Source organism: Iamia sp., assembly GCF_035575815.1.
GTDB lineage: Bacteria > Actinomycetota > Acidimicrobiia > Acidimicrobiales > Iamiaceae > Iamia.
The window spans coordinates 1-45,972 of sequence record NZ_DATLXO010000195.1 but is presented as its reverse complement, the minus strand read 5'-3'; the positions used below and the strand labels follow the sequence as shown (position 1 = coordinate 45,972).

Annotated in this window: 52 protein-coding genes and 5 pseudogenes; 17 read left to right on the top strand and 40 right to left on the bottom strand. The window is 73.4% G+C overall.

Going from position 1 to position 45,972, the window contains the following annotated elements; all coding sequences use genetic code 11:
- Positions 1-380, top strand: a pseudogene (locus VNL12_RS19895) (hypothetical protein); the annotation flags it as partial.
- Positions 380-1,258: a hypothetical protein gene (locus tag VNL12_RS19890; protein ID WP_325596983.1), complete on the top strand. Its 879-nt coding sequence runs from the start codon at positions 380-382 to the stop codon at positions 1,256-1,258. The pseudogene VNL12_RS19895 and the gene VNL12_RS19890, both read left to right, overlap by 1 nt.
- On the opposite strand, the gene VNL12_RS19885 is transcribed toward VNL12_RS19890, so the two are convergent.
- From VNL12_RS19885 to VNL12_RS21090, 8 genes and pseudogenes are all read right to left on the bottom strand, one after another.
- Complete coding sequence (locus VNL12_RS19885) at positions 1,248-2,660, bottom strand: carboxyl transferase domain-containing protein (RefSeq protein ID WP_325596981.1); 1,413 nt, start codon at positions 2,658-2,660, stop codon at positions 1,248-1,250. The genes VNL12_RS19890 and VNL12_RS19885 overlap by 11 nt on opposite strands.
- A gap of 79 nt (positions 2,661-2,739) precedes the next feature.
- Positions 2,740-3,861 (bottom strand): radical SAM family heme chaperone HemW, encoded by a 1,122-nt coding sequence (gene hemW, locus VNL12_RS19880; RefSeq protein WP_325596979.1) that lies wholly within the window; start codon positions 3,859-3,861, stop codon positions 2,740-2,742.
- A gap of 68 nt (positions 3,862-3,929) precedes the next feature.
- Positions 3,930-4,457: a transcriptional regulator gene (locus VNL12_RS19875; RefSeq protein ID WP_325596977.1), complete on the bottom strand. Its 528-nt coding sequence runs from the start codon at positions 4,455-4,457 to the stop codon at positions 3,930-3,932.
- 145 nt (positions 4,458-4,602) lie between these two features.
- On the bottom strand, positions 4,603-5,310 hold the full coding sequence (locus tag VNL12_RS19870; RefSeq protein ID WP_325596975.1) for an RsmE family RNA methyltransferase: 708 nt from the start codon (positions 5,308-5,310) through the stop codon (positions 4,603-4,605).
- Positions 5,311-5,317: 7 nt separating this feature from the next.
- Entirely contained in the window at positions 5,318-6,445 is a 1,128-nt protein-coding gene (locus VNL12_RS19865; protein WP_325596973.1) for a J domain-containing protein, read from the bottom strand.
- A 34-nt stretch (positions 6,446-6,479) separates the two neighbouring features.
- A complete protein-coding gene (gene hrcA, locus VNL12_RS19860; RefSeq protein ID WP_325596971.1) occupies positions 6,480-7,493 on the bottom strand; it encodes a heat-inducible transcriptional repressor HrcA in 1,014 nt (337 codons plus the stop codon).
- Positions 7,494-7,629: 136 nt separating this feature from the next.
- Positions 7,630-8,214, bottom strand: a complete 585-nt coding sequence (locus tag VNL12_RS19855; protein ID WP_325596969.1) for an FAD-binding domain-containing protein — start codon at positions 8,212-8,214, stop codon at positions 7,630-7,632.
- Between the two features lie 361 nt (positions 8,215-8,575).
- Positions 8,576-8,986 (bottom strand): annotated as a pseudogene (locus tag VNL12_RS21090) (deoxyribodipyrimidine photo-lyase); the annotation flags it as partial.
- 205 nt (positions 8,987-9,191) lie between these two features.
- Here VNL12_RS21090 and VNL12_RS19850 point away from each other — a divergent pair.
- On the top strand, positions 9,192-9,428 hold the full coding sequence (locus VNL12_RS19850; protein ID WP_325596967.1) for a CopG family transcriptional regulator: 237 nt from the start codon (positions 9,192-9,194) through the stop codon (positions 9,426-9,428).
- Positions 9,425-9,826 carry a hypothetical protein gene (locus VNL12_RS19845; RefSeq protein ID WP_325596965.1) on the top strand — a complete coding sequence of 134 codons (402 nt, stop codon included), beginning with the start codon at positions 9,425-9,427 and terminating at the stop codon, positions 9,824-9,826. The genes VNL12_RS19850 and VNL12_RS19845 overlap by 4 nt, the downstream gene beginning before the upstream one ends.
- A gap of 27 nt (positions 9,827-9,853) precedes the next feature.
- Here the strand turns inward: VNL12_RS19845 and lepA are convergent, their stop codons facing one another.
- A complete protein-coding gene (gene lepA / locus VNL12_RS19840; protein ID WP_325596963.1) occupies positions 9,854-11,638 on the bottom strand; it encodes a translation elongation factor 4 in 1,785 nt (594 codons plus the stop codon).
- A 270-nt stretch (positions 11,639-11,908) separates the two neighbouring features.
- Here lepA and rpsT point away from each other — a divergent pair, with 270 nt between their 5' ends.
- Entirely contained in the window at positions 11,909-12,172 is a 264-nt protein-coding gene (gene rpsT, locus VNL12_RS19835) for a 30S ribosomal protein S20 (protein ID WP_349257891.1), read from the top strand.
- Positions 12,173-12,210: 38 nt separating this feature from the next.
- Here rpsT and holA read toward each other — a convergent pair whose 3' ends face one another.
- The 6 genes from holA to VNL12_RS19805 form a co-directional block, all read right to left on the bottom strand.
- The gene (gene holA, locus VNL12_RS19830; protein ID WP_325596959.1) at positions 12,211-13,209 is read right to left on the bottom strand and encodes a DNA polymerase III subunit delta; all 999 of its coding nucleotides are present in this window, start codon (positions 13,207-13,209) and stop codon (positions 12,211-12,213) included.
- Positions 13,209-13,556 (bottom strand): hypothetical protein, encoded by a 348-nt coding sequence (locus tag VNL12_RS19825; protein WP_325596957.1) that lies wholly within the window; start codon positions 13,554-13,556, stop codon positions 13,209-13,211. The genes holA and VNL12_RS19825 overlap by 1 nt, the downstream gene beginning before the upstream one ends.
- A gap of 11 nt (positions 13,557-13,567) precedes the next feature.
- Complete coding sequence (locus VNL12_RS19820) at positions 13,568-15,463, bottom strand: ComEC/Rec2 family competence protein (protein WP_325596956.1); 1,896 nt, start codon at positions 15,461-15,463, stop codon at positions 13,568-13,570.
- 14 nt (positions 15,464-15,477) lie between these two features.
- Positions 15,478-16,335 carry a ComEA family DNA-binding protein gene (locus tag VNL12_RS19815; RefSeq protein ID WP_325596954.1) on the bottom strand — a complete coding sequence of 286 codons (858 nt, stop codon included), beginning with the start codon at positions 16,333-16,335 and terminating at the stop codon, positions 15,478-15,480.
- A gap of 96 nt (positions 16,336-16,431) precedes the next feature.
- Positions 16,432-16,803: an eCIS core domain-containing protein gene (locus VNL12_RS19810; RefSeq protein ID WP_325596953.1), complete on the bottom strand. Its 372-nt coding sequence runs from the start codon at positions 16,801-16,803 to the stop codon at positions 16,432-16,434.
- A 51-nt stretch (positions 16,804-16,854) separates the two neighbouring features.
- On the bottom strand, positions 16,855-17,553 hold the full coding sequence (locus tag VNL12_RS19805) for a tetratricopeptide repeat protein (protein ID WP_325596952.1): 699 nt from the start codon (positions 17,551-17,553) through the stop codon (positions 16,855-16,857).
- A 94-nt stretch (positions 17,554-17,647) separates the two neighbouring features.
- On the opposite strand from VNL12_RS19805, the gene VNL12_RS19800 reads away from it, so the two are divergent.
- On the top strand, positions 17,648-18,301 hold the full coding sequence (locus VNL12_RS19800) for an ankyrin repeat domain-containing protein (RefSeq protein WP_325596950.1): 654 nt from the start codon (positions 17,648-17,650) through the stop codon (positions 18,299-18,301).
- Positions 18,302-18,323: 22 nt separating this feature from the next.
- On the opposite strand, the gene VNL12_RS19795 is transcribed toward VNL12_RS19800, so the two are convergent.
- Genes VNL12_RS19795 through VNL12_RS19775 form a run of 5 tightly spaced genes read right to left on the bottom strand, consistent with a single transcriptional unit; the run spans position 18,324 to position 22,287 of the window.
- Complete coding sequence (locus VNL12_RS19795; protein ID WP_325596948.1) at positions 18,324-18,764, bottom strand: SRPBCC family protein; 441 nt, start codon at positions 18,762-18,764, stop codon at positions 18,324-18,326.
- A gap of 56 nt (positions 18,765-18,820) precedes the next feature.
- The gene (locus VNL12_RS19790) at positions 18,821-19,615 is read right to left on the bottom strand and encodes an ABC transporter ATP-binding protein (protein ID WP_325596947.1); all 795 of its coding nucleotides are present in this window, start codon (positions 19,613-19,615) and stop codon (positions 18,821-18,823) included.
- Between the two features lie 34 nt (positions 19,616-19,649).
- The gene (locus tag VNL12_RS19785) at positions 19,650-20,708 is read right to left on the bottom strand and encodes an ABC transporter substrate-binding protein (RefSeq protein WP_325596946.1); all 1,059 of its coding nucleotides are present in this window, start codon (positions 20,706-20,708) and stop codon (positions 19,650-19,652) included.
- Positions 20,705-21,538, bottom strand: a complete 834-nt coding sequence (locus VNL12_RS19780) for an ABC transporter permease (protein ID WP_325596945.1) — start codon at positions 21,536-21,538, stop codon at positions 20,705-20,707. Before VNL12_RS19780 ends, VNL12_RS19785 begins: the two co-directional genes overlap by 4 nt.
- Positions 21,535-22,287, bottom strand: a complete 753-nt coding sequence (locus VNL12_RS19775; protein ID WP_325596943.1) for a thiamine diphosphokinase — start codon at positions 22,285-22,287, stop codon at positions 21,535-21,537. Before VNL12_RS19775 ends, VNL12_RS19780 begins: the two co-directional genes overlap by 4 nt.
- Before the next feature lie 191 nt (positions 22,288-22,478).
- Between VNL12_RS19775 and VNL12_RS19770 the strand changes: the two genes are divergently transcribed.
- Positions 22,479-23,399, top strand: coding sequence for an oxygenase MpaB family protein (locus tag VNL12_RS19770; protein WP_325596941.1), 921 nt, complete (start codon positions 22,479-22,481; stop codon positions 23,397-23,399).
- Positions 23,400-23,644: 245 nt separating this feature from the next.
- A complete protein-coding gene (locus VNL12_RS19765) occupies positions 23,645-24,793 on the top strand; it encodes an acyl-CoA dehydrogenase family protein (RefSeq protein WP_325596939.1) in 1,149 nt (382 codons plus the stop codon).
- A 114-nt stretch (positions 24,794-24,907) separates the two neighbouring features.
- Here VNL12_RS19765 and VNL12_RS19760 read toward each other — a convergent pair whose 3' ends face one another.
- Both VNL12_RS19760 and VNL12_RS19755 read right to left on the bottom strand, forming a co-directional pair.
- Positions 24,908-25,081 carry a CsbD family protein gene (locus tag VNL12_RS19760; RefSeq protein WP_325596937.1) on the bottom strand — a complete coding sequence of 58 codons (174 nt, stop codon included), beginning with the start codon at positions 25,079-25,081 and terminating at the stop codon, positions 24,908-24,910.
- Positions 25,082-25,175: 94 nt separating this feature from the next.
- A complete protein-coding gene (locus tag VNL12_RS19755) occupies positions 25,176-25,394 on the bottom strand; it encodes a hypothetical protein (RefSeq protein WP_325596935.1) in 219 nt (72 codons plus the stop codon).
- A 307-nt stretch (positions 25,395-25,701) separates the two neighbouring features.
- Between VNL12_RS19755 and VNL12_RS19750 the strand changes: the two genes are divergently transcribed.
- Positions 25,702-26,952, top strand: a complete 1,251-nt coding sequence (locus VNL12_RS19750) for a hypothetical protein (protein WP_325596933.1) — start codon at positions 25,702-25,704, stop codon at positions 26,950-26,952.
- A gap of 112 nt (positions 26,953-27,064) precedes the next feature.
- Here the strand turns inward: VNL12_RS19750 and VNL12_RS19745 are convergent, their stop codons facing one another.
- The gene (locus VNL12_RS19745) at positions 27,065-27,364 is read right to left on the bottom strand and encodes a metalloregulator ArsR/SmtB family transcription factor (protein WP_325596931.1); all 300 of its coding nucleotides are present in this window, start codon (positions 27,362-27,364) and stop codon (positions 27,065-27,067) included.
- 141 nt (positions 27,365-27,505) lie between these two features.
- Here VNL12_RS19745 and VNL12_RS19740 point away from each other — a divergent pair, with 141 nt between their 5' ends.
- Positions 27,506-28,210 carry an ATP-binding cassette domain-containing protein gene (locus VNL12_RS19740; RefSeq protein WP_325596929.1) on the top strand — a complete coding sequence of 235 codons (705 nt, stop codon included), beginning with the start codon at positions 27,506-27,508 and terminating at the stop codon, positions 28,208-28,210.
- Positions 28,207-29,022 (top strand): annotated as a pseudogene (locus tag VNL12_RS19735) (ABC transporter permease). The gene VNL12_RS19740 and the pseudogene VNL12_RS19735 overlap by 4 nt, the downstream one beginning before the upstream one ends.
- Before the next feature lie 177 nt (positions 29,023-29,199).
- Here VNL12_RS19735 and VNL12_RS19730 read toward each other — a convergent pair.
- Positions 29,200-30,441 (bottom strand): acyl-CoA dehydrogenase family protein, encoded by a 1,242-nt coding sequence (locus VNL12_RS19730; RefSeq protein ID WP_325596927.1) that lies wholly within the window; start codon positions 30,439-30,441, stop codon positions 29,200-29,202.
- 80 nt (positions 30,442-30,521) lie between these two features.
- Complete coding sequence (locus VNL12_RS19725; RefSeq protein WP_325596925.1) at positions 30,522-30,662, bottom strand: hypothetical protein; 141 nt, start codon at positions 30,660-30,662, stop codon at positions 30,522-30,524.
- On the opposite strand from VNL12_RS19725, the gene VNL12_RS19720 reads away from it, so the two are divergent.
- On the top strand, positions 30,655-30,984 hold the full coding sequence (locus tag VNL12_RS19720) for a rhodanese-like domain-containing protein (RefSeq protein ID WP_349257890.1): 330 nt from the start codon (positions 30,655-30,657) through the stop codon (positions 30,982-30,984). The genes VNL12_RS19725 and VNL12_RS19720 overlap by 8 nt on opposite strands.
- Before the next feature lie 131 nt (positions 30,985-31,115).
- The gene (locus VNL12_RS19715; protein WP_325596923.1) at positions 31,116-32,723 is read left to right on the top strand and encodes an alpha/beta hydrolase; all 1,608 of its coding nucleotides are present in this window, start codon (positions 31,116-31,118) and stop codon (positions 32,721-32,723) included.
- Positions 32,724-32,801: 78 nt separating this feature from the next.
- Here VNL12_RS19715 and VNL12_RS19710 read toward each other — a convergent pair whose 3' ends face one another.
- Together VNL12_RS19710 and VNL12_RS19705 are read right to left on the bottom strand one after the other, a co-directional pair.
- Complete coding sequence (locus VNL12_RS19710) at positions 32,802-34,259, bottom strand: NYN domain-containing protein (protein WP_325596921.1); 1,458 nt, start codon at positions 34,257-34,259, stop codon at positions 32,802-32,804.
- A 16-nt stretch (positions 34,260-34,275) separates the two neighbouring features.
- The gene (locus VNL12_RS19705; protein ID WP_325596919.1) at positions 34,276-34,503 is read right to left on the bottom strand and encodes a hypothetical protein; all 228 of its coding nucleotides are present in this window, start codon (positions 34,501-34,503) and stop codon (positions 34,276-34,278) included.
- A 90-nt stretch (positions 34,504-34,593) separates the two neighbouring features.
- Here VNL12_RS19705 and VNL12_RS19700 point away from each other — a divergent pair, with 90 nt between their 5' ends.
- Positions 34,594-36,375, top strand: a complete 1,782-nt coding sequence (locus VNL12_RS19700; RefSeq protein WP_325596917.1) for a DEDD exonuclease domain-containing protein — start codon at positions 34,594-34,596, stop codon at positions 36,373-36,375.
- A 9-nt stretch (positions 36,376-36,384) separates the two neighbouring features.
- Positions 36,385-36,993: a hypothetical protein gene (locus VNL12_RS19695; protein WP_325596915.1), complete on the top strand. Its 609-nt coding sequence runs from the start codon at positions 36,385-36,387 to the stop codon at positions 36,991-36,993.
- A gap of 599 nt (positions 36,994-37,592) precedes the next feature.
- Here VNL12_RS19695 and VNL12_RS21085 read toward each other — a convergent pair.
- The 5 genes and pseudogenes from VNL12_RS21085 to VNL12_RS19680 all read right to left on the bottom strand — a co-directional run.
- Positions 37,593-37,727: pseudogene (locus VNL12_RS21085) on the bottom strand (VOC family protein); the annotation flags it as partial.
- 102 nt (positions 37,728-37,829) lie between these two features.
- Complete coding sequence (locus VNL12_RS19690) at positions 37,830-38,456, bottom strand: GNAT family N-acetyltransferase (protein WP_325596913.1); 627 nt, start codon at positions 38,454-38,456, stop codon at positions 37,830-37,832.
- Positions 38,457-38,511: 55 nt separating this feature from the next.
- Positions 38,512-38,610 (bottom strand): annotated as a pseudogene (locus VNL12_RS21080) (citrate synthase); the annotation flags it as partial.
- A gap of 161 nt (positions 38,611-38,771) precedes the next feature.
- Entirely contained in the window at positions 38,772-39,176 is a 405-nt protein-coding gene (locus VNL12_RS19685) for a hypothetical protein (RefSeq protein WP_325596911.1), read from the bottom strand.
- Positions 39,173-39,421: a hypothetical protein gene (locus VNL12_RS19680; protein WP_325596909.1), complete on the bottom strand. Its 249-nt coding sequence runs from the start codon at positions 39,419-39,421 to the stop codon at positions 39,173-39,175. The genes VNL12_RS19685 and VNL12_RS19680 overlap by 4 nt, the downstream gene beginning before the upstream one ends.
- 130 nt (positions 39,422-39,551) lie before the next feature.
- Here VNL12_RS19680 and VNL12_RS19675 point away from each other — a divergent pair, with 130 nt between their 5' ends.
- Positions 39,552-39,848 carry a hypothetical protein gene (locus VNL12_RS19675; RefSeq protein ID WP_325596908.1) on the top strand — a complete coding sequence of 99 codons (297 nt, stop codon included), beginning with the start codon at positions 39,552-39,554 and terminating at the stop codon, positions 39,846-39,848.
- A gap of 13 nt (positions 39,849-39,861) precedes the next feature.
- Here the strand turns inward: VNL12_RS19675 and trpD are convergent, their stop codons facing one another.
- The 8 genes from trpD to VNL12_RS19635 form a co-directional block, all read right to left on the bottom strand.
- Positions 39,862-40,947 carry an anthranilate phosphoribosyltransferase gene (gene trpD, locus VNL12_RS19670; protein WP_325596906.1) on the bottom strand — a complete coding sequence of 362 codons (1,086 nt, stop codon included), beginning with the start codon at positions 40,945-40,947 and terminating at the stop codon, positions 39,862-39,864.
- 11 nt (positions 40,948-40,958) lie between these two features.
- A complete protein-coding gene (locus VNL12_RS19665) occupies positions 40,959-41,108 on the bottom strand; it encodes a hypothetical protein (protein WP_325596904.1) in 150 nt (49 codons plus the stop codon).
- Between the two features lie 80 nt (positions 41,109-41,188).
- Complete coding sequence (locus VNL12_RS19660; protein WP_325596902.1) at positions 41,189-41,713, bottom strand: GNAT family N-acetyltransferase; 525 nt, start codon at positions 41,711-41,713, stop codon at positions 41,189-41,191.
- A gap of 10 nt (positions 41,714-41,723) precedes the next feature.
- Positions 41,724-41,960, bottom strand: coding sequence for a WhiB family transcriptional regulator (locus VNL12_RS19655; RefSeq protein WP_325596900.1), 237 nt, complete (start codon positions 41,958-41,960; stop codon positions 41,724-41,726).
- Between the two features lie 216 nt (positions 41,961-42,176).
- Positions 42,177-42,785 (bottom strand): DUF3501 family protein, encoded by a 609-nt coding sequence (locus tag VNL12_RS19650; RefSeq protein WP_325596898.1) that lies wholly within the window; start codon positions 42,783-42,785, stop codon positions 42,177-42,179.
- Between the two features lie 129 nt (positions 42,786-42,914).
- The gene (locus tag VNL12_RS19645) at positions 42,915-43,343 is read right to left on the bottom strand and encodes a rubrerythrin family protein (RefSeq protein ID WP_325596897.1); all 429 of its coding nucleotides are present in this window, start codon (positions 43,341-43,343) and stop codon (positions 42,915-42,917) included.
- Between the two features lie 80 nt (positions 43,344-43,423).
- Positions 43,424-43,855 (bottom strand): Fur family transcriptional regulator, encoded by a 432-nt coding sequence (locus VNL12_RS19640; RefSeq protein WP_325596895.1) that lies wholly within the window; start codon positions 43,853-43,855, stop codon positions 43,424-43,426.
- A gap of 73 nt (positions 43,856-43,928) precedes the next feature.
- Complete coding sequence (locus VNL12_RS19635; RefSeq protein WP_325596893.1) at positions 43,929-44,594, bottom strand: NAD(P)H-binding protein; 666 nt, start codon at positions 44,592-44,594, stop codon at positions 43,929-43,931.
- Between the two features lie 167 nt (positions 44,595-44,761).
- Here VNL12_RS19635 and VNL12_RS19630 point away from each other — a divergent pair.
- Positions 44,762-45,972, top strand: a 1,211-nt coding sequence (locus tag VNL12_RS19630) for a glycerol-3-phosphate dehydrogenase/oxidase (protein WP_325596891.1), incomplete at its 3' end; no start/stop codon positions are given.

Here is a 45,972-nt window from a genome sequence, read left to right as displayed (position 1 = left end):
ACGGAGGGCGGTGCGCCCCGGTGGCGGGCCCGGCGGCGGCCGACGTGGACGGCGACGGGTGTCCCGACCCGGTGCTCGTCGACGCCGAGCGCATCACCGTCGGTGACACCACCTGGGTGGTCGGTCGCCCCGGCGACACGTTGGCCGTGGGCGACTGGGACTGTGACGGCACCGCCACCGCGGCGGTGCTGCGCCCCTCGACCGGCGAGGTGTTCGTCTTCGACCGGTGGATCGCGTCGGGTGACGAGCTCACCGTCGCCGCCGCCGCCATCGTCGACGGCGGGACCGCCGTCGTGGCCCGCGACGACGACGGCGACGGGTGCGCGGAGCTCGCCGTGACCCGGGCCGGCGGTCCGGCCGTCCCGGTCGGAGCACCCTGATGACCACCCGGCCCTTCGCCACCTCCGCCTCCCGGGGGCCCTCGCCGTCTCCTCCGGCGGCGAACGACCCACCCCTGCGCCGGGCCGTGGCCGCGGTGGCGTGGATCGCCACCCTCGTCGCCATCATCGTGCTGCTCGGCTGGCTGGGCGATGGCCGGCTGTCGACACCACCGCTGCTCGACCGCTCCCAGCTCCAGCGGTGGCTGGACGGTCGCGATGCAGTGACCGTCGCCTTCGCCATGGTGCGGCTCATCGGCCTGGTGCTGGCCTGGTACCTGCTCGTCGTGACCGTCGTGGGCCTGGTCGCCCGCGTCAGCCGCATACCCGCTCTCGTGCGCGTGGCCGACCTGGCCACCATCCCTGCGGTCCGCAAGGTGCTCGGCGCCATCGCCGGGGTGGGGCTGACCGCCTCGGCCGCCAGCCTCATGGCCGCCAGCATCCTCCCTGACCAGGCCCCGGCCCACGCCGAGACCGTCGACGGGGGCGGCGGGCGGGTCGTCCTCGAGCGCCTACCCGACGGCTCCGACGTGATCCTCCGCCGTCTGCCCGACGGTGAGGACGGCACCGCCACCATGCGGGTCGAGGAGGCGGCGCCGTCGGAGCAGGAGGCGCCGCCGTCCGGGCAGGAGGCGCCGACCGCCCAGGAGTGGACGACCCAGCCCGGCGACCACTTCTGGCACATCGCCGAGGCGACGCTCACCGACGCCTGGGGCCGGGCGCCCACCGACGCCGAGGTCACCCCGTTCTGGACCGATGTGGTCGAGGCCAACCGAGAGGCGCTGGACGACCCGGCCAACCCCGACCTCATCTTCCCCGGCCAGGTCTTCCGGGTCCCCGTCCCCCCGCCGGCCCCCGCCCCGCCGCCCGTCAGCCCGTAGCGGCATCGCTCCCGTCGGTCGGGCGCGCCAGGGCCGCGGCCGATACCGCGTCGGGTCGGGTCCGACGTCGGCCGACCGGCACCTCGGCCAGGGCGGCACCGATGGCGGCGACGGCACCGTCCACGGAGTCGGGGATCACCGCGTCGACGATGCCGAGGTCGAGCAGGGCCGAGCTGGTGAGGCCCAGCTGGTCGGCGACCTCCGGGGCCTGGGACGCGTCACGCTCGAGGATGGCCGCGGCCCCCTCGGGCCCGATGACCGAGAAGACGGCGTGCTCCGAGATGAGCAGGGTGTCGCTCCACGCCAGGGCGAGGGCGCCGCCGCTGCCACCCTCGCCGACGCAGACACCGACCGTCGGACCGGCGATCGCGTCCATCGCCGCGAAGGTGGCGGCGATCTCAGCCGCGATGCCGCCGTTCTCGCTGGCGGGACCGGGCTCCGCCCCCGGGGTGTCGACCAGCGTGACCAGGGGGAGACCCAGGCGGTCGGCCAGGGCGATCGCCCGCTGGGCCTGGCGGAAGCCGGCGGGTGAGGGTCGGCCGGTGCCGGCGTGGCGGTCGGAGGCCACCACCACGACCCTCGTCGAGGCGATCCGAGCGAGCCCGCTCCGCACGGTGGGGTCCGGGGCGCTCAGGTCGCACCAGGTGGCGCAGAGGTGCGCCGCCACGTCGAGGCCCGACGGCCGGTCGGGGCGACGGGCGGCCCGCACCTCGGCCCAGGCCCCCGAGGCCGGGCCGTCGTCGCTCGGCACCGCATGGGGCGCGACCGGGAGGGCCCGGATCGCCAGGGGCCGGTCGCGCTCGCCCAGCGCGACCTCGACCCAGGCGTCGAGCGCGTCGGCCGGGACCACGGCGTCGATCAGGCCGGCGGCATGAGCCGTCTCGGCCGTGTGGGACCGGCCGACGACGGACTCCCCGGTCGTCTCGGTCACGATGCGGGGGCCGGCGAAGCCGATGACGGCGCCGGCCTCGGCCACCCGCACGGCGCACGACGAGGCGTAGGACGCCAGGACCCCGCCGGTGGTCGGTGATCGCATGACGGCCACCGAGAGGAGGCCGGCGTCGCGATGACGGCGTACCGCAGCGGCCACCCGACCGAGTTGGACGAGGGAGACCATGCCTTCCTGCACGCGCGCCCCGCCGCTGCGCGTGACGCACACGACGGGGAGCTTCAGCGCGCAGGCCCGGTCGAAGGCCCGCACCACCTTCTCACCGTGGACGACGCCCATCGACCCGCCGAGGACCTCGAAGTAGCCCTCGACCCGCACGTGGGTGGGCGTGCGCCCGGTGCGCACCGACTCGATCTCCAGCGTGGTCAGCCGTTCGGCGTAGCCGGGCGCGCCGAGAGGGTCGCCGCTGCGCAGATCGCGGTCCCACTCCTCCACCCAGGTCTCCGCCGTCACGAGCCCCCCTGACCCGTGACCTTTGAGCGGTTGTGCGCCGCATCCGCACTCAACCGCTCAAAGTCCCCGGTCGCGTCGGTCACGTGGGTGCGGGCTCACGGGGCGGCGGGACGAGGCGCACGGCGACCTCGTTGGCCAACAGGCGGCCGGCGCGCGTCAGCACGGTGCGCTCGCCGTGGTCCTCGACCAGTCCGTCCAGGACCACCCGGTCGGCCGGGAGGAGGGCAGCGGCGGGGACGCCGGCGAGGGTGCGCAGCGAGAGCTGCAGCGCTTCGAGCGTTCGCCGGTCGCCCTCGAGGTGCTCGGATCCGGCCACCGGATCGCGACCGTCGGTGATGGCGCCGAGGTAGCGCTCGGGGGTGCGTCCGTGCCAGTAGCGCACGCCCTCGCGGTGCCCGTGGGCGGCGCACCCGAGGGCGACGTACTCGCCCATCGACCAGTACAGGAGGTTGTGGCGGCAGCGCCGACCGGGCCGGGCCCAGTTCGAGATCTCGTACCAGGCGTAACCGGCCGCCTCGAGCCGGTCGGACACCTCGGCGTACTTGTCGGCCTGGTCGTCGTCATCAGGGTGGCGCGCCCGGTCGTCGTAGAGCGCGGTGCCAGGTTCGACGGTGAGGGCGTACGCGCTCACGTGGTCGGGGTCCAGCCCGACGGCTCGCTCCACGGTCGTGCACCAGTCGGCGCCGCTCTCACCGGCCGCGCCGTAGATCAGGTCGACGTTCACCTCGAGGCCGGCCCGGCGCGCCGCGGCCACCGCCGACGCCACCGCCTCGGGCGGGTGGGTGCGACCGAGAGCCCGGAGCACGTGGGGAAGGAAGGACTGCACCCCGATCGACACCCGGCTCACCCCACCGGCGGCATAGGTCTCGGCCAGCGCATCGTTCAGGTCCTCGGGGTTGCACTCGACGGTGACCTCGGCCCCGTCGGCGATCGGGAGCTCGGCGAGCACCGCCAGCAGCTCGGCGGCGGCAACGCGCGACGGCGTGCCCCCGCCCACGAACACCGACGTCACGGGGGCCAGCCCCGGCGCGAGGAGAGCGGCGTGGCGCCGGCACGCTTCGAGGTAGCGACCCGCCAACTCGTCGCGGTCGGTCCAGGTGGCGAAGGCGCAGTAGTCGCAGCGGTGCCGGCAGAACGGCACGTGCAGGTAGGCGCCGAAACCGGCGGCGCCATCGGCGAGGAGGTCGATCACGTCAGCCACGACCGCTGATCATCGCCCACGGTGGGCCGACGGCGCCCGTCGGACGCGCGACCCGGGCGGGCGCGGTGTCAGCGGGCGAGGGCGAGGCCCAGCTCGTCGAGGCGCTTGACCGCCCCCTCCTCGGTGGTGTCGAGGATGCACGCGATGGCCCGGAGGTCGTCGCGGCGGATGGTGAGCACCCGGCCGTTGAAGTCCTGGCGCTGGACCTGGATCATCGTGAGGTACCGGGTGAGCATCTCGGCCGCGACCCCCGAGAGGCCGTCGAGCCGGGTGAGGTCGAGGACGACCTTGCGGCGGTCCGGCAACGAGACCGTGAGGTCGAGCACCTCGTCCTCGGCGTTGCGGTCGCGGGGCAGCAGCTGGTCGACGGGCACGTTGTAGAAGCGGGCCAGGCGCTGGAGCCGGGGCACGGAGATGGCCCGCTCGCCCCGCTCGTAGGCTCCGAGCACCGACGCCTTGAACTCCTGGGCCGAGGCCTCCTCGGCGTCTTGGAGCGACAGGCCCTTCTGGCGACGGATCGACCGGAGGCGTTCGCCCACCTTGCGCCCGTAGAGCGTGGCCGCTTCCTCGTCGATCTCACTGTCGATGATGCTCAACGGTTGTCTCCTGCTCGGTGTGTCGCTCGCACGGCGCGTCGACGACGGACCGGGGGCACTGCCAGCCTACGGTCGGATCGCCCCGCGCCCGATGACCACACTACGTCGTACGCTCCCGCCGATCAACCACCCTCCGTGCTGAGGATCAGGAGCACGGGTACGGAGCGAGCAGGCCGGAGCGCAGAGCGACGAGGAGGGTCCCGGCGGCGACGGCCGCGGTCTCCGCCCGCAGGACGGTGGGACCCAGGCCCACGGTGGCGGGCGCCGCGACCAGCTCGCTCGCGGACCACCCGCCCTCGGGGCCGATCAGCAGCATCGGTCGCTCCAGGCTCGGGGCGATGCCGCCCGGTGCAGCGACCGCGGCCGCCGCCCCTCCGGCCTCCAGGGCGTCGGCCACGAGCACCCCGGTGCGAAGCTCGGGGAGCCGGGTGCGACGGCTCTGCATGGCCGCCTGGCGCGCCACCTTCTCGAGGCGGGCGACGTGGCCGGCGGCGCGATCGCCCTCCCAGCGGACCACCGACCGGGCCGCCACCAGCAGCCAGATGCGATCGATCCCCAGCTCGGTGAGCTTCTGCACGGCCCACTCCGGGCGCGCGCCCTTCACCGGGGTGAGGGCGACGGTGATCTCGGGGCGGACCGCCTCGTCGAGGTTGACGGCACCGGTGGGCTCGAGGTCGTCGCCGAAGCAGACGGGACGCCACCGCCCGAGGCCGTCGGAGACGGTCAGCGGGTCACCGGGCCGCAGGCGCAGGGCCCGGCCGAGGTGATGGTGGTCGTCCTCGCCCAGCACGGGCCGGTCGACATCCGCGACGAAGGCGTGCGGAGCGGTCCCCCGGGTCGGCACGGGGGGCATCGGCCGGCTACTTGAACGCGGAGCGGATCTTGGACATCAGGCCGGTGTCGGGGGGCGCGACGTCCTCCCCTCGACGAGCCGCCAGGTCGCGGTAGATCGCCTCCTCCTCCTCGTCGAGCTCCTCGGGGATGTCGACCACGACGCGCACCACGAGGTCGCCGCGGCCGCGGCCCCGCACGCGGGGCACGCCCCGGCTACGGAGGTTGAAGACGTGGTCGGGCTGGGTGCCGCGGGGCATCACGAGCTCCTCGACGCCGTCGAGCGTCTCGAAGTCGAGGGTGAGGCCGAGGGTGGCTTGGCTGGGGCTCAGGTGCAGGTCGTGCACCAGGTCGCTGCCCTCGCGGGTGAACCGGGGGTGCGACGCGACCCGGAGGTGCACGTAGAGGTCGCCGGGGGGTCCCCCGCGGGGGCCTGCGGGGCCGTAGCCGGGGAGGCGCAGGGTGGAGCCGTGATCGACACCGGGCGGGATGTCGACGGTGTAGGAGCGCTCGACGGGGCGGCGGCCATCGCCGCCGCACTCCGAGCACGGGGAGCTGATGACCTCGCCCAGGCCGCCGCAGTTGGGGCACGGCCGAGCGGTCACCATCTGACCCAGCATCGACTGGCGGACCTGGCGCACCTGACCGACCCCTCCGCAGGTGGTGCAGGAGGACGGGTGGGTGCCGGGGGCTGAGCCGGTGGCCTCGCAGGTGTCGCACGGCGAGGGGACCAGGGCGGTCACCGGGGTCTTGGTGCCGAAGACGGCCTGCTCGAAGCTCAGGTCGACCGTGACCTCGATGTCGCCGCCGCGGGGCGGGCCGGGGCGGCGGCCACCGCCGGCGAAGCCACCCCCGCCGCCACCGCCGCCACCGCCGAAGAAAGCGTCGAAGATGTCACCCAGCCCGCCGCCGCTGAAGCCCTGGCCCGGGTCGGGGCGGTGCGAGTCGGTGCCGAAGGTGTCGTAGCGCTGGCGGCGCTCGGGGTCCGACAGCACCTCATAGGCCCGGGAGATCTCCTTGAACCGCACCGCGGCCCGAGGATCATCGGGGTTGGCGTCGGGGTGGTGCTCGCGCGCCATGCGCCGATAGGCCTTCTTGATCTCATCCGCGGTCGCGGTGCGGGAGACGCCGAGGGCGGCGTACAGGTCATCGGCCATGGAGGAGGTCGCTCTCTCGCGTCACGGGGATCGGTCAGCCTTCGGTCAGCCGACGGCCGAGCCGCGTGCTGACGACGGCCACGGCCGCCAGGGCCTGGGCGTAATCCATCCGGGTGGGACCCAGCACGCCGACGGTGCCGACGGGCTCGCCCTCGACCTCATAGGGGGCCACCACGAGGGCGCACTCGGCGAGCGGGGCCATGCCGGTCTCGGACCCGATGGCGACCTGGAGACCGCGGTCGAGCACGTCGCGCAGCAGGGTGACCACGACGAGCTGCTGCTCGAGGAGGCCGAGGACCTGGCGGACCGTCTCGACCGCCTCGAAGGCGCCGGCCACGCGGTCGGTGCCGCCGATGTAGACGTGGTCGCCGTCGGGGGCGACGCTGGCGCGCACCGCGGCGATGACGGCGGGCACCGGCGACCCGGCAGACGGGTCGACCGAGGGGGCGGTCACGGTGGCCAGGTCGTCGAGGTGGCGCCCGAGCAGCTGCTCGCTGAGGTGGGCGCCCGCTCCCATCAGGTCGACCTCGGCGGCCAGAGCGGCGTCGCCGTCGAGCGGGACGGTGGTCTTCTCGACCGCGCCGTTGGAGAGGACGATCACCAGCAACGCCACCCGGGGGCTGAGGCCGACGAGCTGCACGGAGCGCACGACGGCCGTCTCCTGGGGGGGACCGGTGATGACCGCGGCGGTGCCGGTGAGGCCCGAGAGCAGGCGGGAGGTGTCGGCGAGCATGCGCTCGAGCTCGCCGTGGGTGTGGTCGAAGAACGACCGCACCTGCTGGGCCGAAGCCCGGTCGAGGCTGGCGCGCCCGGCGAGGTTGTCGACGTAGTAGCGGTACCCGGCCTGGGTGGGGATGCGACCGGCGCTGGTGTGGGGCTGGGCCAGGTAGCCGTCGGACTCCAGCGTGGCCATGTCGTTGCGTACCGTGGCCGACGACACCGCCACCCCGGGCGCGGACGCCACGTGGCCCGATCCGACCGGGACGGCGGTGTGGATGTACTCCTCCACCACGGTCCGCAGGATGGACGCCTTGCGGTCATCGAGCATGGGCAGGGCCGTTCGGGTCGGGGGGCGCCGGGACGGCGGAGGACCGGCTGGCACTCAAGCCTACCGAGTGCTCACCGGGCGACGCCGGTCCCCGTACCTCGGCGGGCACCGCCCGACGGTCACCGCTCGGCGGACGTCAGCCCTTGCCGGTCGCGGCCCTCCAGCGACGGAGGGCCTCGTCGCGCTCGGTGGCGTGGTCGACTAGGGACGCCGGGTAGTCGGTCCCGCCCGCGCCGAACAGGCCGTCGGCGGCGGCGGCCGACGGCTCGTGCACGGCTGCCCCTTCCACCGAGGCCAGCTCCGACACCCAGCGGCGGATGTAGGTGCCGTCGGGGTCGAAGCGCCGCGACTGGGCCGCCGGGTTGAAGACCCGGAAGTAGGGGGCGGCGTCGGTGCCGGTGCCCGCTACCCACTGCCAGCCGTGCTGATTGGAGGCCAGGTCGCCGTCGACGAGGTGCTCCATGAAGTGGCGGGCGCCCCGGGTCCAGTCGATGTGGAGGTCCTTCACCAGGAACGAGGCCACGATCATCCGCACCCGGTTGTGCATCCAGCCCACCCCCAGCAGCTGGCGCATGCCGGCGTCGACGATCGGGAAGCCGGTGCGGCCCTCGCGCCAGGCGTCGAAGCGCTCGTCGGCGCCCCGACCGGTGTCGAGCTCGATGCCGGCCAGGGCCCGGGTTGAGGCTGTGGCGGGCCGAGTTGGGTTCGTGCAGCAGAACATCGGCGTAGAAGTCGCGCCAGGCCAGCTCGGTGGCGTGTACCTCGGCACCCTTGCCGCGCCCGTGGCGGGCCAGCACCTGGCGGGGGTGGATGCAGCCCCACTTGAGGTACGGCGACAGCCGGGAGGTGCCGTTCAGCCCGGGACGGTCACGATCATCGGCGTAGCGGTCGACGGTGCCGTCGAGGAAGGCGTCGAGGCGACGACGTGCCGCGTCCTCCCCCGGGATGGGAAGGTCCGCGGTGACGACGGGGGCCTCGGGTCGGCCGTCGCTGCGGACGTCATCGACCCAGCGGACGTTGCGGGGCGCGTCGAGCGGTGCGTCCCAGCCCCGTTGGCGCCACTGGCGGGAGTAGGGGGTGAACACCTTGAACGGCGTGCCGCCACCGGTGAAGAGCGTTCCCGGCGGCACCGCGTAGGGCGTGCTGACGGGGCGGAGCGGAATGCCGTCGCCGGCGAGCGCGGCGGCGACGGCCTCGTCGCGCGTCGTGCCGTAGGGCCCGGCGTCGTCGGTGCAGTACACGGCGTCGGCCCCGGCCTGGCGGGCCACGGCGCGCACGGCGCGCTCAGGGGAGTCCTTGCGCACGACGAGGGCGCCGCCGACCTTGCCGTCGAGCTCGGCCAACGCCCCGGCCAGGAACCACCGCCGGTTGGCGCCGGCGGGGTTGCGCAGGTGGGCGTCGTCGACGAACAGCGGCACGACCCGGTCGTGGTGCGCCACCGCCTCGACCAGCGCCGGGTTGTCCGAGAGCCGCAGGTCCCGCCGGAACCACATCACCGCCACGGAGGTCACGACGGCTCAACCTACGCGCGAGGGGATCGGCGCGACCCGGACGGCCCCACCGCGCGAGGTCGGTCGCCGCCCTCATCGTCATCCGGAGCATCGAGCGGAGCCCCAGGTGTGGCCCGATCTGGTCGGTCATCCGCCACATCGCGCCACACCGTCCCGAGCCAGCATGCGACGGTGTATGGTGCGGTGTATGCATCGGACGAACATCTACCTGACCGATGAGCAGGAGCGGGCCCTCGACCAACGGGCGCGCCAGGCCGGCACCACGCGGAGCGCCGTGGTGCGCGACATCATCGACCGCGACCTGGAGGCGCCAAGGGCGATCGACCCCGAGGTCGCCGCCGGGTTCGCCGAGCTCGCCGACCTCTACGACGAGATCACCGAAGGGATGTTCGACGACGATCCCGACGTGCGCATCGAACGGTGATCATCGTCGACGACCGGATGGCTCGAGAGGTGCTCTCCGGTCGCCGCCACCCGACGCTCGGCGACCAGCCCGTCGCCACCACCTGGGGCTTCCACTACCGGCTGTTGAGGGCGCTCAGCGACAACCGGGTCGATGGGCGCCTGAGCCGGAGTGTCGCCAAGGGACTGCGGGCCACCGCCGTCGACCCGCCCACGACGGTGCTGGAGGTCCTCGACCCGCGCCTGACCACCCATGCCGCGGCCCGGCTCTCGATCGACCACCGCCTGAACCTGCTCTCGGCCGGGCTCGTCGCCGCCGCCCAGCACCATGGTGCGCCGGTCGTCCTGTCGGCCGGCAACGTCGGGCGGACGTGGCCCGACCTGTTCGCCTCCCTGTCGATCCCGCTCTCCATCGTCTGACGCCGGCGTCCCGCACGCACGACCAGATCAGTCGTCGAGGCGGAGGGCGGAGACGAACGCCTCCTGGGGGACCTCGACGCGACCGATCGACTTCATCTTCTTCTTGCCCTCCTTCTGCTTGTCGAGCAGCTTGCGCTTGCGGGTGATGTCCCCGCCGTAGCACTTGGCCAGCACGTCTTTGCGCTTGGCCTTCACCGTCTGGCGGGAGATGAACTTCCCGCCGATGGCGGCCTGGATGGGCACGTCGAAGAGCTGGCGGGGGATGAGCTCCTTGAGCTTCTCGCACATGCGACGCCCGTAGTCCTGAGCCTTGTCGCGGTGCACGATCTGGCTGAAGGCGTCGACCGGCGCGGCGTTGAGCAGGATGTCCACCCGCACCAGGTCCGACGGGGCGTAGTCGGCGGCCTCGTAGTCGAGGCTGGCGTAGCCCTGGGTGCGGCTCTTCATCTGGTCGAAGAAGTCGGTGACGACCTCGCCGAGGGGAAGCTTGTAGCGCAGCTCGACGCGCTCGGGGGTCAGGTACTCGAGCTTCACCATCTCGCCCCGACGGTTCTGGCAGAGGTCCATCAGGGTGCCGGTGTAGTCCGCCGGGGTGAGCAGGGTGACCGCCAGCCACGGCTCCTCGATGCGGTCGAGCTCGGAGGGGTTCGGCATCTCCGAAGGGTTGTCGACCTCGATGACCTCTCCCGCGGTGGAGTACACGATGTAGGCCACCGACGGGGCGGTGGCGATGAGGCTCAGGTCGAACTCGCGCTCGAGGCGCTCACGCACGATCTCCATGTGCAACAGGCCGAGGAACCCGCACCGGAAGCCGAAGCCCAGGGCGCCGGAGCTCTCGGGCTCATAGGTGAAGCTGGAGTCGTTGAGCCGCAGCCGTTCGAGCGCCTCGCGCAGGTCGGGGAACTGGTCGCCGTCGATCGGGAACAGCCCGCAGAAGACCATCGGCTTCGGGTCGCGGTAGCCCTCGAGGGCCTCGGTCGCAGGCTTCACGGTGTCGGTGACGGTCTCGCCCGAGCGGGCCGAGCCCACGTCCTTGATGCCGGCGATCAGGTATCCGGTCTCGCCCGGCCCGAGCGTGTCGACCGGGGTGTTGTCAGGGCTGCGGACCCCGATCTCGTCGGCTCCGTGGGTGGCGTGAGCCTGCATGAAGCGGAGCTTGGCGCCCGAGCGCAGGGTGCCGTCGACCACCCGGACCGAGCTGACCACGCCACGGTACTGGTCGAAGTGGCTGTCGAAGATCAGGGCCCGCAGCGGGTCGTCCGCATCGCCGACCGGGGGCGGGATCCGCTCGACCACCGCGTCGAGCAGGGCGTCGACGCCGTCGCCGGACTTGGCGCTGATGCGGAGGATCTCCTCGGCCGGCAGGCCGAGCACGTCCTCGATCTCCTGGGCGCAGCGGTCGGGATCCGCGGCCGGCAGGTCGATCTTGTTCATGCAGGCGATGATCTCGAGGTCGTTCTCGAGCGCCAGGTAGCAGTTGGCCAGGGTCTGGGCCTCGATGCCCTGGGCGGCGTCGACGAGCAGGACGACACCTTCGCAGGCGGCCAGCGAGCGGCTCACCTCGTAGCCGAAGTCGACGTGCCCGGGCGTGTCGATGAGGTTGATCACGTTGTCGCGCCACGGGATGCGCACCGATTGGAGCTTGATGGTGATGCCGCGCTCGCGCTCGATGTCCATCGAGTCGAGGTACTGGGCCCGCATGTCGCGGGCGCTGACGACGCCGCTCTTCTCGAGGACCCGGTCCGACAACGTGGTCTTGCCGTGGTCGATGTGGGCGATGATCGAGATGTTGCGGATGCGGTCGAGGTCCATGGGGCCTTGGCGTCGGAGGAACCGCCGAGCCTACCGACCGTCCGTCGGCGAACCCTGACCCGTCGTCCGCCGATGTCTCCACCCGTTCTGACCCACACCCGGACTGGTCGGGGATCTGGGTGCGGGGACCCCCGGATCGCCTACCAGTTCGAACCCCACCGGCCGACACCCGGTCGGCCGACACCAGTCGGGCGCATGTGACGGGGCGATGCCGTGGCCGGTATGGTTTCGGAGCCGTATTCGAGATCGACCTCCGTGGTGAGGAACCCTGTGGCCAACATCAAGAGCCAGATCAAGCGCAACCGCCAGAACGAGACCCGCCGCGTGCGCAACAAGGCCCTCCGTTCCGACCTGCGCACCCGCACCAAGGTGGCGGAGTCGGCCGCCGCCGAGGGTGCGGAGGGCGCCGCCGAGGCCCTCCGGGTCGCCCTCAAGCGCATCGACAAGGCCGCCGCCAAGGGCGTGATCCACAAGAACCAGGCCGCTCGCCGCAAGTCTCGCTTGGTCAAGCGCCTCGCCGCCTCCGAGGGCTGAGCACCCGCCCCGTCGAGCTACCGCCCGCATCCTCGGGCCTACCGTGCGCGGCGCCGACTCCGGGCCAGCCGGGCCACCAGCACCTCCATCACCAGCTCGTTCGACCACGCCTGCGCGCCCCGCAGGGCGAGGTCGCTCTCGGCCAGCAGGGTGATGGCCCGCCTGACCCCGGGTGACCCGAGGGCCCGGGCGCCGTTGAGCGCCTTCTTGGCCGGAAACGTCGAGCCTCGCAGACCGAGCACCTCGGCCGCCTCCTTCTCGCTGCGGGCCCCGGCGCCATCGAGGCGCAGCATCCGGGCGTAGTGGGAGTGGAGCGTCGCCATGATCTGCAACGGGTGGCGGTCGCCGCCGCGCATCATGCGTTGCAGCAGCGCAAGGGCGAGGGCGGCGTCGCCCTTGTCGATGGCGTCGGTGAGATCCCACGGGGGCACGCCGCCGGCCTCGCCCAGCCACGGGCGCACCTCCTCCACGCCGAGCCGGGCACCGGGGCCGTGGACCCCGACGAGACGCTCGGCCAGCTCGATCACCGCGCCGCCGTTCTCGCCCACTCGCTCGGCCACCAGCGCGGCCGCGGCCCGATCGAGGCGGATCTCGTGGCGAGCCATCTGGTCGATGACCCACGGCTCGCGGTTGCGGCCCGGCGGGTCGACCTCGCGCACCTCGCCCCCCGCGGCCTTGACCGCCTTGGTCAGCGTGGGAGGGACGTTGCCCATGCGGGTGTTGGGCTCAGGGCTGCGCTCCCAGACCAACACCAGGTCGGTGGTCGGAAGCGGATCGCCAAGGTGGTCGAGCAGGGGCCGCAGCGCGTCTGCGTTGGGGAAGCGGGCCAGGTGGCGGGCGACGACGACCCGATGATCGGTGAGGAACGGCATGGTGTTGGCCGCGTCGACGACGGCGGCCAGCTCGTAGTCGGGACCGGTGTGCTCGTCGACGAGCAGCCCCCGGTCGCCGTCGCCCACGAGGGCGTCGACGACGGCGACGGCGGCCTCCTCGCGGAGCACGTCGTCGCTGCCTTTGATCAGGGTGACCGATCCCATCAGCCGCCGTCCCGGGATGTCGGGTCGGGCCCCGCCGGGCGACCGGCGCGGGCGGCGACGATGGCGTCGATCACCTCGGCGGACCGGCGGGCGGCGCGGGGGTGGCGGGTGCGGACCGTCGTCGCCCCCGCGATGCGGGCCCGGGCCACCAGCGCCGCGGTCATGGCCCGATCCGCAGTGCCGGTGTCGACGACGGTGACGTCCCGGTCGCCGGTGCCGGCAACGTCCTCAGTGCCAGCAACGTCCTCGGCGCGAGTGAGGGATCCGCCGTCGTCGTCGTCTTCGATGATGAGGATCACCAGAGGACCGGCCGGCGGTGGCGGCGGCGATCGGGGGGCGAGGACCACGGTCGGCGACCCTACCGCCCGCCACCGGGGACGGCGCCGGGCACGGCCCGCACCTCGACCCCGTCGGGGGCGTCGGCGCCCCGGGCCCCCACGGCCGCGGTGGGCCGCACCTCGAGCCCACCGAGGCGCAGACCTCCCGCGGGCGGGTCGCGCCCGAGCCACCAGACGGTCGCGACCCGAGCCCGATGCCGGGCCGCCCACTCCTCATCGGCCGCGGTCATGCCCGGTCCGACCACGAGGAGGTCGACCCGGGTGACCCCCGCGCGCCGCAGGCCCTCGAGCGTGGCGTGCGCCCCGGTGCTCGGGGCGACCACCACCACCGTGGCGCCGCCCGAGCGCCACACCCCGACGCCCGGTGTCGGTTCGACCCACACCGGTGGACGGGCCAGTGCGAGCCCGGGCGCGACGAGCGTCCCCACGGCCACGACGGCGGCGAGGACGCGCCAGGGGCGGACGGCGGCTCCCCCGCGAGCGGCCGCGACGACCGTCACCACGGCCGCGCCCAGGAGGACGACGTGCGGCCACCGCAGCTCGCCGAGGGGCACCGACGCTCCGGTGCGGGCCACGCCCTCCAGCCACCCGAGGGCGATCGCGGTCGGGCGGTGCAGCCACCCGTCGAGCGGTGCCCCCAACAGCCCCGCCGCCAGGCCGGCGGGCAGGCCCCAGGTCATCACCATGGCCGCCGCCGGGGCGGCGAGCAGGTTGGCCGGCAGCGACGCCACCGGGACCCCGCCGAAGAACCCGACGAGCAGCGGGGCCACGCCCAGCTGGGCCGCCGCGCTCACCGCCACTGGCAGCACCACCACCGGAGGACCGGGGAGCACCGCGATCAGCCGGGGGCCGATGACCACGATGCCGGTCGTAGCCGCCACCGAGAGCTGGAAGCCCGTCGAGCGCACCAGGAGCGGGTCGACCAGCACCAGCCCGGTGACCGCCAGCGCCAGGAGGTGGACCCCCGTCGTCGGTCGGCCCCGAGCCGCAGCCACCGCGGCAAGCCCGGCCATGGCCACGGCGCGCAGCACCGACGGCTCGAAGCGGGTGGCGGTGGCGAAGAGCCCGAGGAGCACGATCACCGCCACCACCCGCACCCCCACACCGGCGCGGCGCAACGCCGGCGCGGCCACGGCTAGGACAAAGGCCACGTTCTGGCCGGACACGGCGAGCAGGTGGGAGAGGCCCGAGCCCCGGAAGTCGTCGGTCATCTCCGGCGTCTGGTCGCGGTCGTCGCCCAGCACCAGGCCGACGAAGAGCGAGCGCCGGTCGTCGCCCATGGTCTCGGCCCCGTCGGAGAGGAGCCGTCGGAGGTGGTTGGCCACCCGCCACGGTGGCGCCGCGTCGCTCCCGGGGGTGGCGGTCCGTGCGTCGAGCTGGGCGGTGACGTGGCGCACCCGCAGCCACTCGGCATCGGCGGGCAGCGGCGCCAGGCGCCCGGTCACCTCCAGGTGCTCGCCGGCCAACCGCGGACGGACCGCCTCGGCCGCAGGACCCTCGGCGGTCAGCTGCACCAGGCGTCCCTCGATGCGGGCCACGGCCTCGACCTGGCCCCAGCGGGCCTGCGGGTCCTCGACGAGGGTGACCTCTCCCTGCACCGGCCCGGGAGGGGGCGGGTCGAGGCCGGCCACGGCCCGGTCGGCCAGGGCCGAGGCGGCCAGGGCGGCGGCGACGCCGAGCAGCACCGGCCGGCGCACCACGAGCGCGATCGCCACGATGGCGGCGGGCACCAGCAACGACAACGGTCGGGCGACCAGGGCGCCGCCGACGGTGGCACCGGCCAGGGCCACCGCGCTCAGCGCGCCGAGCGACCGGACCGACTCGGGGGGCGGAGGCAGGTCAGGCGGCGGTCCGCCGGGTGGCGGCGGGACGATGTCCGGCGACCGCTCGGACAGCTCATGAGGCCGGGGGCTCAAGCGCTCGCGTGATCTCACGTGGTCACCAGGGGGCTGATGTCGGCGAGCTTGGCCTCGCCGATGCCGCGCACCTCGAGCAGCTCGTCGACCGACGAGAAGCCGCCGTTCTCGGTGCGGTAGCCGATGATGGCCGCCGCCGTCGCCGGTCCCACGCCGGGCAGCACGTCGAGCTCGGCCTCGGTGGCGGTGTTGATGTCGATCAGCCCGCCCTCGGGACTGGAACCGTCCGGGCCGGCGCCCTCCGGGCCGGACCCGTCGCCGGGTGCGGGCCCGGCGGGGGTGTCGGGCCCGGCAACCTCGGGAGGGTCCTCCTCGCCCACCCGGGGCACGTACACCCGGGCCCCGTCGGCCAACGGAGCGGCCAGGTTGAGGCGCGCCGCGTCGGCGTCGGGCGCCAGGCCCCCGGCCGAGCGCACCAGGTCGTCGACCCGAGCGGTGGGGTCGAGCCGGTAGACTCCCGGGCGGGCCACGGCGCCTGCGGCGTGGGCCACGATCTCGGTCGGGAGCGACGAGGTCGTCGCCGCCGACGGATCGGTCGCGTCCGGCGCCCCGCCCTCGGCGGGGGCCGCGGCCTCACCCTCGGACGGGGCCGTCGATGACGCGGTGGGGATGGTCTCCTCGAACGGGGTCGGCGACGGACGCAGCAGCCACGCGCCGACGGCGACGGCGACCAGTGCAGTGGCCGCCCAGGCCAGGACCCGGACGTCGAGGCCGAGACGGTGCCGGAGGTCGCCCAGACGGGCACCGAGACCACCGGCCGCAGACGGCTCGCTCCCATGGAGGGGGTCGCGAGATGGCCACCCCCGGTCGTCGTGGTCGGCGGGTCGCGGCTCAGAGCCCGGCGACGGAACAGGTGGGCCAGGGTCGGGCACGCAGCGCCTCCCAGCTCGGGCCGCCGGGCGCGCCGGCGACATCGGGTGCACGGGGGAAGCGCAGTCGGGAGGGGCCTTGGCCTCGGTCCGACGGGCTCAGTGTAGGACGGTTCGCCGGGTCTCGGTAGGGCGACGTCGCCGGGGCCGCCGGACACCGAGCGGCGGCAGGTCCGGCCGCCGGGACCGCCACTCGGCCTCGACCTCGAAGCCGATGCGCCGGTACGCGGCCCGGTGCGGCCACCCCTTCAGCCGCAGGCGGGCGTAGTCCGCGAGGTAGACGATGAGGAAGCCGGCGATGCCGCGCTCGCGGTACTGGCGGACGTGCTCGGCCTCGTGGGCGAGAAGGGCGTCGCGCCCGGCCGATCGCCGCCGTACCGAGACGACGGGCCCGACGGTGATGGCCGCCGCACCCGGCGGCACGGGCCCTCCGACCCAGAGCCAGTAGCCGTTCGCCCGCTCGATGCCCACCGCTGCCTCCGCGGTCGTCGCTCGGTCGCTTCGTCGTCGCCGCTCGGCTGCTCAGAACATCCGGCTGGTGAGCGCCTTGCGGTAGCGGGCGGTGCGAGGGTCGTCGGGGCCGAGCACCTCGAGCAGGTCGAGCAGCTCCTGACGGGCATCCGCGTCGGAGGGGGCCGTCTCGAGCAGGGCGTCGAGGCGGGCGTCGACGTCGTCGGACGGTGCCCCGGTGCGGGCCAGTGCGGCCACCCGCCGGGTCTCGTTGGTCTCGGGCACCCGAGCGAGCAGCTCGAGGGCTTCTTCACCGCGATCATCGGCGACCATGAGCTCGGCCAGCCTGACGGTGACCTCCTCGTTGGCGGGGTCGAGCTCGAGGGCGAGGCGGAGCGACGGGATGTCGCCGGTGGCGAGGAGAGCGGCGACCTCGCCTTCCTCGGCGGAGGGCAGCAGCCCCGCGACGAAGGCGGCGACGGCGTCGCGTCCCTGGGCGCCGACGAAGCTGTCCAGGACCTGTCCGTTGCGGAGCCCGTAGACGGCGGGGATGCCCTGGACCCGGAAGGCTTGGGAGATCTGCGGGTTCTCGTCGACGTTGACCTTGGCCAGCACGACCTGGCCGTCGTGCTCGGCGACGACGTCTTCGATGATGGGCCCGAGCGTGCGGCACGGTCCGCACCACGGGGCCCAGAGGTCGACCACGACCGGGACGGTCTTGGAGAGCTCGATGACCTCGTCTTCGAACGTGGCGTCGGTGACATCGACCATCGGGGCCTCCTGCATCGGTGGGTCGGCCGCCCAACCTACCGGCGCCCCGCTACTCTCCGGCTCAGTGGCCGACCACGGTGGACCCTCCGAGGGCGTGACAGCCTCCGCCGGGACCGCCGCGCTCGTCGCCGCCATCGACGAGGGTGACCAGGCCGGAGCCCGGGCTCAGCTCGCCGGCGATCCCGCCCTCGCCCACACCCGCGCCCGTGGCGCGTCGGTCCTCCGCCTGGCGGCCTACGCCGAGATGCGTGCCCTGGTGGCCGACCTGCTCGACTCCGGAGTCGCCCTCGACGTGTTCGACACCGCCGCCCTCGGGCGGGCCGACCAGCTCGCCGAGCTGCTCGACGAGGATCCCGGTCGCCGCGACGTGGTGTCCGACGACGGGTTCACGCCGCTGCACCTGGCCGCCTTCTTCGGCCAGGTGAAGGCGACCGAGATGCTGTTGAACCGAGGCGCCGACTGCGAGGCACGGTCGGCCAACGCCATGGCCCTGCAGCCGCTGAACTCGGCCGCCGCCGGGTGCCACGAGGTGGTTGTGCACCTGCTGCTCGACCACGGCGCCGACGCCGATGCGCCCATGGCCGGGGGCTACCGACCCCTGCACGCCGCCGCGCACAAGTGCGGTCCGTCGATGGTGCGGCTCCTGCTCGACCGGGGCGCAGATCCCAACGGCCGCGCCGACGACGGCCTGACCCCGGCCGAGGTCGCCGGCGACGAGGAGACCCGGGCCGTCTTCGCCGCGCTCTGAACGCGCGCCGCCCGCGCGACGTTCAGCCGCTGACGAGGGCGGCCAGGCGGGGTCGGGACCGGTCGATCTCGTCGCCCAGCAGGCGCTCGAGCACCGGCCCGAACCAGGCACCGCCGTAGTGGAGAACCATCACCAGGCGGGCACCGTCAGGGCCGGCGACGACCTCGCCGCGCAGGACCCACGGGGCGTGGTCACGACCGTCTCGCTCGCGACGCTCGAAGGCGACGTGGTGGGGGTCGTCGTGCACGGTGCGCACCATGCGCAGCCGCTTGGCTCGGGCGAGGGGTCCGAGGTGGCCCCGGAGGTCGATCGACCAGGCCGGTCCCTCGTCGTCGGGATGGGCCTCGACGGGCTGGGCGCGGGTCACGAGCCCGAGCCACTCGGGGTAGCGGGCCAGGTCGTCGACCCAGGCGTAGAGGGCTGCGGGCTCGGCCGTGGTGTCCATCTCGGCGGTCACGTCCACGGAGCCAGCATGCCCGACCGCCCTCGCTTCAGCCCGGTCCGGGCTCAGGCCGATGCTCACGCGGCGAGGGCGGCCAGCAGGCGAGCCCGGGCCGCACCCCAGTCCGGACGGGCCAGCAGCTCCGGGCGGCGCGGCCGGGCGAAGGATACGGCCTCGGTGGCCACCACCCGTCCGGGGCGGGCCGAGAGCACCACCACCCGATCGGCGAGGGTGAGCGCCTCGTCGACGTCGTGGGTCACCAGCACCGCGCTGCGGCGGTCGTCGTCGGCCTCCCACACCCCCTCGAGCCAGCCGTAGAGGTCGCGTCGGGTCAGGGCGTCGAGGGCCCCGAAGGGCTCGTCGAGCAGCAGCGGCGCCCGACCCACGAGGAACGTGCGGGCGATGGCGACGCGCTGGCGCATGCCGCCCGAGAGCTGAGCCGGCCAGGCCCGCTCAAAGCCGCTCAGCCCGAAGCGCACCAGCAGCTCGGCGGCCTGTGCCCGAGCCGCCGCTGCCGGCACCCCGGCCAGCTCGGCGCCCAGGGCGGCGTTGGGCACCACCCGTCGCCAGGGCAACAAGGCGTCGCGCTGGGGCTGGTAGGCGGCCAGCCCCAGCCGCCCCCGGACATCGGTGCCGTCGATCGTCGCCGTCCCTGCGGTGGGCTCGACCAACCCGGCGAGGATCTTCAGCAAGGTGCTCTTGCCGCACCCCGACGGGCCCAGCACGGCGACGAACTCACCCGGGGCGACGGTGAGATCGACGCCGGCGAGCACGTCGACGGACCCGAAGGCGTGGCGGAGGCCGCGGACCTCGACCCGGCCGACGCCTGAGGGCGACGGCGAGAGCGCGGACGCGTCGGAGGTCGACTTCATCGCCGGCCCGGCATCGCCCCTGTAGGGGGCGCCGTCACGCCTCGCCGAGGAAGCGGTTCGTGAAGGCCGGCTCCACGTCGATCGGCTCGTCGATCAGCTCGGCGTCGACCAGGAAGTCGACGAACTCCGTCCAGCGCTCGGTCTCCATGCGGCCCCACGCCGCGGGGTCCTCGGCGTAGCGGGTCGAGAGGTACTCGCTGCTGCGCTCGACGAGCTCGCGATCGAGCTCGGGCACGGCGTCGAGCAGCGCCTCGGCCGAGGCGTCGGGGTCGGCCATGGCCTCGCGGTAGCCCCGGGCCGTCACCTCCATGAACGAGGCGAGGGCGTCGGCGCGCTTCGAGATCACCTGCTCGCTGCTGGCGATCATCGGCGTGTACCAGTCGGGGATGCAGTCCTCGTGGTCGATGAACGGGATGGTCTGGGTCGCAAGGCCCTCGATCTCGCCCAGGCGGATGCCGTCCCAGGCGTCGAAGATCCAGACCGCGTCGTACTGGTCGCGGGTGAGGCCCAGGCGGTAGTCCGCCTCACCCACCTCGGCGAAGGTGACCTCGGAGGGGTCGCCGCCGTCGCACTCCACCAGGCGCTCGACCAGAGCGGTCTCGAGCTGGCCGCCGAAGCCGCCGTAGCTCTGGCCGGCCAGGTCGCGGGGGCGGGCGATGCCGTCGTCGGTGAGCGAGAGCAGGCTGGAGGTGTTGTGCTCGATGACCGCCGCCAGGCCCACGACGGGCACGCCCTCGGCGCGCGCCGGCACCAGCTCCTCCTGCACGGTGAAGGCCACGTCGGCCTTCCCCGAGCCGAGGATCTGCAGCGAGCCGGCGTCACCGGGCTCGATGATCTCGACGTCGAGGCCGGCCTCGGCGTACCAGTCCTCGGCCTCGGCCAGGTAGACGCCGGAGTGGTTGGTGTTCGGGCTCCACTCGAGCACCACCGTCAGCTCCTCGCGGTCACCTCCGGATGCCTCTTCGGGACCTCCGCCGTCGTCACCGCAACCCACGGCGGCCAGCGCCAGCAGGGTCGCGGCGGCCGCGGCGAGGAGCCGTCGGGGGGGCCGAGGGCGGGCGGGGCGGACGGGCGGGATGGGACGGGTGGTCACGAGGACACCTCCGGGTGAGCGACGACGGGCAGAGCCGGCGTGGGGGGGACGAGAGGTCGGGCATCGGCGCGCGACCACGGGGCGGCGAGACGGCCGAGCAGGCCGACGACGCCGTAGAGCGATGCCGAGAGCAGGGCCACGACGGCCACGGCGAGGATGATGCGGTCGACGCGGAAGCTGGCCTGGGAGCGGTTGATGAAGAAGCCGAGGCCCCGGGTGCCACCGGTGCCCTCGGAGATGACCGCGCCGGCGACGGCGTAGGCCGACGAGATGCGCAGGCCGGCGAAGAACGACCCCACCGCGGCCGGGATCCGCACCACTCGCAGGACCGTCGCGGTGCCACCGCCGAGGGCCCCGACGAGGTCGACCAGCTCGTCATCGGCGCCGTCGAGGCCGGCGACGGTGCTGATGGCCACCGGGAAGAAGGTGATCAGGGCGACCACGACGACCTTGGGGGTCAGGCCGAAGCCGAACACGACGGCGAAGAGCGGAGCCAGCACGATCATGGGGACCGTCTGGCTGGCCACGAGCAGCGGGCCGACGCTGCGCCGGGCGAGGGGCACGGCGCCGATCAGCAGGGCGAGGGCGGCCCCGGCGAGCGCGCCGCAGACCAGGCCGAGAGCGGTCTCGACGAGGGTCGCGGTCAGGTGCTCGGGCAGCAGGTGGGCGGAGTCGACCGCCGTGCGCGCCACCCGCGTCGGGGGCGGCAGCACGTACCCGGGGACGTCACGGAGCCGGACCCACCCCTCCCAGGCACCGAGCACCGCGGCGAGGAGCACCGCGGGAGGCAGGATCCGCCCCGCGACGCCGGCGGTCGAGGGCGGCCTCACCGCGGGTCCTCCGGGCGGGGGCGGTCGGGCACCGGCGGCCGTTCGTCGGCGGCGGGGTCGAGGGCGTGGGGGCGGACCACGGCGAGGGTGCCGCGGGTGATCGCGACCCGCACCGGCACCCCGGCGACCTCGTTGCTGATGCCGCGGGTGGACCCGGCGGGCAGCGTGGCCCCGCCGAGCTCCCACCGCAGGCCGGTGGTGGTGATGCCGTGGACGGCACCGTCGCGTGGCACCAGCGACACCTGCTCGCCGATCCGACCGTCGACATCGGTCGTGTCGCCGGTGAAGAGCACCTGGGCCGGGCCCATCCAGGCCTCCACCCGCCGGCCCGGCGCCACGATCGCCCCCAGGGCGCTGAACGTGGCCATTGTGTGGTCGAGGCGCCCACCGTGGCCGCCGACCACCACGATCCGCGAGGCCCCGGTCCCCACGGCCACGGCGAGGGCGAGCTCGAGGTCGGTGGCGTCCTTGTCCGGGTGGTGGTGTTCGACGCGCGCCCCGGCGGCGCGGAGGGCGGCCAGGGTGGCGGGTCCGATGGAGTCGAGGTCGCCGACCACCACGTCGACGGACACGTCCAGGGCGGCGGCGCGCTCGGCACCGGAGTCGGCCGCGACCACGAGGTCGACTGCCGGCAGCACGAGGGCGGGATGCGCGCCACCGCCGCCGGCCAGCACGAGCACCGTCTCCGTCTCGGTGTCCGGGCGCGGCAGGTGCCGCCGGGGCTGGTCGACAGGTGGGACTTCAGGCATTCGCGTCCCTCCGCTGGCATTACCCAGAGCAGGTTCACGGGTCGGCGACGCGCCGTCCGCCACGGTCGGCGGGGGCCGTCCGCCCTCTCAGCCCAGCTGCCCTGAGCTCCCCGGCGGTCAGCAGCCACCCTACCCGGGCGCGTCGGCAGTTCCTCGTCGCCCCAAGACTCGACGCGATCTAGCGTGACGGCGTGGGAGTGACGGTGCCCGACCCGAGAGCGGCGCTGCGCACCCTGGCGCGGGCCGCCGACCCCGGCGACGGCGAACCCGTGGCCGTCGGGGACCTCGTCGACCTGGGCAGCTCGGATCCCGGGCTCTTCGGCCCCGACAGCGCAGCCTGGCGCCTCCACGGCGACGCCGCCATGGTGATCGGCGGCTTCCGGTCGCTGCTGCTCCAGGCCCTGCACCCGGCGGTCATGGCCGGCGTGGCCGACCACTCGTCGTATCGCGAGGATCCCTTCGGCCGCCTGGAGCGGACGTCACGGTTCCTCGTGACCTCTGTGTTCGGCACCACCGCCGATGCCGAGCGGGCCATCGCCACCGTCAAGCGGGTGCACCGCCGGGTCACCGGCACCACACCCGACGGCACCCCGTACGACGCCAGCGATCCCCACCTCGTCACCTTCGTGCACGTCACCGAGGTGGACTCGTTCCTCGCCGCCAACCGGGCCTACGGCCGCCGGCCCCTCGCTCCCGGCGACGCCGACCGGTACTGCGCGGAGATGGCCGAGGTGGCCGAGCGCCTCGGCGGCGGCGGCGTGCCCCGCACCGCCGCGGCCACGCGCCGGTGGCTTGCTCAGCAACGCTCCGAGCTGCGCCTCGACCGCAACGGCCGGGCCGCGCTGCGCTTCGTCCTCAACCCGCCGGTGCCTCTGCGCGCCCGCCCCGCCCACGCCGCGGTGGCCACCGCGGCGGTCGGGCTGCTGCCCCTCTGGGCCCAGCGGGCACTGCTGCTGCCCGCCGTGCCGCCCGTCGACGTCCTCGTGGTGCGCCCCGGGGTGAACGCCATGCTGGCCGCGTTCCACTGGGCGTTCCCGCGCCAGGCCGGGAGCCTGGCCGCCGCCCGTGCTGCCGCCATCGCCTCTGGCGGCGGTCGAGCCGACGCCCCCTGAGATCCGCCGGGCAGCCGATCCGACCTCACCGGTACTGAGGGTCAGATTCACGTTCAGGGGCGAATCCTGCCCCGGAAGCTCACCCCTCGTTCTTGCGTACCTGAGTCGCGCCCGGCGCGACTCAGGTACGCAATGTCGGGAGAGATGGCCGAGGCTTTTCACGTTCTGGGGCGAATCGGTCCCCCAGAACCGATCACCACCTCGCCGGGCGGACCACCCCCCCGGCCGGCCGGTACCGTGCCGGCATGCGCCGCACCCTGTTCGCCGATGAGCACGACCAGTTCCGCTCCAGCGTCCGCTCCTTCGTCGCCAAGGAGATCGTGCCGTCGTTCCTCGACTGGGAGCGCGCCGGCATCGTGCCCCGCGAGGTCTTCACCGCAGCCGGGGCCCACGGGTTCCTCGGCATGGCGGCGCCGACCGAGCACGGCGGCGGCGGCGTCGAGGACTTCCGCTTCAACCTGATCCTCGGCGAGGAGCTCGCCTACGCCGGCACCGGCGGCGCCGGCCTGGGTCTGACCCTGCACAACGACATCTGCCTGCCGTACTTCCTCTCCCTCGCCACCGACGAGCAGAAGGCCCGTTGGCTGCCCGGCATCTGCTCGGGCGAGCTCATCACCGCCGTCGCCATGACCGAGCCCGCGATCGGCTCGGACCTGGCCGCCATGGCCACCACCGCCCTCCGCGACGGCGACCACTACGTGGTGAACGGGGCCAAGACGTTCATCACCAACGGCATCAACGCGGACCTGGTCATCACCGCAGTGAAGACCGATCCGTCCCAACGCCACCGGGGCATGAGCCTGATGGTGCTCGAGCGGGGGATGGAGGGCTTCGACCGGGGCCGCAACCTCGACAAGGTCGGCCTCCACAGCCAGGACACCGCCGAGCTGTTCCTCTCCGACGTCCACGTGCCGGTGGCCAACCTGCTGGGCGAGGAGGGCCGGGGCTTCGTGCACCTGGTGCACAACCTGCCCCAGGAGCGCCTCTCGATCGCCGCCGCCGGCGTCGCCGCCGCCGAAGCCGCCCTCGGCTGGACCCTCGACTACGTCAAGGAGCGCATCGCGTTCGGTCAGCCCGTCGGCTCGTTCCAGAACAGTCGCTTCGAGCTGGCGACGCTGCGCACCGAGATCGACATCGCCCGGGTGTTCGTCGATCGCTGCGTTCAGGCCCTCGACGCCGGCGAGCTCACGGCCGAAGAAGCGGCGGAGGCCAAGTGGTGGTGCACCGAGCTGCAGAAGCGCACCGTCGACCGCTGCCTGCAGCTCCACGGTGGCTACGGCTACATGCTCGAGTACCCCATCGCCCGGGCCTACCTCGATGCCCGCATCACCACCATCTACGGCGGCACGACGGAGATCATGAAGGAGATCGTGGGTCGATCCCTCGGCGTCTGATGACCGGGCCCCGAGGCCCACACGACCCGAGGGGTGCGCCAGCCGGGCGCCTCGTGCAGAGCGCGTTGAAGCCCCGCCCGCGGGCGGGGCTTCAACGGGCGAGCGAAGAGAGCGCTACTTCTTGCCCTTGAAGGTGTTCTTGATCTTGTCGACGGCGCCGGACAGCTTCTCCTTGGCGTCGCCGCTGGTCCGGTCGACCTTGCCCTCGCCCTTCAGCGAGTCGTCGCCGGTGAGGCTGCCCGCAGCTTCCTTCGCTCGGCCCTTGGCCTGATCGCTGTTGCCACTCATGGCGGTGCTCCTTGGTTGTGTGCCTTGGGTTCCTACCCGAAGCAGCCGACGGCTAACAAACCGGCGCCCCGGCCCCCGGGTGGCCTCCCAAGCGCTAGAGCTGGCCTTCGCCCTCTACGTTGGCGCCGGTCTCGGCTGCCTCCTGGTAGGCATCGGCGACGGTCTCGGGCACCTCGGTGCCGGCCCGCTCGGCGGCCGCCTCCTCCTCCGCGGTCGGCGGCCGATCGGCCTGGTGGGCGGCCTCGGCGTCGCCCTCGTCCGCGCTCGCGGTGGCGTCGTCGGTGCGGTCGGGGTCGTTGCCTGCGTTCGTCATGTCGGCTCCCTGCGGTTGAGATCGGGGGGTTCGGAGCGGCCGCGCCGTTGCCGCCGGCCCGATGATCGATGCCTACCCCATCGCGCCCGATCCACGCAGGTCCATGTGGCCTCGTCGCCCTCGTCGCCCGTTCTCGTGTCGTTGCGTGGCGCTCGGCGCGACGGTCCCGCGCGAGGACGGCCCGGGTTGCCAGAGGTGACCGTAGCCACCTGATGAGTACTGGTGTAGTGTTGTCGCAGTCGCCGTGCATCATTGCCCGGCGCCCGTTCAGAGATGAGGGCTCATGCAGACCGCCTACCCACCGGGCATGTCCGTTCCACCGGCGGAGCGACCGTCCGTCCCGGACACGCCGCTCCGTGGGCTGCTCGTGCTGGCGAGCCTCGGAGCGGCCGCCATCCACTTCGCCTATGCGCCCACCCACCTCGCGGCGAACACGGTGCACGGCGCGTTCTTCGTGCTGGTGGCCTGGTTCCAGCTCGGCTGGGCCCTCGCCGTTGGACTGCGTCCCTCCAGGGCGCTGTTCGGGCTCGGTGCCGTCGTCAACGTCGGCGTCATCGGCGTGTGGCTCGTGTCGCGCTCCATCGGCATCAGCGGCGAGACCGAGGCGCTGGGCTTCCCCGACTCGGCGGCCACAGCCCTGGCGGGTGTGGTGATCATCGGTTCCTTCGCGCGCGCCGCGGTGGGCCTGCCCCGGCGGCGCTTCCCGGAGGCCGGGACGGGCGCCTTCCTCGGGGCCTCCGCCGTCGCGGTGGCGGCCCTGGTCTCAGCCTCGATGGTGCCGTCGCTCAGCGGCGGGCACGGGCCGAGCGGTGAAGGCGAGGGCGGCCACCACGGTTCGGCGACCGAGGTCGACGCGACCGGTGTGGTCGACGAGGGGAACACCGACGCGGTGGCAACCGGCGACGACGGACAGGGCGCCGCCGCCGCTGGCCACGGAGACGCGGGCAGCGAGGGCCACGAGGATGTGGTCGCCGTTCCCTTCGACCCGGAGCTGCCGATCGATCTCGGAGGCACCGAGGGTGTGACACCGCAGGAGCAGGCCGAAGCCGAGAACATCATCGCCGTCACCCTCCTCCGGTTGCCGCAGTGGGCCGACGCGGCCACCGCCGAGGACGCCGGGTTCCGCTCGATCGGCGATGGGGCGACCGGCGTCGAGCACTTCATCAACCAGGAGTTCATGGACGACGACGCCATTCTCGATCCTGATCGGCCCGAGTCACTCGTGTACGACACCGAGGGCGGCGGACGCCGTCTGGTCGCGGCCATGTACATGACCGAGCCCGGGACCCCGCTCGAGGATGTCCCGGACCTCGGCGGCGACCTCATGCAGTGGCACGTGCACGACGACCTCTGCTACAACGCGGAGGGCAAGGTCGCAGGCATCACCAACGCGGAGGGCGAGTGCCCGGCCGGCCTCGTCAAGCCCGAAGAGACGCCGATGATCCACGTGTGGATCCAGGTGCACCCGTGCGGCCCCTTCGCTGCGCTCGAGGGAATCGGAGCCGGCAGGATCGCTGAGGGTGAGGAGCGCCTGTGCGACGAGGCGCACGGGGGCTGACCCCCGCTCGGCGGCGAGCGGGGCCCGGTCGGACCGGCGCCGTCGGTCTCGCGACGCACCGCCTGCGGCACTCGCGACCGCATGGCGATCCGTCGACGACCGGATCAGATGCTCAGCCACTCAACCGAGCATCGTCAGCGGAGGCCGAACCCTCGGCGTGGTCGGTGTGGGCCCGCACTGCGGCGAGCAGCTCGACGACGTGCTCGTCATGGAGCCGGTAGCGGATGTGGCGGCCGTCGCGACGCCCGATGACCAGGCGGGAGAGGCGCAGGACCCTGAGCTGCTGGGACACCAGGCTCGGCGAGAGGCCGCTGACGGCCGCCAGCTCCTCCACGGTTCGATCGGTCCCGTGCAGGCCGTAGAGCAGCCGGACCCGGCTCGAGGCGGCAAAGGCGCCCATGAGGCTGGCCATCCGGTCCGCCTCGGCGACGTCCATCGGCCGCCCGGCAGGAGGATGCTCGGTCCCTCGGGGCATGGCGTGAGCCTGACCCAACCACGGCGCTGACGCAACTACACCTGCACATACATGCACACGTACGGGTATGGTACCGGGGTGGACGGGCACCTCTTCGACTTCGACGACGTGGTGGTCGACAAGGCGGGGCGACGAGCGCTCGACGGCCTCACCGGCTACATCCCCGATCACCTGGTCACCGTGATCGCCGGACCGTCGGGCTCGGGCAAGACAACCTTGCTCCGGTTGTGCAACCACCTCGACACCGCGACCACCGGCACGGTCCGGTTCACGGGCCGCGCCATCGATCAGGTCGATCCGCTGCGCCTGCGCCGTGAGGTCGGCATGGTGTTCCAGCGCCCGACCCCGCTGCCGGGCACCGTCGCCGACAACCTCCGCGTGGCCCGACCGACCGCCACCGACGACGAGATCGACCTCGGGTTGGTGCGGGTCGGCCTGGACGGGTTCGCCACCCGGTCCGCCGACGAGCTCTCCGGTGGCGAGGCGCAGCGGATGGGCCTGGCCCGCACGCTGCTCACCAACCCCCGGTTCGTGCTCTTCGACGAGCCGACCAGCGCCCTCGACCCGTCCGCCACCAACGACATCGAAGCGCTCGTGGCCCAGCTCGCCATCGACGGCATCCCCAGCGCGTGGGTGACCCATGACATGGGCCAGCTCCGTCGCCTGGCCCACCACGCGGTCTTCGTGATCGACGGCGTCATCGCCCAGCAGGGCCACCTCGATGATGTGCTCAGCGCCCCCTCCCCCGCCATCGAGCGCTTCATCTCGGGCGACGCGCAGTGAACCGTGTCGACGTCGGCGCCACCGGGGTGGCTGCCTCGCTGGTCCTGGTGGCCGTCGCGATCATCTTGTCGATGCGAGAGCACCTGGGCCTCGAACGATCGATCCTCTGGGCCTGCGCCCGATCACTGGCCCAGATGCTGGTCATCGGTGCCGGCCTCGGCCTGGTCCTCGCCGACGGGGCACCCCTGCTCTACTCGTGGTTGTGGGTCGTCGCCATGGTGGTCATCGGCGCCATCACGGTCGCATCCCGGGCCCGAGCGGTCCCGGGCACCTTCACGATCGCTCTCGTCTCACTCGGCGCCGCCGAGGCGGTCAGCCTGCTCGTCGTGTTCGGCCTGGGCATCTTCCCGCTCGAACCCCGCACCCTCGTCCCGACCGCAGGGATGATCATGGGCAACGCCATCGGCGCCACCGTTCTCGCGGCGCGCCGGACCCTCACCGAGATCCGTGAGCACCGCGACCAGATCGACGTCCGGCTCTCGCTCGGACAACGGGGCTCCACCGCCGTGTGACCGCACCTCAGTGACGCCCTGCGCACCTCGGTCACCCCGCAGATCGAGCAGACCAAGATCGTCGGCCTCATCGCCCTCCCGGGCACGATGACCGGCCTGCTCCTTGCCGGTGTCGATCCCGTCCAAGCCGTCCTCGCCCAGACCGTCGTGATGTTCCTCATCCTCGGTTCGGTCACCATCACCGCCGTGGTCGTCGGTCGAGGGGTCTCTCGCCGACTCGTCACCGCGGATCACCGCCTGGAGCTCCCCGGAGCTCCCCGCCGACAGAGCACCCGGTGGCTCTGGCGCCCCGGGCCTTGAGGACGACGACCGGACCTTCCCGCCCCCGACGACTACCGACGCAGGAGGTCCTTGGCGATGTGGGTGATCTGGATCTCGTCGGTGCCGGCCCGGAGCCCGCAGGGCGACCAGACCAGCACAGCTCGAATCCGCGGCGCAGCCGCCGATCGACGCCGGCACCCGCTCCGACCCCAACGACTACCGACGCAGGAGATCCTTGGCGATGTGAGTGATCTGGATCTCATCGGTGCCGGCGTAGATCTGGAGGACCTTGGCGTCGCGGGCGAGCTGCTCGACGCGGAACTCGCTCATGTAGCCGTTGCCGCCGAAGAGCTGCACCGCTTCGAGGGCGACCTCGGTGGCGGCCCGAGCCGAGTAGAGCTTCATGGCCGAGGCCTCGGCGAGGGTCATGCTGCGCCCCGCGGCCGACATCTCGATGGTGCGGAACACCAGGTTCTCGACGTTCAGCCGAGCGACCTCCATGCGGGCCAACTTGTCCTGGATGAGCTGGAACTGGCCGATGGGTTGGCCGAACTGGACCCGGTCCTTGGCGTAGGCGACGGAGAGGTCGAGGCACTCCTCGATCATCCCGAGGGCCATGGCGGCCACGCCGGAGCGCTCCTGCATGAACGTGGCCTTGGCGCCCTCGCGGCCGCCCTTGGCCACGTCCTCGGTCTCGCCGATGAGGCGGTCGGGGCCGACGCGCACGTCATCGAGGAACAGCTCACCGGTCGGCGAGGAGTGCATCCCCATCTTCCGCAGCGGCTTCGACTGCTCGAGGCCTGGCGTCCCCTTGTCGAGGACGAAGGAGAGGATCTTGCGCTCGGTGGGGTCGTTGCCCTCGTCCAGCTTGCAGATGTACACGATCGTGTCTGCGTAGGGGCCGTTGGTGATGAAGGTCTTGGACCCGTTCAGCACATACTCGTCACCATCGCGGCGGGCCGTGGCCTTCATCGAGCCGAAGGCGTCGGAGCCCGAACCGGGCTCGGTGATGGCCCAGGCGCCGATCTTCTCGAGGGTGAGCAGCTCAGGGATCCAGCGCTCCTTCTGGGCGATGGTGCCCTTGCTGGAGATGGCGGCCGAGGTGAGGCCCATCGACACGCCCATGGCGGTGACCATGCCGGGGCAGACCCGGCACAGCTCGATGATGGGGATGAGCGTGAGCGACGAGGCCCCGCCGTCACCGTCGCGCGACGGCTTCTCGGGCGGGGTCTCCCCCGCCTCCACCGCGGCGGCGACGGCCTTCTCGAAGTCCATCTGCTTCGCGAAGCGCTCCCGGGCGGCTGCGTCCATGCCGAAGTCGCGGAACAGCTTGCGGAGCACGTCGTAGGGCGGCGTGTCGCCGTGCTCGAACTCGTCGATCCGCGGTCGGATCTCCTTGTCGATGAACTGGCGCACCGCGCCCCGGACCATCTCGTGCTCGTCGCTCCACTCGTACACCGAGACTCGCCTTCGTTCGCCGGTTGACGGGCCCACGGTAGGGCGGACTTGACCGACCGGTCTAGTCGCCGGCTCTGACGTCAGCGGGCGGGGTCGACGATGGCCCGGTCGATCGGGCGGTCGCGGACGCTGGAGGAGAACACCATCGACGTGGTGGTGGCGCCGAAGGCGCCGATGGCGCCGACCAGCTCCTCGAGGCGTCGCATCGAGGTGGTGCGCACCCGCACCACCATGCAGTCCTCGCCCGTCGTGTGGTCGCAGTGCAGCACCCGGTCGCCCGAGGCCTACGCCGCCGGCCACATCCCGGGCGCCGTGAGCCTCCCGCACGCCACCATCGACGCCGCCGCTCTGGCCTCCCTCCCGGCCCGTGCCCTGCTCGTCACCTACTGCTGGGGCCCGGCGTGCAACGCCGCCGCCAAGGGCGCGGCCCGCATCGCCGAGCTCGGCCGCCCGGTGAAGGAGATGATCGGTGGGATCGACGCCTGGCGGGCCGAGGGCTTCCCCGTCGAGCACGGCCAACCGGTCCCCTCCGACGCCGCCTGAGCCCCCTCGAACTGGTCCCGCGCTCGGTGCCCCCCCCGCCACCAGATCGGTGACCAGTTCGCCGCGGGTCGGGGTCGCCCACCGGGGGCGTGACGGGGGTCGAGGGGAACGACCTGCCACGATGGCGCTTCGTGCTGCGCCTCTCCCGTCGCCCGACGGTCGTCGCCGTCCTGGCCTTCGTCTTGCTCCTGGCCGCGTGCAGCAGCGCGGAGCCCGACGCCCGGGTGGTACGCAAAGCGGTTCCCACCTCGTCCCCGGACCGCGGGCCGGGCGGCGGGTCCGCGACGAGTGGGTCGGAGGACCCCATCGGCCCCGCCGACCCGGCGGTCCACGCCACGCTCAGCGCATGGGAGCCGTGCCGGGCCGACTTCGAGTGCGCCACCCTGACGGTGCCGCGCGACTGGGCCGAGGTCGCCGGCGAGACGCTCGAGCTGGCGGTGATCCGCCAGGTGGCGACGGGCGAGCGCGTGGGCTCGCTGGTGTTCAACCCGGGCGGCCCGGGCGGCTCGGGGATCGACTTCCTCCGGAGCTTCAGTTCCGCCGGTCTGCCCGACGGCCTCGACGAGCGCTTCGACCTGGTGGCGTGGGACCCGCGGGGCACGGGCCGCTCCGAGCGCGTCGACTGCACCACCGACGAGGAGCTGCTGGAGCCCGACCTCGACCCGACGCCCGACGACCAGGCCGACATCGACGCCATCCGGGCCGAGGCGGAGGCCGGCGCCGAGGTCTGCGACCGCGAGGTCGGTGACCTGCTGGGCCTCGTCGGCACCCGGGCCACGGTGCGCGACCTCGATGCCCTGCGCGGCGCCCTCGGTGACGAGGGCCTCTCCTACGTGGGCTACAGCTACGGAACCACCATCGGCATGGAGTACCTGCGCCTCTACCCCGGTCGGGTGCGGGCGATGGTGCTCGACGGCGTCTCGGTGCCCGGCGTTGATCCCATCGAGGACACCCTCACCCAGGCCCGTGGCTTCGAGCGCACCCTCGGCGTGTACCTCGACGGCTGCGCCGAGCGACCCGACTGCCCGCTCGGCGCCGCTCCCAAGCAGACGCTGCTCGACCTCGTCGACCGGCTCGAGGCCGAGCGGATCCCCGCCTCCTACGCGCTGGACACGCCGGACCCGGTCGACCGCGAGGGCACCGTCGGGCCCGGGGAGCTCTACATCGCCGTGGTCTCCACGCTGTACTCGACCGCGGACTGGCCCCAGCTCGACCGGGGCCTGTCCGAGGCCCTGGCCGACCCGCCGATGGGCCGGACGCTCCTCGCCCTGCGCGACTCCTACCTCGGGCGCGAGCCCGACGGCACCTGGAACGACGACATCGATGCCCGCAGCGCGATCCGCTGCGCCGACCAGGAGGCCCGCTCCGAGCAGCCCGAGGGCGACCTCTCCTACGCCGAGGAGTGGGCCGTCGAGCTCCCGTTCTGGGGCGCGTGGTTCGGGACCGGCAACCCCGGATGCTGGGGGACGCCCGAGGCCGTCGACCCGCTCCGCCCGCTGGAGCCCGGCGCCATCGCCGGCGCCCCGCCGGTGGTGCTGATCGGATCGACCAGGGACCCGGCCACCCCCTATGAGCAGTCCGAGGACGCCCAGCGCATCATCGAGGGTTCGGTGCTCGTGACCTACGTGGGCGAGGAGCACACCGCCTACCGGTCGCTCTCGGACTGCATCGACGAGCCGGTGACCGCCTACCTGGTCGACGGCACCGTCCCCCCCGCCGGGCTTCGCTGCGAGGCCTGACGCCCGAGCCGGACAGCCGCTCGCGGCTCAGGGGCCCGCGGGTCGCGCGCCGTGCTCCCCGGCGCGCGCCGGCACGGCTCAGCCGAGCAACGACCGGAGCTGGTCGATGCCCACGACGTTGGCGCCTCGCGCCCGGGCGCCGGCGCGCACCCGACCGTCGTCGGAGGCCACCACCACGGGGCGATCCTCAGGCAGGCCGTCGACGAGGTCGAGGATCACGTCGTCGGCCTCGATGCCCTCGGCGGTGAACTGCACTCGCAGGCGGCGGGAGCCGGCCGGGCCCCGGCCGACGCCTTCCTCGACGCCGTCGAAGACCACCGTGGTGTCGATGCCGCAGCGAGCCTCGAGCCCGTCGAGGGCGGCCACCAGACGCTGGCGTTGGTCGCTGATCGGCTGACCCGGCCAGGTGGCCATGGTGATGTTGTAGCCGTCGACGAGCAGCGCGGCCCGGGGCAGGCGCACCAGGTGGGCCGCAGCCTCGGCCGAGTCGTCGTGCACGCCGCCCGGCAGAGGGGCGACCCGGCGAGTCCCTCCCTCCCGCGCCCGGCGGCGGGGACGGGTTGGGGCCCCGGGCACCGGAGGCGGGACGGTCGTGGAAGACGACGAACTCGGCGCGCCGGCTCCGAGGGTGGGTTCCGCGACGAGGGCGGCCACCTCGGCCAGCGACGCGGCGAGGGCGGCGGCGGCCCGGCTCGATCGATCAACCGCCGCTGCGACCGCAGCCCGGTCGAGCGGCGAGCCGTCGACCACGGGCGCCACCGGGGCCCCCGCGCTCGGCTCGGGGGGATCGACCACGGCGGGCGTGGGCGAGGGCGGTGCATCGACAGCGTCCGGCGCCGGGGCCGAAGCGACCGGCGTCGACGTCGGATCGACCATGGCTGACGCCGGGGCCGCGGACCCCTCCTCGGTCGCGCCGGGCGCAGGACCGGGACGGTCCCGCACCTCGTCCCGCAGGGAACGCATGTCGCGGTGGAGACGCTGGTGAGCCGCCTCGAAGGTCTTCAGCGAGCGCACCGCGGTTGCCCTCTCGGCGGCCAGCGCCTCGATGCGCACCGCGTCCTGGTGCGCCCGGGCGGCGTCGGCCTCGGTCGCGGCGCGCAGGGCCTGCACCTCGGCCCGGAGGTCGGCGGCTTCGGTGAGGGCTGCGTCGCGCGCCGACTCGGCCGTGACCCGGGCCCGGCGGTCGCGGTCGAGCCGGCGGCGGGCGTCGGCCTCCTCGGTTGCGGTCGCGTGGTCGGCCACCAGCGCGTCGAGGGCCTCCTCCCACCCCTCGGGCCGCCCCAGCCACAGCTGCTCCGCCGGGTTCAGGTCCTCGGGTCCGACGAGGGTGGCGACGAGCGCTCGGAAGTCGTCGTCGTCACCGGCGCGGTCCGCGGCGACCAGGGCCCGAGGAACCCGCTTGGCCATGCGCACGTACGGCCGCAGCGGCGGGGGGACGGCAGCGGGGTCACCAACGCGGGCGACGTCCGCGGCCAGCTCCAGGATGGCACGCAGCAGGTCGGTGCGGGCCGTGGTCGTCCCCGCCGATCCCGGCATCGCGAAACGTCCCGTCCTAGGCGCCGGTGAGGGGCTGGACGTTCCCGGTCGGGCCGCACCAGGTGCACTCGACGGACTCCACGTCCTCGGCGAGCAGCTCGGCGCGCTCGACCGTGAGCTCACCGCCCACCGTGTAGTGGTGGAAGGAGCGGGTGCGCCGGGTCGCGGTGACGTCGAAGCGGGTGAGGTTGCCACACGAGGTGCACCGGTACCGCCGCCCCGTCGAGGAGGTCACGTCAGCCACGGCCGCATCGTACCGACGGCGACGGTCGGCCGAGGCCTCCGGGTTCCGGACCGTTGACACCAAACACCTGTTCGTCTACCGTCGCGCACCGTGGCCGCACGGACGAGCGATGCGACGAGACCAGGTCAGGCCAGCTTCGACGACCTGGGCACCCCGCTGCACCAGGTCACGTTCTGCGTGATCGACATCGAGACCACCGGAGGCCGGGCCACCGACGGGGGCATCACGGAGATCGGCGCGGTCAAGCTGCGGGGCGGAGCGTGCGAGGGCACCTTCCAGACCCTCGTGAACCCCGGCCTGCCCATCCCACCGCGGATCACGGTGCTCACCGGCATCACCGACAGCATGGTCTTCCCCGCGCCCCGACTCGGTCCCGTGCTCGCCGCCCTGCTCGAGTTCGTCGGCGACGCGGTCATCGTGGGTCACAACGTCCGCTACGACCTGGGGTTCCTCAACGCGGCGCTGGAGAACCACGGCCGGGCCCGCTTCGCCAACCGGTCGGTCGACACCTGCGCGCTGGCCCGACGCCTGGTGCGCGACGAGGTGCCCAACTGCCGGCTCGGCACCCTGGCGGAGTGCTTCGGCCTCGCCCACCAGCCCTCGCACCGGGCCCTCGACGACGCCCTGGCCACCGGCGACCTGTTGCACCTGTTGCTCGAGCGGGCCGCCGGCCTGGGCGTCCTCGGCCTCGATGACCTGATCGCACTGCCGAAGATGGCCGCGCACCCGCAGGCCGCCAAGCTGGTCCTGACCCGCAACCTCCCCCGCGCCCCGGGGGTGTACCGCTTCCGAGATCGTCACGGGCGGGTGCTCTACGTGGGCAAGGCCACCGACCTCCGGTCGCGGGTGCGCTCGTACTTCTCGAGCGACGAGCGGCGCAAGGTCGGCCAGCTCCTCCGCGAGGTCGAGGCGGTCGACACCATCGTGTGCTCCAGCACGCTGGAGGCGTCGGTCCTCGAGCTGCGCCTCATCCGGGCCCTCGACCCTCGCTTCAACCGCCAGGGCCGGGCCCGCGGCAGCCGGACGTGGGTGAAGCTCACCGCCGAGGCGTTTCCCCGCCTCTCGGTCGTGCGCGTGGTGCGCCCCGACGGTGCCGACTACTTCGGCCCCTTCGCCTCCCATCGGGCTGCGGCCCACGTGGTGGAGGCGATCCAGACGGCGCTGCCGATCCGGCACTGCACGGGCGCGCCCGGCCGTCGTGGGGCCCCGTGCGCGGCCGCCCAGCTCGGACGGGCCCTCTGCCCCTGTGGGGGCGACCTCGACCCCGAGATCTACGCCGGGGTCGTCGACACCGTCCGGACCGGGTGGCGCAGCCGCCCCGACCTGCTGCTCTCGCCGCTGGCCGAGCGCATGGACGCGCTGGCCGCCGCCGAGCGCTACGAGGAGGCCGGCGACGTGCGCGACCGGGCCGCCGCCATCGCCACGACCCTCCGCCGGGGGCGCCGCATCGATGCCCTGCGGGCCAGTGGGCGCACCGAGCTGGCCCTCCCCGGCGGCGCGGGAGCGGTCCTCGACGCGGGGGTGCTGGTCGCGGCCTGGGGGTCAGACGGCCAGGTCCGCGCCCTCGACATGGTGACCGGCGTCCCTCCGCCGGCCGTCGAGCCCGGGCCCGCACCCTCCGATGCGCTCGCCGCCGAGCTGCTGTGCGTGGCGGCGTGGCTCGACCGCGCCGCGGGTCGGGTGCGGATCGAGTCGAGCACCGGCGGCTTGGCGTCGAGCTGGCCGCCGCTGCCGGACTTCACCGCCCGGCGCCGTCCCGTTGCGCCCATCGACCGGGACCGGGACCATGACCGACGAGGCGACCGCGGCGACGGGCGCTGGTCGAGCCCGACCCGGGCCGCCGCCCTGTCGGGCGTCGCTGGGCGCCGGTAACCTCTCGGTGTGGACGCACTGGGTACCTTCCTCCTCGTGGTCCTCGCCATGGGGCTCGTGTCCTTCCTCATCGTTCGCGCCGCCGTGCTCCTCGGAGCCCGGGCGCTGGCCAGGCGCAACCGGGTCAGTCCCACCCTGGCGTCCCCCGCACCTCTCACCTGGCTCGGTCAGCCGGGCGCCGCCGCCCGCCTCCACCGGCGCCTGCGCGCCGCGGTGGCGGTGGCCCGGGCCGCGTCCGCCTCGGCGCCCTCCGCCGAGCGCCTGGCCGACCTCTCCGCCGAGCTCGAGCAGGAGGCGGTGGCCATCGACTCGCACCTGGTGGTCATCTCGCACCTCACCGGCAAGGACCGGCGCCTGCGCCTCGCCCCCCTCGCCCTCCAGGTGCAGCGCGTGGAGCAGGTCGCGTCGCAGATCTCCCTCCACGCCGCCCAGTCGCAGGCCCCGCTGCGCGCGGACGGTCAACGCTCGACCCTCGACGACCTGGCCCACCAGCTCGAGGTGCTGGAGGAGGCCCGCACCGAGGTGACCGACATCGAGGCGGCGGCCGGAGTGCGGCGCGTGAGCCCCTACGCCGTCCCCGACCGCCTCGCCGATCCCCGCGCCCAACCCGGCGGCTGACCCTCATGCGAGCTTTGGACACGAGCTGACCGACCTGGCCGAGTCGTTGCGATCTGACACGCTCCGACAGCATCCGCCTCGCCCAAGCCACCACCGCAAGCGGGGCGTCGAAGACGAACATCGGGACCGGGCCGTCATCTCCGAGGCGTTCGACGAGGCGGGCGAGCTGGTCGACTGTTGCGGTGGTGGCGTCTTCATGCGGGGTGATGCGCTGGGCGTCAACGGGTGCGGTCCCAGGAGTCCGGGGCCCAGTCGAAAGTCGAGCTGGTGATCCACTGATAGGACCAGCCGGCGGTGATCGACTGACCGGCGGAGTGCTTGGACGCCGACTAGTAGAAGCCCCGTTCAGGGCTGGTCTCGGCGTCGCAGCGGTCCCAGGTCGACGCGTCGACGGCGAACACCGCCGGCCAGTCCCTGGCCGATTCGGCGACCAGGAGCCCCCGTAGCGATCGGTGTCGATGGGTGCCGGCCGCGATCGCCTGGCCGGGACCACAACCTCTCCGCCGTGGGCGGCGACGGTGGGGTGTGCAGTGTGCAGAGGGTCATGATCGTGTTCGATCGCGGTGCGCCTGTTGTGTTCAGCGTCTTCGATCTGGTCAGCCGGCGACGAGCCGCTCATCCTTGGCGAAGTTGATGTAGCCGCCGTAGTCGTCGCCGGCCTCTTCGGACGTCCAGCCGAACAGCTGGCCGTAGAACGCTCGGGTGCGATCCGGATCAGAGGTCAGGAGGTCGATCCAACAGGGGGCACCGAGGGGGGTGAGTCACGCTGCGGCACGGGAGGCTCCTTCAGGAAGGCGGATGCAGTCATGACCTTCGACCGCTCGGCGCCCGGGAACTCATCGGTGCCGGCGCGAAGACTGCGAGCCGGGCAGCCGCCACATCTGGTGCAGCGACGGGCCGTCGGGCAGGTCGATCCGCCCCGTCTCCTCGAAGCCGTGGCGTCGGTAGAGCGACATGTTCCTCGGGTTGGTGGACTCGAGGTAGGCCGGCTGGACGTCGTCATCGCACATGGTCAGCACCGGTCGCAGGACCCGGGAGCCGAGGCCTTGGCCCTGGCGCTCCGGGAAGGTGCTCACCACGTTCAGGTACCAGTGGGGCTCGTGCGGGTGCGCCTCCACCATGGCGAAGCCCAAGATCCCGAGGCGCTCGAGGACGTCGTCCGGGAAGGGGCTGCCCGCCGCATCGCCGCTGCCCTCGTCCTGAACCCGGTCGCCGGCCGTGCGGCCGTGCTGGTGGTCGGGCGTCCGCCAGCACGCGGCGCAGGCGTCGTCGACGAGGTGCACCACTCCCCCGTCCGGCAGCATGTCGCGCGCCATGCTCCCGAAGACCAGGCGGAGCTGCGGGAGCCGGGCGGCCGGATCGGGGAAGACCCACTTGAACACGGGGTCGTCGTGGAACCCGGCCGCCGCGATGCGCGCCAGGAGCTCGATGTCGTCACGGGTGGCAGCTCGGACGTCGGGCACTGACCGCGACCGTACCGGCCGCCGACGCAGCCCTTCGAGAAGCCCGGTGGGTGTCCTACGCCGGTGGGACAGGCTGCGGCGGAGCCGGTGGGCCGATGTAGCGGGAGCTGGGTCGGATGATGCGCCCGTCGTCCGCCTGTTCGAGGGCCTGGGCGCACCTCAGCGTCGACCCTGGACCCGACGCGCCGGTCGCCGCTCGCCTCTGGTCACGGCTCACCGCAGGACCGCCCCGCCGGTCCCGGCTCCGAGCCCTCGATGCCGGCGTGCCCGTGCCGGACCTGGCCTGCTTCTGTCTGGCGGGAGTCGGACGTGACGTCACGGCTTCTCGACCCGGACCCCGGGATCATCGGCCAAGAGCCGGCGCAGATCCGACGGGTCGGTGGTGAAGACCAGACCGCTTCCCGCGGCGGCGGCATGGGCGGCAACGATGGCATCGATCCCGCCCGGGATCCGCCGCCCGCCGGACCGCTCCACCGCGAAGCGCAGGATGCCGGCGTGCCGAGCCAACGCCGGATCGGTGTCGACCGTCCCGAGACGGTTGATCACCTGGTTGACCGGTGCGTCGGCCGGTCGGCCGGTGATCGCCTCGGCCAACACGACCGTCGGGATCACCGGCGTCCAACCCTGACTCACGAGGTCGTGCAGCACCCAGCGGAACTCCTGGTTCGTCGTCGCCCGGTCGATCACCCCTGCGTCGAGAACGACGACGGGATCTGTCACTGCGCCGAGCGGTCCTGAAGCTGCGCCGCTCGGCGGGTGGCGCGATCCCTGACGTGCTGGGGCGTGGGATCGGCCGCCTCCCGCTCCTCCAGGTACTCGAGGAAGGCGCGATGTCGAGCGTCGCGATCGAGCTTCTCGCTCAGAGCTGCGTCCAAATAGGACGACAGCCCTCGGGGGCCCGCAACCTGCCGAGCGTGCTCGATGGCCTCCGCCTCGAGCGTGACCGAAACCTTCTGCGTCGCCATGCCGGGCACGCTATCAGCCGAACATCGCCTCCATATCGCCTATCGACCTCTGTGGGGCTGACAAGGAGATGAGCGTGCCGGGGTGCGTCACGTCCCTCGAAGGGCCGCAGGTCAGGAGATCGCTCTCGTGATGTCCAGTGCTGCTCCGTACCCGCCCGGCGAGCGCTACGGCTACCCCCTCTACATCCATTGCGGGATGGATCAGCTCTACGAGGTGAACGGGCACACCTGGCGGCGCTTCGACGACGGGCCCGAGGTCGATACGGGAGCCGGCGAGGGCGGATCCGACGACTGGCCCATCGCCCAGCAGGCGATCTTCGGCTTCGTCACCCTCGTCGAGGACGACCTCATCAAGTACTCGATCGCCGGGGGCGAGGTGATCGCCACCTACGTCCCGACCAACGCCGAGCCCGAGGTGTGCATGTGACCGCCCGGCGCCCTCAGAGGTCGTCGGTGCGGGCCGCGACCGAGCTGGTGACCAGCCGGTCGAGGGCGTCGGACGCGGCGCCGGAGTCCAGCGCAGCGCGGGCGGCGGCGACGCCAGCGGAGTAGTCGGGCACCTCACCGGCGGCGACCAGCCCGGCCGCGGCGTTGAGCACCACGATGTCGCGGTGGGGTCCGGCGTCGCCGGCCAGCACGGCGCGGGCGAGGCGGGCGTTGGTGGCCGGGTCGCCGCCGCGCAGATCTTCGATGCGGGCCGGGCCCAGGTCGTAGGTCCGGGGGTCGACCGTGAGGGGACGGACCTGGCCGTCGACCACCTCGATCACGTTGGACGTGGTGGTGATGGTGATCTCGTCGAGGCCGTCGCCACCGTGCACGACGAAGGCCCGCTCGGCACCGTGGTCGAGGAGGACCTCGGCCATGCGCTCGGCCATGGTCGGGTCGCCGACGCCGACGACGTAGCGGCGCACCCGGGCCGGGTTGGCCAGCGGTCCGAGGATGTTGAACACCGTCGGCACGCCCAGCTCCCGGCGGGTCGGCCCGGCGTGGCGCATCGAGGCGTGGAACCGCGGGGCGAAGCAGAACCCGATGCCCGCCTCGGCCACGCACCGGGCCACGCCCTCGGGGCCCAGGTCGATGACCACGCCCAGGGCCTCGAGCAGGTCGGCCGAGCCGCAGGATGAGGACGCGGCCCGGTTGCCGTGCTTGCAGACCCGCCCACCGGCGCCGGCGACGACGAGGGCGGCGATGGTCGACACGTTGATCGAGTGGCTGCGGTCGCCGCCGGTGCCGACGATGTCGACGACCCCGTCGACCGACGGCAGGGGCACGACCTCCGACGCTGCGAGCATGGCGTCGAGCAGCCCGCCCATCTCGCTGGTGGTCTCGCCCTTCATGCGCAGGGCCACGATGAACGCCGCGATCTGGGCCGAGGTGGCAGCACCGGAGAGGATCTCGGCCATGGCCGCCCGCGCCTCGACCGGCGTCAGGTCCCGCCGCCCGGTGAGCGCCCCGAGCACCTGCGGCCACCCGCCCAGCTCCGCCAGCGGAGGGGTGGCGGTGGGGTCCGGGACCGGCTCCGACATGGCGTCCGAACCTAGAGCACCCGGCCGGTGTACCGGTTCTGTCGCGGTGAGACGCCACCGCTGGCCCGTGACCGCATGATGACCTCGGCCTCCCCGTCGTCACCGTCGACGGGAGCCTCGACCCCGGCGCTCTGCTCGTCCAGGCCCTCCGTCGCCCGCATGGACATCGTCGAGTGACCGAAGGTTCCCGAGGTTCTCGGCCCCCATGGCCGATCGGGGCCGGGCCGAGACCAGGGCGGGCTCAGGGCAGGGGCAGGCGGAGCTCGACCTCCCGGAGGTGGGGGGCCGGCTCATACGGCCGCTCGGTGCCGGTGGGCTCGAAGCCGAGGGCGTCGTGGAACGCCCGGGCGTGGGCGTTGCGCTCGACCAGCCACTGGCGCAGCTCGCCCGCACCGGTGCCCATGGCCCAGTCGCGCACCTGGGTCACCAGGGCGTCGGCCACGCCGATCTGGCGGAACCCCGGGGCGGACCACAGCGATGTCAGGGTGGCGGCGCCGTCGTCGGTGCGAAAGGCGCTCACCATGCCCGCGGTGTCGCCCTCGACCTCCGCGAACCAGGTGCCCTGGTCATCGGCGACGCTGTGGGCCTCGGCGACCCGGGTCCACGCCTCGCCGGGCCGGGCCTCGGCGGCCGCCAGGTTGGTGGTGAAGGCGCCGGGGCTGTCCGCGATGGCGTCGAGGCGGACCCGGCGCAGGTGCGCGCCGTCGTCGGGGCCGATGCGTCGGATGATGATCTCTGCCCCCTGCGACCCGACCGGCCCGGTCACGCTGTCGCCCTCAGGCCGTCCGGCGCCGCTGGCGGATGATCCGCCGGCGCTCTCGCTCGGTGCACCCGCCCCAGATGCCCACCTTCTCGCGCACGCCGAGGGCGTGCTCGAGACAGAGGTCCACAACCGGGCACTGGGCGCACACGGCCTTGGCGTCGAGGCACTCGTCCTCGTCGTCGGCCGGGTAGAAGATCGACGGGTCGAGTCCCTTGCAGGCGGCCTGGCGGCGCCACGGTGGGGTGCTCATCGGATCGCTCACTGTGCGTCTCTCTCGGCCCCGGGCGGGAGCCGCGCGGGGTCCGGTCGGGCGGGAAGGAGCGAGTATCGCCGTGGCCCAGGCCGCATGTCCAGATGACACCGCCGGTTCCTTCCGGCGACGTGGCGGGGAGGTCGCCACGCACTGACGTGTTCTGACGAGGACGAGGCGGTCCCTCGGGATCGGCCTCCCGGTCGGGGCCGTGGTTCAGGCGGGGGGCGAACCGGTGAGGTCCGCGACGAGCTCGGCTCGGGACTCGGGCAGCAGCTCGGTCTCATGCGGGTACTTCTCGTGGTTGACCACAGCACGCACCGGCCCGCCCTGGACCTGTGCGACCTGCTCGGGGGTCAGGGTGAAGTGCACGTAGTGCACCGCGGCGGTGACCTCGTCGCGCGTGAGCTGGCGCTGGTGGTCGGGATCGACCTGGCAGCGCACCACCGTGGTCGCGTCGCCCTCGCCCAGGTGCAGCTCGATCGCCGTCTCGATGCCCACCAGCAGCGGTAGCCACTCGAGCATGGCGTACTCGTCGGTCAGCTCGATGAAGAGCGTCGCCGCGAGCTGCCCGGGCTCGGGGATGAGCGGGTTGTAGGTGTCGAGCTCGGCCTGGATGCCCTCGTCGGAGGAGATCCGCTCGACCCGGGCCATCTCCTGGATCTGGAAGCGGATGGTGTCGCGGTTCTCGAACAGCAGGGTCACGAAGGGCCCCACGGTGATGCGCCGCCGCTTCTTCAGGGCGATCACGTGGCGGCGGAAGTCGTCGCGCTCGCGCTCATAGGCGCGGATCTCGGTGATGTCGTCGATGGTCAGCTTGGACATGGTGGTCCTTTGCTGCGAGGGCGCAGGAGGGGCAAGACCGTCGCCCCGCCCGGGCCCGCAGCGCGGGTCCGGGCGGAGGTGGATCGAACGGTCAGGGGCAGAGGACGGGGGGCCGTCCCCCGGTGAGCCTCAGGTGAGCGTCGCCAGCGACTCGAGGCCCTGCTCGAAGCGACCGGCGTGGCTCTTCTCGGCGCGGGCGAGGGTCTCGAGCCACTCGGCGACCTCCTCGAAGCCCTCCTCGCGAGCGGTCTTGGCGAAGCCCGGGTACATCTGGGTGTACTCGTAGGTCTCGCCGGCGATGGCCGACTTCAGGTTCTCGTCGGTGCCACCGACGGGCTCACCGGTGGCGGGGTCGCCGACCTCGGCGAGGAAGTCGAAGTGACCGAACGCGTGGCCCGTCTCGCCCTCGGCGACCGAGCGGAACAGCGCGGCGACGTCGGGGTGGCCCTCGATGTCGGCCTTCTGGGCGAAGTAGAGGTAGCGACGGTTCGCCTGGCTCTCGCCGGCGAAGGCTTCCTTGAGGTTCTCTTCGGTCTGGGTGCCCTTGAGCTCAGCCATGGTGCAGTACTCCTGTGTTGGTGTGGATCCGACCGCGGCGCGGTGCGGTGGGCCCGTGGGCCCGGGTCTCGCCGTCGTCGTCAGCCGTGGTCGGCCGCCGGCGAGCAGTGCTCGCAATAGCCCCGGAAGACGATCTCGGTGGTCGTGACGGTGAAGCCGCCCTCGCCGCCCGCGGGAACGGCGACCTCGCCGAAGTCGGCGTAGAGGTCGCGAACGGCGCCGCACCCGTCGCACACCATGTGGTGGTGCGGGGCGAGGGTGGGATCGAAGCGGGTGGAGCCGGTGCCGAGGTCGAGCGACACGAGCTCGCCCATGGCGGCCAGGTCGTTCAGGGTCTGGTACACGGTGCGCAGCGACACGGTGGGCATCTGGCTCACCACCTCGGCGTGGACCGCCTCGGCCGTGGGGTGCACTGCACTGTCGTGCAGCACGCCGAAGATGCACTGCCGCTGGGGCGTGACCTTGAGGCCTCGCTGGCGGAACAGGTCGGTGAGCTCGTCGGGGGACTTCACTGCGTCGAACCTACCGCCCTCCCTGCTCGATGACAACCGTTGTTGTCCAACACTCGCTGCAGGGTGGGCGGGCTCAGCGGTGGCCGGGGGGCAGGGCCGCGAGCTCGGCCACGGCCTCGGGGATCGGCGTCGGTCCCCCCACCACCTCGACGACGTGGCCGATGGCGCGGGAGTCGGTGAGCACGTGCGCCAGGACGGCGGCGACGTCGCCGCGTGGTACCTCGCCGCGAGGCACGTGGAGCCCCACGGTGACGTGCCCGGTGCCCGGGTCATCGGTGAGCCCGCCGGGGCGGACGATGGTGACGTCGAGGCCCGAGGCCAGGGCGGCGGCATCGGCGGCGGCCTTGGCCCGCAGGTACACGCTGAAGACCTCGTCATCGGACGGCGGGTCATCGGCGCCCATCGAGCTGACCACCACGTAGCGCCGGAGCCCGACCGCGGCGGCCGCGGCGACGGTGCGCTCCACCCCCCGCTGGTCAACGCTGACCTTGCGCTCGGCGCCGCTGCCGGGCCCGGCTCCGGCGGCGAAGACCACCGCGTCGGCGCCGTCGAGGGCGGCGGCCACGTCGGTGGCCTCGTCCTCGATGTCGCAGACCACGCCCGCGGCGCCGTCGGCCACCACGTCGTCGATGTGGTCGGGGTTGCGGACCAGAGCCCGCACCTCGTGGTCACGGGTGACGAGCAGGCGGGACAGGCGGCGGGCGATCTGGCCGTGTCCTCCGATGATGGCGACGATCATGGGTCCGAGGGTAGGAGCGGGATCGGCGGGTGCCACGTGCGGCTCTCGGCAGGCATCGGGCCGCGGCAGGGGTCGGCCGGGCGGGTGGGCTCCGGGTGGGAGGCCCACGACGGTCCGCCGTAGGATCCCCCGCCTATGCGCGCCCTCCCCCTCTGTGAACTCCGCCGGTGATCGGACCGGGCTGGTTCGACCGTGCCGACGCCCTGCGCCGCCTGGCCGACGACGGCGTCGACGTGCTGGTCGTGGGGGGCGGTGTGACCGGCGCCGGCTGTGCCCTCGACGCCGCCTCGCGGGGGCTCCGCACGGGGCTCATCGAGCGTGACGACTTCGCCTCGGGCACCTCGTCGAAGTCCTCCAAGCTGGTGCACGGCGGCCTCCGCTACCTACAGCAGGGCGAGGTCCGCCTCGTCTACGAGGCGCTCCACGAGCGCCAGCGCCTCCTGCGCAACGCGCCCCACCTCGTCTCGGTCCTCCCCTTCCTCATCCCGATGTTCACCGGCAAGGGCGGAATGCTGAACTCCAAGCTGTCGCGCGCCCTCGGCTCGGCCATGTGGGCCTATGACCTGACCGGCGGCCTGCGCATCGGCAAGCGCCACGAGCGGATCTCCGCCGAGGAGGCCGTCGCCCACATGCCGACGTTGCGCGCCGACCGCCTGGCCGCGTCGTACCTCTACTACGACGCCCAGGCCGACGACGCCCGCCTCACCCTCGCCCTGGCCCGGACCGCCGCGATCGACCACGGCGCCGCGGTCGCCAACGGCGCCCGCCTGGTGGGCCTGGACAAGGACGCCACCGGTCGGGTCACCGCCGCCCGGGTCAACGCCGACGGCCGGGAGCTCACGATCCGGTGCCGGGCGGTGGTCAACGCGGGCGGCGTGTGGGCCGACGACGTGCGGGCGCTCGACGAGGGCACCCACCCCGACTCGATCCGCCCCGCCAAGGGCGTGCACATCACCGTGCCCTGGGACCTGGTGCGCAACGACATCGCCGCCGTGGTGCCGGTGCCGGGCGACAAGCGCTCGGTGTTCGTCGTGCCGTGGGGCGACCTGACCTACATCGGCACCACCGACACCGACTACTCCGGTCCGATCGACGACGCCCACTGCACCGCCGCGGACGTGGCCTACCTGCTCAAGGCCATCAACGGGGCCATCACCGGCACCATCACCGAAGCCGACGTCGTCGGCACGTGGGCCGGGTTGCGGCCGCTGGTGAAGTCGGTCACCTCGGGCCGCACGGCCGACCTCTCGCGCCGCCACCAGGTGGCGCCGTCGCCCTCGGGCGTGGTGTCGGTCACCGGCGGCAAGCTCACGACCTACCGCGAGATGGCCGCCGATGCCATCGACGCGGTCGTCGCCACGCTGCCCGGCGACCAGCC

Bases quoted from the DNA above. Each gene is read 5' to 3' on its own strand.
- VNL12_RS19890 (WP_325596983.1), top strand. From the start codon at position 380: ATGACCACCCGGCCCTTCGCCACCTCCGCCTCCCGGGGGCCCTCGCCG.
- VNL12_RS19870 (WP_325596975.1), bottom strand. From the start codon at position 5,310: ATGCCCCCCGTGCCGACCCGGGGGACCGCTCCGCACGCCTTCGTCGCG.
- VNL12_RS19865 (WP_325596973.1), bottom strand. From the start codon at position 6,445: ATGGCCGATGACCTGTACGCCGCCCTCGGCGTCTCCCGCACCGCGACC.
- hrcA (WP_325596971.1), bottom strand. From the start codon at position 7,493: ATGCTCGATGACCGCAAGGCGTCCATCCTGCGGACCGTGGTGGAGGAG.
- VNL12_RS19855 (WP_325596969.1), bottom strand. From the start codon at position 8,214: ATGTTCTGCTGCACGAACCCAACTCGGCCCGCCACAGCCTCAACCCGG.
- VNL12_RS19850 (WP_325596967.1), top strand. From the start codon at position 9,192: ATGCATCGGACGAACATCTACCTGACCGATGAGCAGGAGCGGGCCCTC.
- lepA (WP_325596963.1), bottom strand. From the start codon at position 11,638: ATGGACCTCGACCGCATCCGCAACATCTCGATCATCGCCCACATCGAC.
- holA (WP_325596959.1), bottom strand. From the start codon at position 13,209: ATGGGATCGGTCACCCTGATCAAAGGCAGCGACGACGTGCTCCGCGAG.
- VNL12_RS19805 (WP_325596952.1), bottom strand. From the start codon at position 17,553: ATGGTCGATGTCACCGACGCCACGTTCGAAGACGAGGTCATCGAGCTC.
- VNL12_RS19790 (WP_325596947.1), bottom strand. From the start codon at position 19,615: ATGAAGTCGACCTCCGACGCGTCCGCGCTCTCGCCGTCGCCCTCAGGC.
- VNL12_RS19775 (WP_325596943.1), bottom strand. From the start codon at position 22,287: ATGCCTGAAGTCCCACCTGTCGACCAGCCCCGGCGGCACCTGCCGCGC.
- VNL12_RS19765 (WP_325596939.1), top strand. From the start codon at position 23,645: ATGCGCCGCACCCTGTTCGCCGATGAGCACGACCAGTTCCGCTCCAGC.
- VNL12_RS19760 (WP_325596937.1), bottom strand. From the start codon at position 25,081: ATGAGTGGCAACAGCGATCAGGCCAAGGGCCGAGCGAAGGAAGCTGCG.
- VNL12_RS19755 (WP_325596935.1), bottom strand. From the start codon at position 25,394: ATGACGAACGCAGGCAACGACCCCGACCGCACCGACGACGCCACCGCG.
- VNL12_RS19750 (WP_325596933.1), top strand. From the start codon at position 25,702: ATGTCCGTTCCACCGGCGGAGCGACCGTCCGTCCCGGACACGCCGCTC.
- VNL12_RS19745 (WP_325596931.1), bottom strand. From the start codon at position 27,364: ATGGCCAGCCTCATGGGCGCCTTTGCCGCCTCGAGCCGGGTCCGGCTG.
- VNL12_RS19710 (WP_325596921.1), bottom strand. From the start codon at position 34,259: ATGCCGGGATCGGCGGGGACGACCACGGCCCGCACCGACCTGCTGCGT.
- VNL12_RS19680 (WP_325596909.1), bottom strand. From the start codon at position 39,421: ATGGCGACGCAGAAGGTTTCGGTCACGCTCGAGGCGGAGGCCATCGAG.
- VNL12_RS19675 (WP_325596908.1), top strand. From the start codon at position 39,552: ATGTCCAGTGCTGCTCCGTACCCGCCCGGCGAGCGCTACGGCTACCCC.
- trpD (WP_325596906.1), bottom strand. From the start codon at position 40,947: ATGTCGGAGCCGGTCCCGGACCCCACCGCCACCCCTCCGCTGGCGGAG.
- VNL12_RS19665 (WP_325596904.1), bottom strand. From the start codon at position 41,108: ATGCGGGCGACGGAGGGCCTGGACGAGCAGAGCGCCGGGGTCGAGGCT.
- VNL12_RS19655 (WP_325596900.1), bottom strand. From the start codon at position 41,960: ATGAGCACCCCACCGTGGCGCCGCCAGGCCGCCTGCAAGGGACTCGAC.
- VNL12_RS19650 (WP_325596898.1), bottom strand. From the start codon at position 42,785: ATGTCCAAGCTGACCATCGACGACATCACCGAGATCCGCGCCTATGAG.
- VNL12_RS19645 (WP_325596897.1), bottom strand. From the start codon at position 43,343: ATGGCTGAGCTCAAGGGCACCCAGACCGAAGAGAACCTCAAGGAAGCC.
- VNL12_RS19635 (WP_325596893.1), bottom strand. From the start codon at position 44,594: ATGATCGTCGCCATCATCGGAGGACACGGCCAGATCGCCCGCCGCCTG.